The organism is Micromonospora sp. DT47 (genome assembly GCF_049844475.1).
Taxonomy (GTDB): domain Bacteria; phylum Actinomycetota; class Actinomycetes; order Mycobacteriales; family Micromonosporaceae; genus Micromonospora.
The window spans coordinates 197267-254937 of sequence record NZ_JBNCLC010000001.1; the positions used below are offsets into that span (position 1 = coordinate 197267).

At 71.7% G+C, this 57671-nt stretch carries 53 protein-coding genes and 2 pseudogenes (1 of these 55 cut by a window edge); 28 read left to right on the top strand and 27 right to left on the bottom strand.

Translation table 11 applies throughout. The features are described 5' to 3' along the window. Window positions 1-80 precede the first annotated feature (80 nt). The 7 genes from ACLQ2U_RS01005 to ssd form a co-directional block, all read right to left on the bottom strand. On the bottom strand, window positions 81-476 hold the full coding sequence (locus ACLQ2U_RS01005) for an Rv3654c family TadE-like protein (protein WP_425748576.1): 396 nt from the start codon (window positions 474-476) through the stop codon (window positions 81-83). Beyond that, window positions 473-841, bottom strand: a complete 369-nt coding sequence (locus ACLQ2U_RS01010; protein ID WP_425748577.1) for a TadE family type IV pilus minor pilin — start codon at window positions 839-841, stop codon at window positions 473-475. Before ACLQ2U_RS01010 ends, ACLQ2U_RS01005 begins: the two co-directional genes overlap by 4 nt. Then, complete coding sequence (locus tag ACLQ2U_RS01015; protein WP_081883916.1) at window positions 838-1005, bottom strand: DUF4244 domain-containing protein; 168 nt, start codon at window positions 1003-1005, stop codon at window positions 838-840. The genes ACLQ2U_RS01010 and ACLQ2U_RS01015 overlap by 4 nt, the downstream gene beginning before the upstream one ends. 25 nt (window positions 1006-1030) lie before the next feature. Then, entirely contained in the window at window positions 1031-1672 is a 642-nt protein-coding gene (locus ACLQ2U_RS01020; RefSeq protein WP_425748869.1) for a type II secretion system F family protein, read from the bottom strand. 89 nt (window positions 1673-1761) lie between these two features. After that, window positions 1762-2700, bottom strand: a complete 939-nt coding sequence (locus ACLQ2U_RS01025; RefSeq protein WP_425748870.1) for a hypothetical protein — start codon at window positions 2698-2700, stop codon at window positions 1762-1764. A 191-nt stretch (window positions 2701-2891) separates the two neighbouring features. After that, on the bottom strand, window positions 2892-4097 hold the full coding sequence (locus tag ACLQ2U_RS01030) for a TadA family conjugal transfer-associated ATPase (protein WP_425748578.1): 1206 nt from the start codon (window positions 4095-4097) through the stop codon (window positions 2892-2894). Continuing rightward, window positions 4094-5149: a septum site-determining protein Ssd gene (gene ssd, locus ACLQ2U_RS01035; RefSeq protein WP_425748871.1), complete on the bottom strand. Its 1056-nt coding sequence runs from the start codon at window positions 5147-5149 to the stop codon at window positions 4094-4096. The genes ACLQ2U_RS01030 and ssd overlap by 4 nt, the downstream gene beginning before the upstream one ends. Before the next feature lie 477 nt (window positions 5150-5626). Here ssd and ACLQ2U_RS01040 point away from each other — a divergent pair, with 477 nt between their 5' ends. From ACLQ2U_RS01040 to ACLQ2U_RS01050, 3 genes are read left to right on the top strand one after another with little or no spacing between them, the layout of a single operon-like run. Beyond that, window positions 5627-5767: a hypothetical protein gene (locus tag ACLQ2U_RS01040; protein WP_425748579.1), complete on the top strand. Its 141-nt coding sequence runs from the start codon at window positions 5627-5629 to the stop codon at window positions 5765-5767. A 34-nt stretch (window positions 5768-5801) separates the two neighbouring features. Further along, window positions 5802-6203 carry a hypothetical protein gene (locus ACLQ2U_RS01045; RefSeq protein WP_425748580.1) on the top strand — a complete coding sequence of 134 codons (402 nt, stop codon included), beginning with the start codon at window positions 5802-5804 and terminating at the stop codon, window positions 6201-6203. After that, window positions 6184-6498 carry a hypothetical protein gene (locus ACLQ2U_RS01050; RefSeq protein WP_425748581.1) on the top strand — a complete coding sequence of 105 codons (315 nt, stop codon included), beginning with the start codon at window positions 6184-6186 and terminating at the stop codon, window positions 6496-6498. Before ACLQ2U_RS01045 ends, ACLQ2U_RS01050 begins: the two co-directional genes overlap by 20 nt. An 85-nt stretch (window positions 6499-6583) precedes the next feature. Here ACLQ2U_RS01050 and ACLQ2U_RS01055 read toward each other — a convergent pair whose 3' ends face one another. Both ACLQ2U_RS01055 and ACLQ2U_RS01060 read right to left on the bottom strand, forming a co-directional pair. After that, on the bottom strand, window positions 6584-7057 hold the full coding sequence (locus ACLQ2U_RS01055; protein ID WP_425748582.1) for a low temperature requirement protein A: 474 nt from the start codon (window positions 7055-7057) through the stop codon (window positions 6584-6586). After that, window positions 6969-7229 (bottom strand): low temperature requirement protein A, encoded by a 261-nt coding sequence (locus ACLQ2U_RS01060; protein ID WP_425748872.1) that lies wholly within the window; start codon window positions 7227-7229, stop codon window positions 6969-6971. Before ACLQ2U_RS01060 ends, ACLQ2U_RS01055 begins: the two co-directional genes overlap by 89 nt. 191 nt (window positions 7230-7420) lie before the next feature. Between ACLQ2U_RS01060 and ACLQ2U_RS01065 the strand changes: the two genes are divergently transcribed. Both ACLQ2U_RS01065 and ACLQ2U_RS01070 read left to right on the top strand, forming a co-directional pair. Then, window positions 7421-8458, top strand: coding sequence for a hypothetical protein (locus ACLQ2U_RS01065; RefSeq protein ID WP_425748583.1), 1038 nt, complete (start codon window positions 7421-7423; stop codon window positions 8456-8458). A 153-nt stretch (window positions 8459-8611) separates the two neighbouring features. Then, window positions 8612-9061, top strand: a complete 450-nt coding sequence (locus ACLQ2U_RS01070) for a hypothetical protein (protein WP_425748584.1) — start codon at window positions 8612-8614, stop codon at window positions 9059-9061. 270 nt (window positions 9062-9331) lie between these two features. Here ACLQ2U_RS01070 and ACLQ2U_RS01075 read toward each other — a convergent pair whose 3' ends face one another. Further along, window positions 9332-10267: a hypothetical protein gene (locus tag ACLQ2U_RS01075; RefSeq protein WP_425748585.1), complete on the bottom strand. Its 936-nt coding sequence runs from the start codon at window positions 10265-10267 to the stop codon at window positions 9332-9334. Window positions 10268-10521: 254 nt separating this feature from the next. On the opposite strand from ACLQ2U_RS01075, the gene ACLQ2U_RS01080 reads away from it, so the two are divergent. The 5 genes from ACLQ2U_RS01080 (at window position 10522) to ACLQ2U_RS01100 (ending at window position 15206) form a co-directional block, all read left to right on the top strand. Beyond that, window positions 10522-11163 carry a hypothetical protein gene (locus tag ACLQ2U_RS01080; protein ID WP_425748586.1) on the top strand — a complete coding sequence of 214 codons (642 nt, stop codon included), beginning with the start codon at window positions 10522-10524 and terminating at the stop codon, window positions 11161-11163. 1569 nt (window positions 11164-12732) lie between these two features. Then, the gene (locus tag ACLQ2U_RS01085; protein ID WP_425748587.1) at window positions 12733-13263 is read left to right on the top strand and encodes a hypothetical protein; all 531 of its coding nucleotides are present in this window, start codon (window positions 12733-12735) and stop codon (window positions 13261-13263) included. A gap of 396 nt (window positions 13264-13659) precedes the next feature. Continuing rightward, window positions 13660-14274, top strand: a complete 615-nt coding sequence (locus ACLQ2U_RS01090; protein WP_425748588.1) for a hypothetical protein — start codon at window positions 13660-13662, stop codon at window positions 14272-14274. 264 nt (window positions 14275-14538) lie between these two features. After that, entirely contained in the window at window positions 14539-14805 is a 267-nt protein-coding gene (locus tag ACLQ2U_RS01095) for a hypothetical protein (RefSeq protein WP_425748589.1), read from the top strand. 197 nt (window positions 14806-15002) lie between these two features. Further along, window positions 15003-15206, top strand: a complete 204-nt coding sequence (locus ACLQ2U_RS01100) for a hypothetical protein (protein ID WP_425748590.1) — start codon at window positions 15003-15005, stop codon at window positions 15204-15206. Window positions 15207-15356: 150 nt separating this feature from the next. On the opposite strand, the gene ACLQ2U_RS01105 is transcribed toward ACLQ2U_RS01100, so the two are convergent. Next, a complete protein-coding gene (locus ACLQ2U_RS01105; protein WP_425748591.1) occupies window positions 15357-15713 on the bottom strand; it encodes a hypothetical protein in 357 nt (118 codons plus the stop codon). Window positions 15714-16516: 803 nt separating this feature from the next. After that, window positions 16517-16849, bottom strand: a complete 333-nt coding sequence (locus tag ACLQ2U_RS01110; protein ID WP_425748592.1) for a hypothetical protein — start codon at window positions 16847-16849, stop codon at window positions 16517-16519. A 566-nt stretch (window positions 16850-17415) separates the two neighbouring features. Between ACLQ2U_RS01110 and ACLQ2U_RS01115 the strand changes: the two genes are divergently transcribed. Further along, window positions 17416-17559, top strand: a complete 144-nt coding sequence (locus ACLQ2U_RS01115) for a hypothetical protein (protein WP_425748593.1) — start codon at window positions 17416-17418, stop codon at window positions 17557-17559. A 277-nt stretch (window positions 17560-17836) separates the two neighbouring features. On the opposite strand, the gene ACLQ2U_RS01120 is transcribed toward ACLQ2U_RS01115, so the two are convergent. Further along, window positions 17837-20029 (bottom strand): MMPL family transporter, encoded by a 2193-nt coding sequence (locus ACLQ2U_RS01120; RefSeq protein ID WP_425748594.1) that lies wholly within the window; start codon window positions 20027-20029, stop codon window positions 17837-17839. A 30-nt stretch (window positions 20030-20059) separates the two neighbouring features. After that, window positions 20060-20603 (bottom strand): annotated as a pseudogene (locus ACLQ2U_RS01125) (TetR/AcrR family transcriptional regulator). A gap of 195 nt (window positions 20604-20798) precedes the next feature. Here ACLQ2U_RS01125 and ACLQ2U_RS01130 point away from each other — a divergent pair. Continuing rightward, entirely contained in the window at window positions 20799-21377 is a 579-nt protein-coding gene (locus ACLQ2U_RS01130) for a TetR/AcrR family transcriptional regulator (protein WP_425748595.1), read from the top strand. Window positions 21378-21479: 102 nt separating this feature from the next. Here the strand turns inward: ACLQ2U_RS01130 and ACLQ2U_RS01135 are convergent. Next, window positions 21480-21737, bottom strand: a pseudogene (locus ACLQ2U_RS01135) (glycoside hydrolase family 15 protein); the annotation flags it as partial. A gap of 311 nt (window positions 21738-22048) precedes the next feature. Here ACLQ2U_RS01135 and ACLQ2U_RS01140 point away from each other — a divergent pair. Both ACLQ2U_RS01140 and ACLQ2U_RS01145 read left to right on the top strand, forming a co-directional pair. Next, window positions 22049-22492 (top strand): hypothetical protein, encoded by a 444-nt coding sequence (locus ACLQ2U_RS01140; protein ID WP_425748596.1) that lies wholly within the window; start codon window positions 22049-22051, stop codon window positions 22490-22492. A 611-nt stretch (window positions 22493-23103) separates the two neighbouring features. Beyond that, window positions 23104-23511: a hypothetical protein gene (locus ACLQ2U_RS01145; RefSeq protein WP_425748597.1), complete on the top strand. Its 408-nt coding sequence runs from the start codon at window positions 23104-23106 to the stop codon at window positions 23509-23511. A gap of 47 nt (window positions 23512-23558) precedes the next feature. Here the strand turns inward: ACLQ2U_RS01145 and ACLQ2U_RS01150 are convergent, their stop codons facing one another. Further along, on the bottom strand, window positions 23559-23753 hold the full coding sequence (locus ACLQ2U_RS01150) for a hypothetical protein (RefSeq protein ID WP_425748598.1): 195 nt from the start codon (window positions 23751-23753) through the stop codon (window positions 23559-23561). 726 nt (window positions 23754-24479) lie between these two features. Between ACLQ2U_RS01150 and ACLQ2U_RS01155 the strand changes: the two genes are divergently transcribed. Continuing rightward, window positions 24480-25283 (top strand): HAD family hydrolase, encoded by an 804-nt coding sequence (locus ACLQ2U_RS01155; RefSeq protein ID WP_425748599.1) that lies wholly within the window; start codon window positions 24480-24482, stop codon window positions 25281-25283. 32 nt (window positions 25284-25315) lie between these two features. On the opposite strand, the gene ACLQ2U_RS01160 is transcribed toward ACLQ2U_RS01155, so the two are convergent. Beyond that, the gene (locus ACLQ2U_RS01160) at window positions 25316-26062 is read right to left on the bottom strand and encodes an oxidoreductase (RefSeq protein ID WP_425748600.1); all 747 of its coding nucleotides are present in this window, start codon (window positions 26060-26062) and stop codon (window positions 25316-25318) included. Window positions 26063-26310: 248 nt separating this feature from the next. On the opposite strand from ACLQ2U_RS01160, the gene acs reads away from it, so the two are divergent. From acs to ACLQ2U_RS01190, 6 genes are all read left to right on the top strand, one after another. After that, window positions 26311-28275 (top strand): acetate--CoA ligase, encoded by a 1965-nt coding sequence (gene acs, locus ACLQ2U_RS01165; protein WP_425748601.1) that lies wholly within the window; start codon window positions 26311-26313, stop codon window positions 28273-28275. 310 nt (window positions 28276-28585) lie between these two features. Beyond that, the gene (locus ACLQ2U_RS01170) at window positions 28586-31285 is read left to right on the top strand and encodes an immune inhibitor A domain-containing protein (protein WP_425748602.1); all 2700 of its coding nucleotides are present in this window, start codon (window positions 28586-28588) and stop codon (window positions 31283-31285) included. Between the two features lie 372 nt (window positions 31286-31657). Then, window positions 31658-33964, top strand: coding sequence for an immune inhibitor A domain-containing protein (locus ACLQ2U_RS01175; protein ID WP_425748603.1), 2307 nt, complete (start codon window positions 31658-31660; stop codon window positions 33962-33964). A gap of 321 nt (window positions 33965-34285) precedes the next feature. After that, window positions 34286-36673, top strand: coding sequence for an immune inhibitor A domain-containing protein (locus ACLQ2U_RS01180; RefSeq protein ID WP_425748873.1), 2388 nt, complete (start codon window positions 34286-34288; stop codon window positions 36671-36673). A 130-nt stretch (window positions 36674-36803) separates the two neighbouring features. Continuing rightward, on the top strand, window positions 36804-37301 hold the full coding sequence (locus ACLQ2U_RS01185) for a hypothetical protein (RefSeq protein ID WP_425748604.1): 498 nt from the start codon (window positions 36804-36806) through the stop codon (window positions 37299-37301). Between the two features lie 76 nt (window positions 37302-37377). Next, a complete protein-coding gene (locus ACLQ2U_RS01190; RefSeq protein ID WP_425748605.1) occupies window positions 37378-38310 on the top strand; it encodes an alpha/beta fold hydrolase in 933 nt (310 codons plus the stop codon). Between the two features lie 15 nt (window positions 38311-38325). On the opposite strand, the gene ACLQ2U_RS01195 is transcribed toward ACLQ2U_RS01190, so the two are convergent. Both ACLQ2U_RS01195 and ACLQ2U_RS01200 read right to left on the bottom strand, forming a co-directional pair. Then, window positions 38326-38691: a hypothetical protein gene (locus ACLQ2U_RS01195; RefSeq protein ID WP_425748874.1), complete on the bottom strand. Its 366-nt coding sequence runs from the start codon at window positions 38689-38691 to the stop codon at window positions 38326-38328. Next, window positions 38688-41738: an SseB family protein gene (locus ACLQ2U_RS01200; RefSeq protein ID WP_425748875.1), complete on the bottom strand. Its 3051-nt coding sequence runs from the start codon at window positions 41736-41738 to the stop codon at window positions 38688-38690. The genes ACLQ2U_RS01195 and ACLQ2U_RS01200 overlap by 4 nt, the downstream gene beginning before the upstream one ends. 189 nt (window positions 41739-41927) lie before the next feature. Between ACLQ2U_RS01200 and mycP the strand changes: the two genes are divergently transcribed. Next, window positions 41928-43214 carry a type VII secretion-associated serine protease mycosin gene (gene mycP, locus ACLQ2U_RS01205; protein ID WP_425748606.1) on the top strand — a complete coding sequence of 429 codons (1287 nt, stop codon included), beginning with the start codon at window positions 41928-41930 and terminating at the stop codon, window positions 43212-43214. A 79-nt stretch (window positions 43215-43293) separates the two neighbouring features. Here the strand turns inward: mycP and ACLQ2U_RS01210 are convergent, their stop codons facing one another. Together ACLQ2U_RS01210 and ACLQ2U_RS01215 are read right to left on the bottom strand one after the other, a co-directional pair. Next, window positions 43294-43587, bottom strand: coding sequence for a WXG100 family type VII secretion target (locus ACLQ2U_RS01210; protein WP_425748607.1), 294 nt, complete (start codon window positions 43585-43587; stop codon window positions 43294-43296). 26 nt (window positions 43588-43613) lie between these two features. Further along, a complete protein-coding gene (locus ACLQ2U_RS01215) occupies window positions 43614-43931 on the bottom strand; it encodes a WXG100 family type VII secretion target (protein WP_425748876.1) in 318 nt (105 codons plus the stop codon). A gap of 292 nt (window positions 43932-44223) precedes the next feature. Between ACLQ2U_RS01215 and eccE the strand changes: the two genes are divergently transcribed. The 4 genes from eccE to rarD all read left to right on the top strand — a co-directional run bounded on the left by eccE (window position 44224) and on the right by rarD (window position 48111). Continuing rightward, window positions 44224-46062 (top strand): type VII secretion protein EccE, encoded by a 1839-nt coding sequence (gene eccE / locus ACLQ2U_RS01220; protein WP_425748608.1) that lies wholly within the window; start codon window positions 44224-44226, stop codon window positions 46060-46062. A gap of 55 nt (window positions 46063-46117) precedes the next feature. Continuing rightward, window positions 46118-46504, top strand: a complete 387-nt coding sequence (locus ACLQ2U_RS01225; RefSeq protein ID WP_425748609.1) for a phage holin family protein — start codon at window positions 46118-46120, stop codon at window positions 46502-46504. Between the two features lie 189 nt (window positions 46505-46693). Further along, the gene (locus tag ACLQ2U_RS01230; RefSeq protein WP_425748610.1) at window positions 46694-47191 is read left to right on the top strand and encodes a GNAT family N-acetyltransferase; all 498 of its coding nucleotides are present in this window, start codon (window positions 46694-46696) and stop codon (window positions 47189-47191) included. Continuing rightward, window positions 47188-48111, top strand: a complete 924-nt coding sequence (gene rarD, locus ACLQ2U_RS01235; protein ID WP_425748611.1) for an EamA family transporter RarD — start codon at window positions 47188-47190, stop codon at window positions 48109-48111. The genes ACLQ2U_RS01230 and rarD overlap by 4 nt, the downstream gene beginning before the upstream one ends. 7 nt (window positions 48112-48118) lie before the next feature. On the opposite strand, the gene ACLQ2U_RS01240 is transcribed toward rarD, so the two are convergent. Both ACLQ2U_RS01240 and ACLQ2U_RS01245 read right to left on the bottom strand, forming a co-directional pair. After that, entirely contained in the window at window positions 48119-48817 is a 699-nt protein-coding gene (locus ACLQ2U_RS01240) for an anti-sigma factor family protein (RefSeq protein ID WP_425748612.1), read from the bottom strand. After that, on the bottom strand, window positions 48814-49335 hold the full coding sequence (locus ACLQ2U_RS01245) for a sigma-70 family RNA polymerase sigma factor (protein ID WP_425748877.1): 522 nt from the start codon (window positions 49333-49335) through the stop codon (window positions 48814-48816). The genes ACLQ2U_RS01240 and ACLQ2U_RS01245 overlap by 4 nt, the downstream gene beginning before the upstream one ends. A gap of 208 nt (window positions 49336-49543) precedes the next feature. Between ACLQ2U_RS01245 and ACLQ2U_RS01250 the strand changes: the two genes are divergently transcribed. After that, on the top strand, window positions 49544-51667 hold the full coding sequence (locus tag ACLQ2U_RS01250) for a PhoX family protein (protein WP_425748613.1): 2124 nt from the start codon (window positions 49544-49546) through the stop codon (window positions 51665-51667). A gap of 122 nt (window positions 51668-51789) precedes the next feature. On the opposite strand, the gene ACLQ2U_RS01255 is transcribed toward ACLQ2U_RS01250, so the two are convergent. Then, window positions 51790-52572 (bottom strand): IclR family transcriptional regulator, encoded by a 783-nt coding sequence (locus ACLQ2U_RS01255; RefSeq protein ID WP_425748614.1) that lies wholly within the window; start codon window positions 52570-52572, stop codon window positions 51790-51792. 156 nt (window positions 52573-52728) lie between these two features. Between ACLQ2U_RS01255 and ACLQ2U_RS01260 the strand changes: the two genes are divergently transcribed. Continuing rightward, window positions 52729-53913 carry an MFS transporter gene (locus tag ACLQ2U_RS01260; RefSeq protein WP_425748615.1) on the top strand — a complete coding sequence of 395 codons (1185 nt, stop codon included), beginning with the start codon at window positions 52729-52731 and terminating at the stop codon, window positions 53911-53913. A 19-nt stretch (window positions 53914-53932) separates the two neighbouring features. Here the strand turns inward: ACLQ2U_RS01260 and ACLQ2U_RS01265 are convergent, their stop codons facing one another. The 3 genes from ACLQ2U_RS01265 to ACLQ2U_RS01275 form a co-directional block, all read right to left on the bottom strand. Next, complete coding sequence (locus ACLQ2U_RS01265) at window positions 53933-55018, bottom strand: polyprenyl synthetase family protein (protein WP_425748616.1); 1086 nt, start codon at window positions 55016-55018, stop codon at window positions 53933-53935. A gap of 90 nt (window positions 55019-55108) precedes the next feature. Beyond that, window positions 55109-56662 (bottom strand): NADH-quinone oxidoreductase subunit NuoN, encoded by a 1554-nt coding sequence (gene nuoN, locus ACLQ2U_RS01270; RefSeq protein ID WP_425748617.1) that lies wholly within the window; start codon window positions 56660-56662, stop codon window positions 55109-55111. Then, window positions 56659-57671 carry the 3' portion of an NADH-quinone oxidoreductase subunit M gene (locus ACLQ2U_RS01275; RefSeq protein WP_425748618.1) on the bottom strand. The gene runs 520 nt beyond the window's last position, so 1013 of the gene's 1533 nt are visible here — the last part of the coding sequence; the start codon falls outside the window, past its right edge — the gene reads right to left on this strand; its stop codon occupies window positions 56659-56661. Before ACLQ2U_RS01275 ends, nuoN begins: the two co-directional genes overlap by 4 nt.

Consider the following 57671-nt stretch of genomic DNA (forward strand, 5'->3'; position numbering starts at 1 on the left):
GTTGTCAGCCGCGCACCGGGCCTGCGCGGGCGGTGGCGGTTGTCAGCCGCGCACCGGGCCTGCGCGGGCGGTGGCGGTTGTCAGCCGCGCACCGGGCCTGCGCGGGCGGTGGCGGTGGCCACCCGGCGGAGGCCGGGCAGCGGGGTGACCGCCACCTCCACCGTCACCAGGACGTCCAGGCCGTCCGTCCGGCAGCGGGTAAGCCTCGCCCGGTTGGCCCGGACCAGCTCGTCCGCCGACGCGCACGCCACCTCCGGCCCGCGCGGTGCCCGGCCCGCGCCGGCGAGCGCACCGAAGTCGGCCGCGACCCGGGCCTGGTGCCGGGCCACCCGGGCGGCGCCGACCGCCGCGCCGGCGAGCCCGAACAGGACCAGCACCAGCCCGACCGCGAGCAGGCAGACGGTGGCCCCGCCCCGGTCCCGCGAGCCGGAGTGCTCCGTCCGCACACCGCTGGCAGCCGACCGCACGCCGGTCACGACGGCGCCACCGGGGTGCCGGGTTCGACCGCGGCGACCGCGGTGGCCGTCACGGTGAGCCGGGGCAGCCGCGCGCCGAGCGCGCGCACGGGGGCCCGCACGGTCGCGGTGACCCGCTCGCCGTCGACCGAGACCGACACGACCGCGGCGGGCGGCGCCACCCGGCTTCCCGCCGCCGTGCCCGCCTCGCCCCGAGCCGCCGCGAGCGCCGCCTCCCGGGCCGCATCCACGCAGGTCGCTTTCGTGGTCACCGCGTCGACGGCGGTGAGACCGGCGAACAGCAGGAGGAGCAACGCCGGCAGGCCGGCCGCCAGCTCGGCGGTGAAGGACCCGCGGTCGCGACCGGCCCGCCGGCGCGGTCTCACTTCAGCGCCCGGTCGATGACCGCGGTCAACGCGGACTGCACGTTGCCGGAGGTGAGCACCTTGAGCAGGATGCCGGCGAAAGCGACCGCGGCGAGGGTGCCGACGGCGTACTCGGCGGTGTTCATCCCGGCGTCCCCGCGGAGGCGGGCGATGAGTTTGCGCATGTGAGGTACCCCTTCTCGATGGTTGTCAGAGCACGTCGCCGAGAACGGCGACGATCACCGGCACCAGACCGGCGAGAATGAAGGCCGGCAGGAAGCAGAGCCCCAGCGGCAGCACGATGAGCACGCCCGCCCGGCGGGCCGACGCCTCGGCGGCGGTGGACCGGTCGGCCCGCAGGTCGTCGGCGACACGGGTCAGCGCCCCGGCCAGCGCGGCCCCGCTGCGGGAGGACCGCAGGGCGGCGGTGACCATCCGGTCCGCGCCCGGCACCGGCCCGAGATGCGCCCAGGCCTCCTCCGGGCCGCCGCCCAGCAGCAGCGTCCGCCCGACCCGGTCGAGCCGCTCGGCCAGTGGGCCGCCCAGCGCGTCGGCCACCGCCAGCACCGACCGGTCCACCGGCGCGCCGGCGCGCAGCGCCGCGGCCAGCAGGTCGGCGGCGAGGGGCAGGTCGGCCGACTCGCGCCGCCTGCGGTCGCGGGCCACCCGGGGTTCGATCCGCCGGAGCAGGCGGTCCGCCACCAGCGCGGTCACCGCCCCGACCAGGCAGCCCGACCAGCCCCCGACGAGCAGCACGACCGCCACCCCGGCCAGCCCCGCGACCGACCGGACCCGGTCCGGCCACCAGTGCGGGCGGGCACGGTCGGACGCTGCGGCGCCGAGCCCGCGCAGCCGCCGGGCCGCCCCGGACGCCGGCGCGCGTACCGCCACCAGCAGCGCTGCCGCCGCGGCCAGGCAGCCGGCGGCCAGGTCCGGCCGGTTCACCGTCCGACCCCGTCCGGTACGCGGCCCAGCCGCTCGGCCCAGAGCAGCCCGGCGATCTGCAGCCCCATCGCGGTGACCGCGCTGGCCGCCCCGACCGGGGTGTGCAGCAGTACCCGCACCGGGTCGGCGCCGATGCCGTACCCGAGGCCGATCCCGCCGAGCGGCAGGGCGGCGAGCAGCAGCGCGGTGGCGCGCGCACCGGCGGCCTGCGCGGCGGCGGCGGCCAACCCCCGGTCGAGCGCCCGGGCGTCGGCCTCGATCCGCTCCAGGAGCTCGGCCAGCGGGGCGCCGGTCCGGTCGGCGAGCCGGACGGCGGCCCGGGTCAGCCGGTCCAGCCGATCCCGTTCGTCGTCCGCGCCTGGCTCTTCGGTGCCCCGCCGGACTGGCACCCCGCCAGCCCGGACCGTACCCGGCGCACCCCGACCGCCGGCTCTGGTGCGAGCGCCGACCAGGACGCGGTCGCCGGACCCGACGGGGCTCTGAGCCAGGACCGGCGAGCCCGACCGGCCGAGGGCACCGGACCGGGCGTCGACGGTGTCCAGCGCCGGTACGGGCAGGCCCGCCCGAAGGTCGGCGGCGAGCGCGCAGAGCTGGTCCAGCCGGCGGCGCCGCTCCCGTTCGGCGTACCGGCCGGCCCGCCGCCGGAACAGGGCCCGGACGGCGAGCACGCCGTACCCGGCCAGCACCACCCCGGCCACCGGCCCACCCGCCAGCCAGCCGACGGCGGCGGCGCCGACGATCCCGACCACCGGCAGGGTCCGGCGGGGTGGCCCCGTCAGCAGGTGATCGAGCGGGGACCGGGACCCCGGCCGACCGCCCTCCGGCTGGCCACCTGGCAGGGCGGCGGCGGTCGGAGGGGCCAGGATCGCCGCCGGACGGCGGGAGTCACGGCGGCCGGGCGGGCGGGTCGCCGGTGGCCGACCGACCCGAGTCATGTGGCCGCGGAGCGGCGAGAGTGGACCGCTGACGGGCGCCGGCGGCCCGGTCCGTGGGTCGGCCGGCGCCGCCAGGCCTGGATCGGCGGCGGACAGCAGCGCCCGGCGGCGACGTCGGCTGCTGCGTACCGGCCAGGCCAGCACCGAGGCGGCGGCGATCAGGAGCAGCGCCACCGACCAGACCGTGGCGGTCATGCCGGCCCCGCCGAGCCGGGCCAGGGTTCGCAGAGGATCGGCGGCACCGCCACGCCCCGGTCCCTCAGCAGGGTGGCGAGCGCCCGCCCGGCGAGCCCCAGACCACGCCCCCGGACCCAGGCGGGCACCACGGTGACCAGCCGTTCGGGGCCCTCCGGCAGCAGCAGGCAGACCGACTCCAGCACCCGGCCCCGGGGAGACCGACGGACCTGGACCAGGACCTGCAGGGCGGCCGCGACCTGGGCGTGCAGCGCGGCCCGGGGCAGTCCGCCGAGCAGCCCGAGCGCCTCCAACCGGGCCGGCACGTCCGCTGGCGCATTCGCATGCAGCGTCCCCGCCCCGCCGTCGTGGCCGGTGTTCAGCGCGGCCAGCAGGTCGACCACCTCCGCGCCCCGGCACTCCCCCACCACCAGCCGATCCGGCCGCATCCGCAGCGCCTGGCGGACCAGCTCGCTCAGCCCGACCGCCCCCGACCCCTCCACGTTGGCGGTACGGGCCTGCAGGCCCACCACGTGCGGGTGCACCGGGTGCAGCTCGGCGGCGTCCTCCACCAGCACGATCCGCTCGGTCGCCGGGACCAGGCCGAGCAGCGTGTTGAGCAGGGTGGTCTTGCCCGAGCCGGTACCGCCGGTGACCAGGTACGCCAGCCGGGCCGCCACCACGGCGGACAGCACCGGGGCCACCGGTCGGGGGACGGTGCCGTGGCGTACCAGCTCGTCGAGGGTGAACGGGCGCTGGCGGAAGGTCCGCAGGGAGAGGTAGGGACCGTCGGTGGCCACCGGGGGCAGCACGGCGTGCAGCCGGGTGCCGTCCGGCAGCCGCGCGTCGGCGTACGGGGAGCCGTCGTCGAGCCGCCGGCCCGCGCCGGCGGTGAGCCGCTGCGCCAGCCGCCGTACGTCGTCCACCGAGCCGAGCGGCACAGCCACCTGGCACAGGCCCTCTCCCCGGTCCACCCAGACCCGGGTGCCGTTCACCAGCACGTCGGTGACCTGAGGGTCGGCCAGCAGCGGGGCGAGCGGGCCGGCACCCACCAGGTCGTCGCGCACCCGGTCGGCCATCCGCAGCACGGCGGTGTCCCCCAGGACGGCGGCGCCCGGCTCGGCGCGTACCGCGGAGACGATCGCGGCCGGGGTGACCGGGGTGGTTGCGCCGGCGATCCGCTGCCGGACCCGGGCGGAGAGCTCGTCGGAAGGGCCGGTCATGCCGCACCCGGCAGCGGCAGGCCGGTCAGCTCGCTGACGATCCGCCGGCAGAGTGCGGCGAGCGGGCCGCGCCCGGCGCCGGCCGGCGCCTCGCCCCGTTCCAGCCCCCGGCACAGCGCCGGCTCTGGGCGCAGCGTGCCGGCGAGCGACAGGCCGAGGGCCCGCGCGACCTCGACCGCCTTCAACCGGCCCGGGGCGGGGCCCCGCACGATCACCCCGAGCGACGCGCAGTGCGGCGCCGCGGCGGCGGCCACCCGGGCTGCCGCCGCAGTGGCCCGCAGCTCGGCCGGCACGACCAGGTACGCCTGGTCGGCCGCCTGCAACGCGACCACGGCCGCGTCGTCGAGCTGGCGGGGGACGTCGACCACCACGAAGTCCCGCCCCCGGCGGGCGGCGTCCATGGTGGCGGCCATCGCCTGGGCGGGCAGGGCCAGCAGGTCCCCGCGATCCCAGGAGAGGACCACCAGGTCACCACGGCTGGGCAGGGCCCGCACCAGCGCGGGCGCGTCGACCCGGCCGTCGGCGTCGGTGAGCGCCGGCCAGCGCAGGCCGTCCAGCTCCTCCCAGCCGAGCACCAGATCCAGCCCGCCGCCGAGCGGATCCGCGTCGACCAGCAGGGTGCGCAGATGGGCGCGGGCGGCGGTGACCGCGAGGCCACCGGCGAGGACGCTCGCGCCGGCGCCACCCCGGCCGCCCAGCACGGCGACCGTGCGGGCCTGCCCGCCGGGCGGACGGTCGTGCCCGCACTCGGTGAACCGATCGACCAGCCACGGCTCGGCGGCCGGGAGTGTCGCGACGTGCTGGGCGCCGATCAGCTCGGCGATCTCCCAGCCCGGGTCGAGCTGCCCGGAGCGACCCACCAGCACGGTGCGCGGCCGGTGCGGCAGTCGGGCCCGCAGGCAGGCCTGTGCCTGGTCGTCGCCGACCAGCACCAGCGGCGCCGGCAGCCAGCGGGGCCGGGCGGCTGCGGGGTCGGCGGCCAGCTCGACCTCGGTGCCGCCGGCCGCGGCCAGCCGCAGCAGCTCGTCGAGCAGGTCACCGTCCGAGGTCACCACCAGCGGCAGCCGCCGGTGCGGTGGGAGCGAGGTACGGGATGACATTCCGGCCTCCAGCAGTCAGGGGTGCTGACCGAGACCCTGCTGCGGGGAGACCTCCGCGCGCCGACCCGGCGGTCTCGCCTGTGGACGGCGGAGCGGCCTGTGGACAACCACCACGGCGACTCCGGATCTGCTACGCGCGGACCCGCGGGTCACGTTGGGTGACAAGATCGGTGGCGCAGCAACCCGACCGGTCCGGGAATGAGCACCAGTGCCACGAGAGCCGGACCGTTGCAGCTCTTCGGCGGCCCGGCGAACAACTGGCCGAATCGCCCCTCCGAAAGTCACGGTCGTCGGGGGAAGCGCAAAATGGCAGGTGCACGGTCGGCGGGTCTTCCACCACGGAGCCATTGACGACCAGCGACGCCGTGCGCCGATAGTCGGACCCCACGCCACCGCCGGTGGTGGCACCGCGTTCTCGGAAACGGGGCCATGGCCGACTCACCCGACGACACGCACCGCACCGATCCGACGCTGCGCATCGGCGGTTGGCTGCACGAGTCGCGTCATCGGGACACACCGCCGCTGTACCCCTCGACGGCCGCCCACGAGGGCGGCACCGCTCCGATCTGACACCGACATCGGTGGCGGCCCGGGGCGGACGCTGGTGCTGGGCTGCGTCGCCGTCGGCGTACTCACCACCCTGGTCTTCGCGCTCTCGCCGTTCTGGTCGGGTCCGGAACCGGTCGAGGACGGCGCGGCACCGGCGGCGCCCTCGACCGGTCCCGCGGATCCCGAGGTCGTCGGCCTGGAGAGCCCCACGCCGAGCCTGGCGTTCTCCCCCGTGCCGGTGTCCCTCTCCACCCGGGCCGCGCTGCCGCCCCGGGCGCCCGTCCCCACCCACCCTCCCAGCGGTCCGACCGTCCGCCCCATGCCGTTGACCACCACCGCGCCCAAGACCGAGACCATGCGCTGCCTCAAGCGCTACATCGTCCGCGAGACGTTTCGCCTGCTCGCGTCCGAGCCCCAGGGCCAGGCATCCTTGCCGGATGCCACCTCGACTGACTGAGGACGACTACAAGGCAACGATGGGACCTCACCCCACCAGAGTGGGTCTCGACGAAGCGCCCCCCTTCGACTTCTGGCCCTACTTCGACTCCATCCCCCAGGACGACTTCAACGGTCACGACTTCTCCCAGGGCCGCGTCACCCACGCCTGGCAAATGCCGGACGGGAGGCATCAACACGTCCTCGTGACCTGCGAGACACCTAACGTCTTCCTCGTACTCGTGCTCGACCTACGTGCCTCTTCGGTCCTCGGCCACCACCTACTCGACCTCAACCGGCTCTACGGACTCGCCTGAGTCAGCCGCTTGACAAAAATTGGAGCGTCGGGCCGGCGGCCGGCATTCTGTGTGGATCGGACCGGGCAAAGCTGGCCGTCAACTATTACGATGGTCCGCCTGGCGGCGGCGGCGGTTCGGGTGGGTGTCCTCTCGCGCGGGCCGCCTCGGAGACGGCGATCCCGATGAGGACTGCGGTGGCGGCGATGGCGGCCAGCAGCGGCGGCACGAGGAGCATCGCCGGTGTCAGGGCGGCCAGCACGAGCACGCCGATCAGCCGATCCCGGGATACGCGGGCGAAGACCGCGTATTCGAAGCCGGCGCGTCCGGCTAGGAACAGCGCGGATCCGTCGAGGATGACGGCGATCCAGGCCGGTTGTCTGTGTCCGAGTGGATGTTCGATGACGAGTTCGTCGCCGACGGCGGTGACGACGATGCCGGCCACCATGACCAGGTGGGCGGATGACGTCGATAGGGCAAGGCGGGCCGGGTCAGGGGCCGCTGCGACGGCTGCGGCCGACAGTTCCCCGGCGCGGTAGATGTAGGTCCGCCAGAGCAGCACGGCGGTGGCGATCGACACCACGAACGCCCTGCTGCGGTCTGCCGCGAAGCGCCAGTCCGGTGACCAGGATCAACTCGCCGAGCGCGATGATGAAGAACTGCCGGTAGCGCTCGGACAGGTGCTCGGCCACGTTCGGCAACTTTGACTTGGGCGTGCGGCCCAACCCTGGCCAGGAGTTCGGTCGCCCCACACCTTGCCGCTCAAGAAGCCACCTGCCGCGTCTTTGGCCAATGTTCAACCTCGGCAGCTTCTGCTGCCGGCATGGCTCGTCGTCCCTGTCCTGCCGCCTGCGGCCCTAGCCTGATCTGCGGCAAGCCGCTCGGCAGGCTGGACCCTGCGGCTGGTACTTCCCAGCGCGGCGGGCGAACGAGAAGATGCAACATGCAGAAAAACTGGCGGACCATCGTGGGTGCGCTGTCGGGTGTCACTGGAATGGTGATCTGGGCGCTGGCCACGGCCATCTATCAGCCGCTCATGCAGCCCGATGGCTTCTGGACCGACAGCAGCACCGGCCAGACGTTTCCGGAGGTAGGCAGTAACAACACCTACTGGCCTCGTGACATCCGCCAGTTGGCGATCTTGCTGGCCTTGGGCGGAGTGATCCTGATCTGCCGCGCGAACGTTCGCGGCGTCGTCGCCGGCGCGATCGCGATGATCGGCTGGCTCGGCGTGGACATATGGCTGGACCGGATCGACGTGGCCGGGCGCCCTACCGCAACCTCGCTCGCAGTCGGTGGTATCGCCATGTTCTCGACAACCGCCGTCGTCGCTGTCCGGGTTTCGGCGGGTCAAGGCGGACCTCCTCTCGCCCGGCATCTGTCCGCTGCCGTCACCGCGGTACTCGCGGCTGCCACGATGGTGGTCACGACCCCCTGGGACGAGCCGGTCACGAACCCGGTCCAGGTCCAGGTCGAAAACGCGCTCTCGATGCTCAAAGCAGGACTGGTAGCGATGTTCATCGCTACCGCGATCGGGCTCATCGCGGTTCAGCTCACCGCTGTCCGCACCCGGCGGGTGGGCACCTTCATTGTGGTGGCCGCGCTGGCCGCCTGGCTTGCCGCCAGCCACGGACCGCTTCTGCCTGTCGGCCTGATCGGCATGCCTGTCGCCGCAACGCTCGCCGTGGCCGCAGCCCGGGAGGTCCCCCTGATCCGGCTGCTCCCCGTCGCGGTCGCCTGCTGTGTGGCTCTGCTTCCGGCAATGATCATTCTCTACATCGCAGGATCGGCGGTCGGCAGCGCGATGACCTCCCTGGCCGACAATCCACCAATCAACGCCGCCGACACCGATCTCTCGATAGCCTTCACCGGCCTGGTCCTCGGGCTGCTACTGGCATCGATCAGCCACGTGATGACCCTGCCCGCACGCAAGCGGGACAGCCTGAGCCGCGATTCCGGCCCCATGGTGAACCATGCTTGAAGCAGCACCGGCTGCAGCCACCCGCCTCACCGCGGCGGCTGCATCGCCGGGACGGACCCAGACGTTGAAGCGGAACTAATAGCCGCTAGACCGCATCCAGCGGAAACGAGGCTCGACACCTGCTCACACGGCGTCTTGCTAGATTCTTCCGGCATGGGGACGCCCTACACTCCTGCGGCCAGGTTCCGCCGCACGCAAGCTGAACGCGTAGATCAACTGCTGTCATGGAAGCGGTCGGACCAAGCGTTCTTCGCCGCTGGCGCATGCCATGTGCTCGCCTGGGTCGCCGTCGAGCGGTACGCCCCTGCCGGTTTCGGCATCATGGGATTACGTCAGCTCGGTGAGCCCTACGTCGGTCACGTGATCATCAGCAACGGCCGCTGGGCCTTCGACCACGATGGCTGGACACCCCTGCCCGAGCTGCTGCGCGCCACTGCGGCGTACGAACCAGACCCGAGCTGGGAGCTACTGCCAATCACATCAACACTTCGACACTTCTGCGCCGCTCACAAGTCCCGAATGCCGGAGCAGTACGCGCACGACCCGCTGCCACGTGCCCGGAGGTACCTGCAACAGCGGCCCCGCCCACCGGAGGTGGTGTGAACCCTGGACGCCTGCCTTGCAAAGGCGGCACCGAATGCTGAACTAGGCCCGTCGCGTGTCGTTGGGCATCGTCGTGTGCGTAGGCCGTGGCGTCCTGTATTGACTGTTGCTGGGGCTCGTCGTGCGTCTCGCTGACTCTCCGCTGAAGCGGCAATCCCCGCCCGGCGACATCCGTTCCCTGTCGCTGACAAACCGCTCGTCATGCACCGGCTGCTCGCCCTGGTCGCCTCATCGCTGTCACTGCTGCTGTCGCGGACGCCTCAGCAAGATTCACGCGTCCTCATGCGGCTGAGGCGTCGTCCAGCGGGTGACACCGCCGTGCTCGCCGATCGACAGCCACGACCCGTCGCCGAGCAGCATGGGAGTCTCGGTCGCCGTCACCCGGAGCTGCGCGAGCGGCCGTTCGGCATCCTTGTGCTCGGCGTTGTCGTCCCTGGTCGGGCCGGTGGTCGGCGGGCCGGAAGCGTCCAGGGTGAGGGACAGCCGCCGTTGCCCGTCTGGGAAGGTCCAGAAGGTTACCTCGTCTTCCTCGTGGCTCAGCGTCATGAACGACCGGCCGTCCGGAGCCAGCCCGGCGCAGCCCTGGTCGTGCCAGGGGTACGGTTCGACCACCAGGCGGCCGCCGTCCAGACCGCCCCGAAACAGGTACAGCCCGTCCTGCCCTTCGCCTAGGTCGAGGATCACCTGGTGGCCGTCCGGGTGCATCGCGTGCACGGCGCCCTGCCCGACTGTCGACAGGGTGGTCTCGGCGATGAGCGTTCCGTCGGCCGGGTCGAGCACCCGCCAATAGTCCTCACCCCGGCCAAGCATCGCGTCCGGCAGGTACAGCCATAGTTGCGTGCCGTCGAGGGAGAACGCGCAGTCGGCCCGGCCAATGGAGGAGTGCGCGGGTGGCTCGAGCGGTATCCGCCACCGAACGGTGCCATCGGCAAGCACGCAGGCAACCTCGGGCTGCGTCGCGTACACCACCGAGGTGCCGTCCGGCGCAATGTCACCGCTGGCCTGCTTGGTCCAGCCGGCGACCGGGAAGGTTACGTACGGTCCGAGCGCGCCACCGTCGGCGAGCGGAGCACAGTCCAGGACGTGGGCGACGCCGCCTGCGATCCACCGGTACCGCCGCGCGCCGTCGGGGGCCGGCGGGATGGTCGGTGACGAGGTACCCGACGGCGGCGGGATTTCGGCAACGAGCTGAGGCTCGATCCTCACGCCTGGGCAACTTACCCGATCGGGACGAAGGCGAGCAGTATGTGGCCGCACCGCCAGTTTGGAAGGTGGATTGATCTACACGCTCTGTCCTCATGGGAGGGCGCCTGACCGGGTCGCGTCATTACTCGTAGTGGCCGACGGGCACGTTGACGTGCAGATAGCTGACCCTTGTTGACCCGCATGTCGGGCACGCATCGGGCACGCGACAGGAGCAACAGCACTCTGATCTTGAGGCGGGATGCAACGATGTCGTGATGGGACGCCGGGTGGTCGCGACTGTCGCCGCTTTGCTTCTGGCTAGTGCCGTTGGCTGCGACGCAAGGATCCACGGCGATCGTGACCTGACGCACGGCGGCGACGCGATAAAGGTCAACCTCGAGCTTCGCCTTGCCGACGAGCAGGAGGCATTCCGAGCGGCGGCGGTAGCCCTGGGTGCGCCAGCGGACAAGCAACGCGGCATGGTGCCCGGGCATCAGGCGGTGGTCGTAAAGCTCGTCTGGACTGATTCAGCGCAGGAAGACGGCTGGTTTCACCTGATCGCGTTAGACAAGAGAGTGACCCCGCCGATTCCGTTGGTTGGTGACGGTAGCTGGTCTGGTGCCGGATCAAGGGGTGCGCTTGGGTCGAGCGCCTACGATGCGTTGGCAAAGCGCTATGACTGGCTTGCCAGCCTGGGCTTGACCCAGTCACCTGACGGATCGTGGACGCGGAGGTATCCGACTCCCGCGGTCGCCGCGCCTGCCAGCCGAGCAGGGACGGCAACGGCGTGGTGGTTCAACCCGCTGGGAGAAGATGACCGGCTGCCGTTAACGGATCCGGGCGTCGACATCGCCCTCGCGTTGGTCTACGAGGACAAAGACGGTGACTTGCGCTGGGTCAAGCGGATCGCCGGTTAGCTAAAGGGATGACCACTTCGGTGTGAAGGAATGACCGCGGAAGCCCTAGCTGCCTGAGTAGCCGCCCTGAGCTGGCCGGACAGTCCGCAGACGTCCACGGGCGTCCGTCCTGGCTCGCGTCCGTCGTCACCCAATTAGTCACCCGGCCTGGCCGGCCCTCGGCCGCGGCTCCATGCCACTGGCAGCTCCACGGCGGGCCGAGCACAAGTGCCTCACATCCTCCCTATGGCGCGGGTCCAGAGGCTCGGCAAGAGGCATGCCTTCCTCCTAAGGTTTAGCAATGAGACGCACTACGCGTTTTCGTTCGCACGTGCCGCAACCCCTCCAACGTCACGATGTGGAGAGCAAGGTTCAATAGCGCAGGACCAAAGAAGCGCAGTTCACGAAAAGAGCCGAGGAGTTCGTTCTCTTTATCAAACTGCATCACCTGAAGAAGCCAAACCCATGGCTGTCCCAAGGTAAGGATGCCGACTCCAGACAGGTCCGCAGCCGTAAGTGCCAATTGGGGGCGCTCCCCGATGGCGACACATGCGTAGAAAAATGCCAGCAACGCCACAATCACACAAGAATGCGCGAGCACCCAACGCCGCCGCCATAGAAGCAACATGATCAGAGCCTAATGACAGAGACCAACTCTCGGGACCCCATCCTCACTGTCTGCCATCGACCCGCCCTCCTGGGGAGCAGGCCACCGCCCGGCCCGCCATGACGGGCGGACCGTGACGGCTCGTACGGACGCTGGCGGGTCGGGCGGTGGTCTGCTCGGCTTGCCCAGGTCGATGGCAGGCGGGATGGGCTACCGCAACCACCCACGGACCCGGCGGCTGCCGACGATCTTCGGCCATTGCTGACTCACTACTGACTCCGGCAGAGCACTGATAACCCAGACGCACCAAGGGGTAGGTGTGGCCGAACGGCGGCGTCAGGCTGCGCCGCTGACCTCTGCCCCCTACCCGACTGTTTGGATTGTTAGGCTCCGCGCCATGTTCTCGGGCGATGCGGATGCCGACCTGCGGCAGATGGCCGGCGACCCCACCTTTCCGCACCGCGATGCCGCCCGGCACGCGGTGCGGTTCCGGGCCTCCGGCGACGTGGCGGACCTGGTCGCCGTACACGACGATCCGCACCCGTGCGGGATGACCGACGTGGTGTTCGCGATGGCGGGATCGAAGCGGCCCTGGCTCAACTGGGTGCCGATGCCGAGCGAGGCGATCAGCAACGTCGCCAACGAGATCGGTGGCCGCCGGGCGCGCGGCGAGCAGCTCGAGGTCAACGGCCTCGGGCTGTCGGCGGCGGAGCCGGCCAGCGCCATGACCGCCTGCCGCAGGATCGCCGGCCCAGTCGACATCGGCATCGCCGAGTTCCCGCCCCCCGACATCCGGACGCCCGTACGGCCCGGCCGGTACGCGGTCTGGCGGTACGACGGCACCGAACCGCTGCCCGCCGGGCCGGCGCCAGCGGTACGACGGCACCGAACCGCTGCCCGCCGGGCCGGCGCCGTCGGCCGCCGCACTCGGGCTGCTGCAGGAGGTCGCGGGGGAGCCGTGGCAGTCGCCGCTCTCGGGGTACGTGAAGGCCGCCCCGCTCGGCGAGCTGCCGCTGGACGACCTGCTCGGGCTGCTCGCCCACCTGCCCGGCCCGCCGGACATCGCGCGCTGGCAGCACCTGGCCAAGTCGACGCCGACGTACTGGTACCGCCTCATGCAGCCGTGGGTGTGCCTCGGCATCCTGCACCACGCAAAGGACGAACCGTGGCCAACCTCGACCCGACGCGAGGTGCTGGTGGACCTCGCCTTCGGCGTCGAGGACTGGGTCGCCGACGCGGCGCTGTTCGCGCTCGTCACCGCCGCTTACCGGGAACCGGATCTGCGGCCGCAGGTACGCCAGCTCGTCCGGGCCCGGCTCGACGCGGCGGTGGCGGCGAACCGGCTGGTCACCATCGAGGAATCACTGGCGCAGCTGATGATCGTCACGCCCGGCTGCCGTCAGGACGACCGGGCGCTGGCGACGGCCGTGTTGGCCCGTGCGGCGCAGGACGACGAAGAGGACGACGAACCGGCGCCGGTCGCGAAACGTCGCTGGTGGCAGCGGGACAGCTAGTAACCAAGGGGGGCCGTGGTGGGCCGCCAGGGACTCGAACCCTGAACCCCTCTGGCGAAGCCTCGATCATTTGCAATCGGGCGAATCGGCCTGCTGATCTCGGCGAGGTCTTGCGTTGCCTTACAGCGGTTGACAGCCCTTGTCAGCGTCAGTTGTGCCCGCCGTGTGCCCGATGATCTCGTGAACTGGTCGCGCGTCGTCGGCGTCCCGGGCTGTGGACCTTGACCGGCAGGCTGCCCCGTCGGCTCTGCCCGGACGGAGGTTGTCGGGATGGCGCCAACGTTCCTGTCTGCTGCACGCTGTTTGGTTGAGCAGCGAGTCTTGTCGTTTGCCGCTGCACGATTTCCTGGATCGACAGGCTAGCCTCGCTGGCAATCGCCGAGCTGGAGGTGGCCAGTGACCAAGTGGAGCCCGCGCCGGCGTTGGGCGGTGGTCGTCGTGGTGACGGTGGTCGCGGTGGCCGCAGGTGCGGTCACGATCGCCTGGCTCCGGCGCACCGCGTCGCCCTGGCCGGCAATGGCCGGCACTCCTTATGAGATTCCGCTCGGATCGGATGGCTGCCCGGTCATCGAGGAGCGGCATCAGTTCGTCGACGCCCCTGGCCCGCTCGTGCCGCCCGGAGCCACGGAGGTGTTGCTGTGCACCACGCCCACGGCACTGCATATCCAGCGCCCCGGGGTGGCGGACCCGCCGCGTCAGCGGGTGCTGCTTGCCGGGGCCGCCGACTTCGCCGCGCTGCTGAACCGACTGCCCAACCGCAACGATGCCTGGCGGCAGTGGCAGCGGCGACACAGCGGCTGGTGGCCCGATGCCGCCCCAGAGCCGATGGGCGAGGCCTGCCCCTTGATCGGATACAGCCACGAGCACTCGTTCTTGCTGCGCTACCCGGACCGGCCACCGGTGCCGCTGATTTACACGTGTGGCGGCCTCACGACAGGCACTCGGACCCGAATGGATTACACCAAACCGCACTTAGTGGACGAGTTTCTGAGCCGCTTCCAGCAGCAGTAGCCCACCGATCCGAGCGTGCCGCGACTGCTCGGCTGGACGGCCGTGATGGTGTCGTGGGTTCGCTGTACGCCGATGCTGTACGGCGATCAGGCGGCGACGGGCCTACAGCCCTTGGCGGAAGCCGGGAGCGGCGGTTGCAATGAGGAGCTTCGCCGAAAGAAGCACGGCGTGCTGAGCCGACACAGCCGCTGATGCCCTAGACGAGTAAGTCCGAAGTCGTTCGGGGCAGCGGGGACGGGCGAAGGGTTTAGCGCGGTTGCTGAGGTGCTTTCCGGCGCTCTACAGCGCGCCAGACTCTCAAGCGAAATGTGGCCTGAAGGTGTCGGCGCCAAGGACGTCCACCAGCTCCATCCGGCCTGCGGTGACGGGCTCGGTCATCACGCAGCCATTCTGCCAGGGCTCGTCGCAGGCTCCGGCGTACAGGTCGACTCGTTCGTCGCCCACCGCGTCAGCCGCGCCCACGTGGCGGCTGACCTGCTGTTTCTTCGGGTGCTGCTGGTCAGCATTGGTCGTCGTTCGACGGCCCGCTGACGGCCCAGACGCGGCCCAGGCACCGTCAGTTTGGAAGGTGCCTTGATCTGTACCGGCGGTAGCCCTGCAGAGGTGGCTGATCTGGGGCGGTCGTAACCTGCTGTGGTGGGCCGTCTGGCCGGTGCATCCGTTGCTGACCCCTGTTGACCCACCGGACGGGCACGTGTCGGGCACGGCGACTTGGGCATACTGCCACTGTGGCCTTTGAATACCTCGGCCGGGGGCCAGCGGCGTCCGGCGGTTCGGGCTGGACGATGAGTAGCCGACTCGCGTTCAAGTGCGTTGCTTGCGGCTATGTGATGAGCGGTAGCATGCGGGCGGCTTACAAGGACGCCGACGCTGGTCGCTTCGGCTCGACGCTTGGCGACGACGCCATCGAGGTCTACAAGGTTATCGACTGAGTAAACGCCGCCAAAAGCGACTCCTTGACCCCCAGGCAACCAACGCGCGGCTCTGATCTGCGGCGTTGCCGGCCCTGAGCTGCGAAGATGACCCATCAACGTCCATCCCTGTCCACCTGCGTTCGCGTGGATCGTCACCCAACTAGTCACTCACTCACTCGGTCGCTCCCCTTCGTTCCCCACCTTGCTCAGCACCGCGTCGATGTCGCCGGATCGGATCATCTCGTCGACAGCCGCAGCCATCGTCTGCAAGCCAGGTCCCGGAACGATGACAAGGTCTGAGCACCAGAAGTACCGACCGCCACCAACCTCTCCCGAGCCAAGCCAGCGCGTCAGGATGCGAGCAATCTCGTTCGTGGTCAGAAAGGTCGCGTAGTAGCACGTGCCGTCGCTGCCGTAGATGCGAGCATCGATGTTCTCCACGGTGGCGGGGTCGTCTTCCTCACCCGGCATGAACTCAACCCTCGCACCACCGGCCGCCCTCACCCAAGTTTCCAGGTCATGCACGTCTTCATGATCCCAGCAGTCGGAGGTGGATCACCAACGTAAGGTCCGCGATTCCGTCACGAACGTGTCAAAGCGGCGCAGCCTTACACCAACAACGGCCAAAAGCATCAGGAGTGACGACGGGTAATGGCGGCATAGATCTGACTGCCAGCCAGTACCCCTAGCGCAGCACACGCGACATCACGAGAGAAGTCCGGTGGCCCGCCGCCCAGCAGTATGACGGCGCCTACCGCGACGGCGGCCGACAGCCCGCCGGAGACCACGGCAGCCACTTTGTGGCGACGGTCCTTCGACTCGTGGAGCCAACCGACTGAGGACATAAGTATCGAGGGGAGGGCTAAGTCGACTGCGCCGTGCCATACCAGGGTGACAAAGGCGACTAATGCCACGGAAACGCCGAAACCCGTGGCCGACCGAAACAACGCATCCCAACCAGACACGGGAAGGCGCTCCACACCGGGGCGGGCAACAACGTCTTGATCCACGGTAGGACCGTACGCTCGCCGAACCGCCCGTGGAAGTGGCCCACTCATGAACGCAACTCCTGGCCATCCCGATGCTCTCCTATGGATGTCAAGCTCCGTCGGTCCCCGTCTCGCCGGCGGAGCTTGACTCCTTCGTCCCGAAAGAACGATCGCTGGTCGATGAGCTGCTCCCGCGTCTCCGGGAGCTGGCCGAATGGTCCGTCGCCGTCCACTGGCGTCCGCGCCCGCCCGCGTGCGTCGTCACCCAGTTGGTCACCCACGCACGACCATGTCGGCTCCGGGCATGAGACTGGTTGCTCTGCCAGCTTGCCTGGCTTGCTAGCTCCATCCATTGCCGGTCCAGCCCTCTGAGATCCAGGGCGGGGCATAACCGGTAAACACTGCCAGGACAGCCAGGGCGGTGGCAGCGACCAGGCCGATGACGGTGCCCTGACCGATTCGCTTCGTCCCCTCGGCGCCGATCAGGACCCAAGCGAGCATGCCGGTCAATGGGAGAAGGCAGCATCCGGCGCTGGCGTAGTAGAAGGTCCATTCAGCCGGTGAGTCCCTGCCGCCCCAGACCGAGTTGGCAACAAAGAACCCACAGGCGATTTGGGCACCTCCGGCCAAGCCCGCACCGACGGCGGCCTGAAGGATGTCCGATCTCTTCACTGCGTCGCACTCCTACAGGTCGAGCGGGTGATGCTCGGGACAGTAGCGGAGGCAAAGTCAAGCAGGACTTGACGCAGGAGTAATAGCCGGAGGCTGGCGATGAGGCCGTAGTGGGGGTGCGGCGCGTGCACCCCGGGCAGGCCCCCGGCCTGCCGGCAACGCCGGCCCGAGGGCCGCAGAGGCTCCGGGGTCAAGGGCGGCCCGCAGGGCCGTCGCGCAGCGACGCAAAGCGCCCTTGACCGTGGAGGGGCGGCCCCGCACACTCCGCGCCGCATCCCCACCACGGCCGGCGGTGACCCGCCCCTACGGCGCGGCGGTGCGACGGACGCCGCGCCCTGCCGGCCCACCGGCTCGCCACCCAACGCCCCTGTCGTGCTGCGGCGGCCCTCCGGGCTCTCCGCTCTCCGCGCCAGCCGCCGGGCGTTCGGCGTGACGGCCGCAGAGCGCCAGCGACAGCGGTCGGCGCGCGCCCAGGCGGCGGCTCGTGCGGCCCGCTCAGGGCCGCCTTGAAGACGTACAGAAACTTTGAACAGATCGCCGGCAGCCGGCCTGTCCGACTCCGGATGATGCGTTACGTCGTGGCTTCAGTTGATGCTGACTATGCCGCCCGGGTCCTGGCTGCCTTCACGTTGCCTGCTGACGATTTGCTGACTCCAGCGGCGTTGCCGCCCAGCGAGAGCCTGCCCGACAGCATGGAAGAGTCGCCATGAGCTGCGCCGGAGGGCTCACCCCAGATAGGGACGACCCCCGTCGGGGGGAGCCGGATCCAACCTGCCGACCGTTGACGGTCGGTACCAAACCAGGTCGCCATGCAGGTCCCGGCCATCGCTCCTTGTCGTCAGAGACGGATCGTGATCGAGGATTTCGCTGCCTTCTTGCTGCCTCGCCCGACCCCCGGCGAGATGGAGACGTATCCGGCGGGCGTCTGAGTGTTAGGAAGGGTCCCCTATACAACGTCAGGCGTTAACAGGGGACCCTTCCTTCACATCAGGCGTTTGCCGGATTCTCTTCCCGCAGGTGGGTGCGCAGGCCGTCGCCCTCGACGTCGACCTTGGGCAGGGCCCGGTCGAGCCAGCGCGGCAGCCACCAGGCCTTGTCGCCGAGCAGCGACATGACGGCCGGCACGATCGTCATCCGGACCACGAACGCGTCGATCGCGACACCGGCCGCGAGTGCGAAGCCCATCGACTTGATGGTCGGGTCGTCCATGAAGATGAAGCCGCCGAACACCGAGATCATGATGATTGCGGCGGCGGTGACCACCCGGGCGCCGTGGCCCATGCCGTTGATCGTCGCCTGCCGGGCGGTGTCGCCGTGGACGAAGTCCTCCCGCATCCGGGAGACCAGGAAGACCTCGTAATCCATGGCGAGGCCGAACAGGATGCCGATCAGCAGGATCGGCAGGAAGCTGACCAGCGGACTGGGAGTGTCCAGGCCGACCAGGTCGGCGAGGTGGCCCTGCTGGAACACCGCCACGGTGAGCCCGAAGGTCGCGGCGACGGTGAGCAGGAAGCCCAACGCGGCCTTGACCGGCACCAGCAGCGAGCGGAACACCAGCATCAGCAGCAGCACCGACAGCCCGACCACCAGCAGCAGGTAGACCGGCAGCGCGTCGGAGAGCTTCTCGGAGATGTCGATGCCGATCGCGGTCCTGCCGGTGAGCAGCACGTCCGCGCCCTGGATGCCGCCGACCGCGTCCCGGATGTCGTGCACCAGGGTCTCGGTGGCGGGGTCGGTGGGCCCGGTCTTCGGCACCACACCCAGCAGCGCGGTACGGCCGTCGGGGCTGAACTGCGGCGGCGCCACCGCGAGCACGTTCTCGGTGCGCTGCACCAGAGCGGTGACCTGCGGGACGGCCGCCGCCGTGGCCTGCCGGTCGTCCCCGGCGACGACCACCGCGAGGCGGCCGGTGAAGCCCGGCCCGAAGCCCTCGCTGATCAGGTCGTAGGAGACCCGCGCCGGCGACCCGACCGGTTCCGAACCGGCGTCCGGGAGCGCCAGCCGCATGTCGGACGCGGGCAGGGCGAGCGCGCCGAGCCCGACCAGGCTGACCAGGATGACGGGCAGCCGGAACCGGATCACCAGGCGCGCCCAGCGGAAGCCGAACGCCGAGCGGGCCACGGCCGGGGCCCCGCCATCCGCTGCGGCCGCGCTCTCCCTGGCCGCGGCCCGCTGCTTGCGGGAAAGCACGCGCCGGCCGGCGAAGCCGAGCAGGGCCGGCTGAAGGGTGAGCGCGACCAGGACGGCGACGGTGACCGTGCCGGCGGCGGCCAGACCCATGACGGTCAGGAACGGGATGCCCACCACCGCCAGGCCGGCCAGTGCGATGACCACCGTCATGCCGGCGAAGAGCACGGCCGAGCCGGCGGTACCCACTGCCCGGCCGACCGCCTCGTCCGGCGGCAGGCCGTCGAGCAGGTTCTGGCGGTAGCGGGAGGTGATGAAGAGCGAGTAGTCGATGCCCACCGCCAGGCCGAGCATCAGGGCGATGATCGGAGCGGTGGTGGTCAGCTCGACCACGCCGTTGAGCGCGAACAGGCCGGCCATGCCGACACCGACGCCGATCAGCGCGTTCAGCATGGTCATTCCGGCCGCCACCAGCGATCCGAAGGTGATCACGAGGACGATCGCGGCGACCGCCACACCGATTGCCTCGGCCGTGCCGAACTCCGGCGCGGAGTCGATCACCTCACCGCCGGGGGCCACCTGCCAGCCCTGCGCCTCGGCCGCCGCGCCGACCTTCTCGAACGCGGTCCGCTGCTCGTCGGTGACCTCGTCGCGGCCCTCGGTGAACTGGACCTGGATCAGCGCGTACCGGCCGTCGGGGGTGACGGCTCGGGCGGTGAAGGGGTCCGCAGCGCCGACCACGCCTGGCAGCGTCGCGGCCTCCTGGGTGATCCCCTTGACCACCGCCTGGCCCTCCGGTGTGCCGAGCTGGCCGGCGGCCGGTGCCTTGACCGCGACCGTGCCGGTCGCGCCGCTGGCGGTGGGGAACTGTTCGGCGAGCAGGTCCTGCGCGCGCTGCGACTCGGTGCCGGGCATCGTGAGGTTGTTCGCCGTCGGGCCGCTCAGGGTCGCGGCGGCCAGGCCGAGACCGACGAGTAGGGCGAGCCAGAGCGCGACGACGAGCCGCCGGCGGCGCATCGAGCCCCGGCCGAGCCGGTAGAGAGAAGTCGCCATGAATTCGTGTCCTTCGTTGTCAGTGCTTGGTCAGTCGGCGGGCTCGAGCGCCCGGCGTAGCAGCGCCAGCAGCGCCTCGCGCAGTTCTCCGTCGGGTACGTCGATGAAGTCGCCGGACGTCTCGGCGATCCCGGCGAACACCACCCGCGCGGCGATTCGGGCGGCCGGGCGCTCGGGGTGCCCGGCCACCGCATCGATGAGCCGGTCGCCGATCCGTTGGATGTGCGCGAACTCGGGTGTCTCGAGCAACTGCTGGAACTCGCCCAGCAGCAGCGCGATCTCCCGTCGGAACCGGATCGCGAGGTCGACGAGGCCCTCCATGGCGACCCGCTGCGCGTCGGCCGGACCGGTCGCGGCAACGATGCGGTCGTCCAGCGCCTGGAGAACCGCGAGCGCCGGAGCCATCAGCTCGGTGAGGATGGTTTCTTTGTTGTGGAAGTGGTAGAGCACCGCCGCCTTGGAGCAATCCACGTCGCGGGCGATGTCCTGCAACGAGGTGCCCTTGTAGCCGGCGAACGCGAAGCGCCGCGGTCGCGAGGATCTCGTCGTGCGTCTCCGGAGTCATCCGTGCCATGCCGGTCCCACCTAGCGCGAGCACGGTCCGGCTCTCGGTCATCTCGGAGCTCCTCTTGTAGTCACTTGACGACTTCGACGGTACGACCTAAGTCGTCAACCGACTACAAGACCCGTGGTGAGCATGAGCACATTCCTCTCACCTAATCCTGGGTAAAGTAGTCGTTTGACTACTTCGTTTCCTCGGGAGGCTGCCATGGACGCCGATCCCACGACCCGACACCGCCGCCGCGATGCTGCGGCGACCCGTGCAGCCCTGTTGCACGCGGCACGGTCGCTGATGGCCCGGCACGGTGTCGAAGGCACCAGCACGCGTGACGTGGCCGCGGCCGCCGGTGTCAACCAGACGCTGGTCTACCGCTACTTCGGCTCAAAGGAGAAGCTGTTCGCCGAGGCCGCCTGCGCTGGCGCGGAGTCACCCGACATCGTCACGAAAACCCCGCTGGCCGAGTTGCCCCGCGTGCTGCTCGATCGTGCCCTCGACGTGACCCAGGCCGAGGAGTCCGGCGATCTGGCGGCACTCGTCGGCGCAGCCAACGACGAGCACGTTCGCGCGGTCCTGCGGGACCGCATCGAAAAATTGTTCGGCGCGCTCGCCGCCCGCCTCGACGGCCCCGACGCGGACCTGCGCGCGGAACTGGTCGCCGCCATCCTGATCGGCGTCGGGCTCCTCCGCCACAAGATCGGGACCACCGCCACGTCGAACGCCGACCGCGAAACACTCGCCGTCTACGTCGACCGCATGATGGCGACGCTCATACGGCCGTCACCCTGAGCCGCGCGGTTCACCCGAGGAATCGGCTGTCTGCGATGGTGGGCTGAAGCCGGCTCCAACCAGCGGTCGGGCACGACCTTGTCAGCAAGCCTAGAGTCGGGCTCAGGGGCGGGCGTCGAGTAGTCGGTCGAGTTCCACGGCCGCGCTGATCAGCGCGAGGTGGCTGAACGCCTGCGGGAAGTTGCCGGTCTGCTCGCCGGTGGGGGCGATTTCCTCTGAGTAGAGGCCGAGGGGGGTGCTGTAGGTGAGCATCTTCTCGAAGGTGAGCCTGGCGTCTTCGAGCCGTCCGGACTGCGCGAGGGCCCGGACGTACCAGAAGGTGCACATGGTGAAGGTGCTCTCCTGGCCGGGCAGGCCGGCGCGGCCCGCTTGCGGGCCGCCTTGATCTATCAATAGGCCAACTCGGCAACAAGTGCGCGCGCAGCTGTCGTGTCGGCATCACTGCCGACCGCGGCCCGGCAGACGTGCGAGCCCACGCCGCACCGTCAGTTTGGAAAGTGCCTTGATTCGGAGGTAGCGGGCTACATCTGTGCTGGTGATCAGGCTGGTTCTCGGCTGGTCCGGCGACGGGGGCCGCACGGAACTCCGTTGTTGACCCCTACTGACCGGCCTGGCGGGCACGCAGCGGGCACGGGAGATGTCACACCTCGCCACTGGTCTACCCTCTGGGCATGTCGGGAGGCGCGCCGGAGTGGGTTGCTTACGCGGCCCTGGGGACATCTGCATTGGCCGTCCTTGTAGCGACGGTGGCTGCACGCGTCGCCGTCGTGATGGCCTTCACCGTAACTAACGAGGGACGAGGGGAGGTCAGCATTCAGGGCTTCCGCATCACACCCTATGGCCACCGGCGGCCTGTTCTGGACGTCACGGAAGTGGAGGGCCATACGCTTCCTGCTCGCCTTGCGAGTAGTTCAAGGACGACTTGGCATGCGAATGTCCTGCCAGTGGCACGTGAGTACGAACAAGCGCTGCGATCTGGGAGAATCAAGCCCTACTCGTCGTGGCCGTCCCAGTTCTACTTCACGGTGTCTGCCGGCAATGGCACTCAGGCACATGATCGAGCACATCAGTTCGACGCCAGAAGGATCATCGCAGATGCCTTCCCGCCGGATTGATTAAGTGCTGAGCAAACGCGCGTAACGGCCACGCACACGCTCGCCCCTCTGCCATCCCGTCTGACGCCGACCCGCCCTCTGGGGAGCGGGCCGCCGCCCGGTCCGCCACGTCAAGCGGACCTTGACCCAGGTACGGGCGCTGGCGGGCCGGGCGGTGGTCTGCTCGGCTTGCCCGGGTCGTCGGCTGGCGGGGGGCCCTGCGCAACCACCCACGGACCGCAACGCGCGGACGGAGCCCCGGCCATCCTGGAGTCGTTGCGCCCCCGCCGGAGGCGCCAGTAGCCACGACCGGCCCACCGCCGCGACTCGCCGTGCGGACCCGGCGTGCCCTTCCCTGCGCCGCGCTGCTCGGGCGCGGCGTGGCCGGCTGCCGGCCGGCCCGCGAACCTCAACCACTCTCGGCGCCACCGTCTGCGGCGGCCCCGGGCATCCCGCTTTCCGCGCCAGCCGCCGGGCGTGTTGCGTGGCCGGCGTGGAGCGACAGCGGAGCGTCGGACGCGCGCCCAGGCGGCGGCGCGTGCGGCCCGTCAAGGGCCGCCTTGAAGACGTACAGAAACTTTGAACCGATTGGCCGGCAGCCGCCGGCGACTCGCTGCTGAGACCATCGATGGGTGGACGAGCCGGTGACGAGCACGGCCGCTGGCCCTGTCGGGCATGAGGACACCTCGCAGCAGGAAGCCGTGTCGTTCCGCGCTGCTCTGCGGCGATCGGCCATGGGCCTGGCCTTCGGGGCTGTTTACGTCCTGGCCACCTCATGGTTCTACTCGGACGGGCTGCTGGCGTTGTTAGTTGCGCTGATGTTTCTGCGTCAGCAGGATGATCGGCGGTCGTGGTGGGCGCTTGCGGCAGCGCTACTGATCGCGGTGCCTGCGGCCCTCATCGCTGAGGTGATGTTGAACGGATGGTTGTCGCAGCCTTGGGACGGCTTCCTGGTCTCCGTACTCGGTGCCCTACCCGGAAGCGTTGCCTACGCCGCCGTCACTCAGATTCAGCCCAAGGCACAGGGACCGAACGTTTGACAGGAAGAGGAGCGTCGGCGTCGCCGGCAGCCGACTGCCAGCCCGCCTCACCTCGGCGGCTGCGTGGCAGCGTCGCTGCCCTGCTCGCGCCACTGGCCGCCTTCGGCTTGGACGAGACGCCGGATCATCTGCCGGGCCTCGTCCTCGTCTTTCGCGACCGGGTCGGGCGTCCACTGCGCCGATCGAACTTCCGCCGGCGGGTCTGGCTGCCGGCGCTGGTCCGTGCCGGGCTGCTCGGCCAAGTCGTCAACGCCAGGCCGCATCGGTACCGGGCGGTCTGGCCCGCGAGATGGCATCGAGTGGTCGGCGGAGTTCACCACCGAGCGGGAGGCGGTCGCCTTCGTGGCGGCCAAGGCCGTCGGCGGGATGCGCTTCCACGATCTGCGGCACGCCTACGCCACGTGGCTGGTCACGGACGGCGTCCCGGTCAACTTCGTTTAGAGGGTCATGGGCCACGAGCAGGCGTCGACGACGCTGGATCGTTATACGCACACTCCGGCTGACTATGCCGCTCGGATCTTGGATGCGTTCACGCTGCCTGCTGACGATTCGCTGACTCCAGCGCCGATCCGCCCAGCGAGAGCCTGCCCGGCAGCAGGGGAGAGTCGCTGTGACCTGCGTCGGAGCGCTTACCCCAGATAGGGACGACCCCCGTCGGGGGGAGACGGGGGTCGTCGGGAGGTTCGGCTCCGGGGGGGGTTGAGCCGAACCCACTCAGCGGCCGCGGGGGGTGCAACCGCCGAGGGTCTGCCAGTTGGCCGAGACATGAATACTCGGCGTGGGGACAAGCATGCCCGAGCAGAGTGTTCACGTCGAGTGCCGTCGACCCCACTCACTGCGAAATCGTGATCACAGCGTGTGACCGTCGTCACGTTTCGCAGCCGTTGGTGGGAGGTGCCTGCAGGTCCAGAGGGGTGTTGACCCCGGGCACCCGCCGACGTTAGTCCATCGGGCTAGACTTTCGCGCCGTGGGCCGAAGTGCCGCTTTCTTCGATCTGGACAAGACCGTCATCGCCAAGTCGAGCGCCCTGGCGTTCGGTCGGCCGTTCTACCGGGACGGGCTGATCACCCGGCGTGACGTGGTCAAGTCGGCGTACGCGCAGCTGATGTTCCGGCTGGGCGGCACCGACGAGCAGACCATGGCCAGGACCAGGGACTATCTCGCCACGCTCTGCAAGGGCTGGCAGGTGGAGCAGGTCCGCCAGATCGTCGCGGAGACGCTGCACGAGCTGATCAACCCCTACGTGTACGCCGAGGCCGCCGTCCTGATCGAGGAGCACCAGGCGGCCGGCCGGGACGTCGTGCTGGTCTCCGCCTCCGGCGACGAGATGGTCCGCCCGATCGGCGAGCTGCTGGGCGTGACCGACGTGATCGCCACCCGGATGGCGGTCAAGGACGGCCGCTACAGCGGCGAAGTGGAGTTCTACGCGGCCGGCCCGAGCAAGGTCGAGGCGGTGAGCGAGCTGGCCATCGCCCGCGGGTACGACCTCGCCGACTCGTACGCCTACTCCGACTCGTACAGCGACCGGCCGCTGCTGGAGTGCGTCGGCCATCCCACCGTGGTCAACCCGGACCGGGCGCTGCGCAAGCTCGCGGTGGAAAACGCCTGGCCGGTGCTGGAGTTCCGGCACCCGATCCCGCTGGGCCGCCGGCTGCGGGAGCGCCCGGCCGTGCCGGTCGCCGCGGCGGCGCTCGGCGTCGGCGTGGGAGTGGCCATCGGCATTGCCTGGTACGGCCGGCACCGCCGGGCCAAGGTCGCCCCGGTCGCCTGACCGGCACCGGCCACCTCTCGCGGGGCGCGGGGTCAGGTGGCGGCGAGGATCTCGTCGCCGGCCACGGTGAGCTGGTCGGCGCCCACCTCCACCGCGCTCATGTAGTGCCGCAGCCAGGAGCGCAGCCCATCGGCGGTGCCGGTGGCGAACGCGCCGGCCGCGCCGACGTACTCCGGTTCCCGCTCGCGGTGGCCGACATCGACCGCGACCAGCCCGCGCGGGTCGAAGCCGCGGGACATCAGCACCAACCGGGCCGCGGCCCGGGCCACCACGCCGGACGGCCCGGCGAACGGGCGCAGGTTCAACAGCTCGCCGTGCACGACGGCGGCCAGCACCAGCGGGGACACCTGCGTACCGCCGGCGACCAGCCCGGCCAGCCCGTCCAGCCGCGCGCCGACCACCGGGTCGGCGACCGGCCGACCCAGCTCGGACTCGGCCACCACGTCCCGGGCGGCGAGCACGTGCAGCTTCGCGAGCGCCTGCCGGGGCGCCTTCGGCCAGAGCTCGGTGAGGCCGGGCAGCGCCCCGGCCACCCGGAGCGCGCCCTGGAGCACCGGCTCGGTGACGGTGCCGGCGCGGACCGCCTCGCGCTCGTGGTCGTACCCCTCCAGGGCGGCGCTGGCCACCGCGGACCGGAGGCTGGCCTCGGCCGCGACCTGGCCGCCGTGCCGGCGCAGCGCGCGGTGCCGCATCGCCTGGTCGACCCGCTCGCGGGCCCGCTCGACGGCGGGGGCAATGTCGGCGAGCGCGAGCAGCGGGGCGAGCGGATCGGTGGTCACCCCGCCACGCTAGCGACCCACCCGGCCCGGCCGGCCGCCACCCGCCGGTAGGGCGACCCGGACCACCCGCCGCCCCGGCCGCGTCTCCGCGGCGCTCGCCGAGGACGTCGCCGCGCCGCTCCGGCCGCCGGGCGCGCGGCGGGGGCCGCTGGGCGCGTGAGCAGTTGCCGAGTTGTCGCGGGCGCCGCGCGCCGCGACTACCCTCTCCGGGGTAGGAGACGCAGGTCACGCGACGAAGGAGTCACCGCATGAGCGAGGCATTGGCCAACCTGCTGAACGAGACGCGCCAGTTCCCGCCGCCGGCCGCACTCGCCGCGGAGGCCAACGTCACCGCCGACGCGTACGCGGAGGCCGCCGAGGACCAGCTCGCCTTCTGGGAGAAGCAGGCCGACCGGCTGGCCTGGGCGAAGCGGTGGGACCAGGTGCTCGACTGGTCGCACCCGCCGTTCGCGAAGTGGTTCGTCGGTGGCCAGCTCAACGTGGCGTACAACTGCCTGGACCGGCACGTGGAGGCCGGCCGGGGCGACAAGGTGGCGATCCACTGGGAGGGCGAGCCGGGTGACACCCGCGACCTCACCTACGCCGACCTGCACAAGCTGACCTGCCAGGCGGCGAACGCGCTGACCGAGCTGGGAGTCACCGCCGGCGACCGGGTGGCGATCTACCTGCCGATGATCCCGGAGGCGGCGGTCGCGATGCTGGCCTGCGCCCGGATCGGCGCCACCCACAGCGTGGTCTTCGGCGGCTTCTCCGCCGACGCGTTGACCAACCGGATCCAGGACGCCTCCGCCAAGGTGGTGATCACCGCCGACGGCGGCTACCGGCGGGGCAAGCCGTCCGCCTTGAAGCCGACCGTGGACGAGGCGGTGGCGAACTGCCCGTCGATCGAGCACGTGCTGGTGGTCCGCCGCACCGGTGAGGACGTCGCCTGGTCGGCGAAGGACCACTGGTGGCACGAGACGGTGGAGACCGCGCCGGCCGAGCACGCCGCGCAGCCGTTCGACGCCGAGCACCCGCTCTTCATCCTCTACACCAGCGGCACCACCGCCCGGCCCAAGGGCATCCTGCACACCACCGGCGGCTACCTGACCCAGACGGCGTGGACCACGCACGCGGTCTTCGACCTGAAGCCGGAGACGGACGTCTACTGGTGCACCGCCGACATCGGCTGGGTCACCGGGCACTCCTACATCGTGTACGGCCCGCTCTCCAACGGCGCCAGCCAGGTGATGTACGAGGGCACCCCGGACACCCCGCACAAGGGTCGGTTCTGGGAGATCGTCGACAAGTACAAGGTCAGCATCCTGTACACCGCGCCGACGCTGATCCGCACCATGATGAAGTGGGGCGAGGACATCCCGGCCGGCTACGACCTCAGCTCGCTGCGGCTGCTCGGCAGCGTCGGCGAGCCGATCAACCCCGAGGCCTGGATGTGGTACAGGCAGCACGTCGGCCGGGGTGAGCTGCCGGTCGTGGACACCTGGTGGCAGACCGAGACCGGCGCGATCATGATCTCCCCGCTGCCCGGCGTCACCGCGGCCAAGCCGGGCAGCGCGATGACCCCGCTGCCGGGGATCGTCGCTGACGTGGTGGACGACCAGGGCCAGTCGGTGCCGAACGGCGGCGGTGGCTACCTGGTGCTGCGTGAGCCGTGGCCGTCGATGCTGCGCACCATCTGGGGCGACGACAACCGGTACATCGAGACGTACTGGTCCCGGTTCGAGGGGATGTACTTCGCCGGTGACGGGGCGAAGAAGGACGACGACGGGCACATCTGGCTGCTCGGCCGGGTCGACGACGTGATGCTGGTGTCCGGGCACAACATCTCCACCACCGAGGTGGAGTCGGCGCTGGTCTCGCACCCGTCGGTGGCCGAGGCGGCGGTGGTCGGCGCGACCGACCCGACCACCGGGCAGGCGATCGTCGCCTTCGCCATCCCGCGCGGCACCGCGGACACCGCCGGCGAGGCGGGCGAGAAGCTCATCACCGAGCTGCGCAACCACGTGGCGAAGACGCTCGGGCCGATCGCCAAGCCCCGGCAGATCATGCTGGTGCCGGAGCTGCCGAAGACCCGCTCCGGCAAGATCATGCGCCGGCTGCTGCGGGACGTCGCGGAGAACCGGTCGCTGGGCGACGTCACCACGCTCCAGGACTCCTCGGTGATGGAGCTGATCTCCTCCGGCATGGGCGGCGGCAAGTCCGACGAGGACTGACGGCAGACGTACACATCGGTGGGTGGCGGTCCGCACGGACCGCCACCCACCGTCGTTTCGGTGGACATCCACCGGGCTGATCGGATAATCGCCGTGGCCAACCTCTTGTTATTCGGCAACTTTCTGAATTACGTTCACGCAGGTCGAACCCGAGCGGACAACTCCGCCGTCCCGCAGGGGCCCGGTTTCGGCACCTCCTCCCCCCATGCCCGAGAAACGGAGCGGCATGAACACATCCCCGAAATCCGGGTCGCGTCGACGCATACTCGTCGCGCTACCCGCCATCGCGCTCGCGGCCACGACACTGACCGTGTCGGGCAGCGCTGCCGCGGAGAACGCCGATCCGGTCCGGGCGACCATCGGATCGGACGAGTTCTACATCAACTACGCCGAGCCGGCGGTGCAGCCGGACACCCGGGGTCCCGAGGTCAAGGGCAAGGGCGGCATCTACGCCCCGGCGCTCGACGAGGCGAAGGCGTACGACCAGAAGTTCGCCACCGGCAACCCGGTGACGGCGCGGCAGCTGGCGAAGCTCGAGGCCAAGTCGATCAAGACCGGGCAGAGCCCGCGTCAGATCAAGCAGGCCACGGGCACCCAGACCGCCAAGCTGCTGACCCTGCTGGTGGAGTTCAACGACCAGGCCAACGACGACTTCACCGACGTCATGGTCCCCAAGACGGTTTTCGAGGACCGGAGCTGTGTCCCCGGCACCGTGCAGAACGGGCCGCGGCACAACAACATCCCCGACCCGGCGTCGCTGGCGCACGAGGACAACAACTCGATGTGGGTGCCGGACTTCTCCGCCGAGCACTACAACAAGATGCTGTACACCAAGGAGGGCATCACCGAGCGGGTGCGCCCGGACCTGACCGGACCGGACGGCAAGCCGGGCGTCAGCCTCGCCGGCCGGACGATGCACAACATGTACCTGGAGATGTCCAAGAACGCGTACACGGTCGACGGGCAGGCCAGCCCGTGGATCACCGTGCCGCACTCCGAGGGCTGGTACGCCGCCTCCCGCTGCATCCAGGACGAGAACGGCAACTGGGTCGCCGGGCGCCAGCAGTCGATGAACGGACACCCGGACAACCCGCTGGGCGCGGGCCGGCTGGCCACCGACGCGATCGACTCGCTGGCCAAGATGGACCCGAGCTTCCCGTGGGCCGACTACGACATCGAGGACCAGGGCGACCGGGACGGTGACGGCAACGTCAACGAGCCGGACGGCGTGATCGACCACCTGGTGCTGGTGCACGCCGGCCAGGGCAAGTCCCGCGGCGGCGGCGCCGAGGGCGTGTACGCGGTCTGGGCGCACTCGTCGGCGGTCGCCGGCGGGTACGACATCCCCGGCACCAACCTCAAGGTCTCGAACTACATCGTGCAGCCGGAGGACGCCGGCGTCGGTGTCTTCGCTCACGAGTTCGGCCACGACCTGGGCCTGCCGGACCTCTACGACACCTCCGGCAACGCCGACTCGGACGTCGACTTCTGGGACCTGATGGCCTCGGGCTCGCACTCCGGGGAGATCTTCCAGGCGCTGCCCACCCACATGGGCCTCTGGGACAAGTGGGTGCTCGGCTGGGCCGAGCCGCTGAACGTCAACCCGGGCGCCGACCCGCGGGACGTCCAGCTGGGCCAGACCTCGCGCACCCCGGTCGGCACCAAGGACGGCATCAAGATCAACCTGCCGAACAAGGTGATCACCATCGCGCAGCCGCACAGCGGCGGCAACATGTGGTACAGCGGCGCCGACCAGGACTGGGCCGACGTGAAGCTGACCCGCCAGGTCAGCGTGCCGACGGCGACCGACGCCAAGTTCTGGATGTGGAACAACTACGTCATCGAAGAGGACTGGGACTACGGCTTCGTCGAGGTCTCGACCAACGGCGGGGCGAGCTGGTCCGAGCTGAAGGTCTACGACGCCGCCGGCAAGCTGGTCTCCACCGACGACGGGGACTCCGACCCGAACGGTCGGTTGGCCGACTACGGCGGCAAGAAGTACGGCCTCACCGGTGACAGCCACGGCTGGCGGCACGACTACGTCGACCTGTCGGCGTACGCCGGCACGACGGTGCAACTGCGGCTGCGCCAGGCCACCGACGCCGGGTTCCTGGAGCGCGGCTGGTTCGCCGACGACTTCTCGGTGACCGGCGGCGGCGCCACCACCTGGAGCGACGACGTCGAGAACGGCGCCAACGACTGGACCCAGACCGGCGGCACCTGGACCGACACCACCGGCGCGGGTTGGCACATGGATTCCGGCACCCAGGTCAAGGCGCACTACTACCTGGCCGAGTGGCGCAACTTCGACGGCTTCGACAAGGGCCTGAAGTACGCGTACGACACGGTGTACTCGCACGATGCGTGGAAGGTCGACAAGCTCTCGTACAACGCTCCCGGCATGCTGGTCTGGTACCGGGACACGACGTGGGGCAACGTCAACCACGCCACGGCGCAGCTGACCGCGCTGCCGAGCTACGGCGCCAAGGGCGGGCTGCTGATCGTCGACTCGCACAACGAACCGCTGCGCCGGCAGGGCGAGGCGGCCGTGAAGGACCCGTCGACGCTGGACAACCTGCCCAGCCGTCCGCAGTCGGCGAACGCGGCCTTCTCGCTCAACTCCACGTACCCCTTCAAGGAGTGCCTGGAGGCGGCGGGCGAGCTGTACAGCGAGTACTGCACCAACTTCGGCGCCCAGCCGGCGGTGTCGGGCTTCACCGACGCCAAGGGCTGGTACCCGGGCATTGAGGTCCGTGGCGGGGGGCTGTTCGCGCGGGACAACGACGCCTCGGTGGTCATCCCGTCGAAGGGCGGCGCGCCCTACACGACCCGGATCACCAACCCGGACGGCAGCCCGGCGACGGGCCTGTACGGCACGAACCTCGGGTTCACCGTCCTCGGCTCGGGCAACCCGGGCGACCTCGGGGTCAACTACGGCGTCTCGATCACCATCCTGAAGGCCGCGAAGGACAACTCGTACGCCACGGTCCGCGTGACCGCGGCAAACTGATCCGTCCGGTTTCGTCTAACGGGACACACGGCGGGGCCCGTCCGGAGCACACTGCTCCGGACGGGCCCCGCCCTCTTACGTGGCCCGCATTTCTCTGCCGATCCGTGTGACATTTTTGCGGGCTGCTGCGCTCCCCTATGGGGACTCCATAATCGCCGTCACGCTAAGTGATCGTCGCTGAAACGTAACGTGAATCGGCGGCGCTTGGCTGTGCCGATTGGCCCCGTTATGCCCCTGAATGATGGCGGGGTCCTTCCATATTTGACCCGTGACAACTGTCAAATCCTCTGTCATCGTGAGGGACGCATCACATGACACTCGTGGCTTCGGCCACGCACGTCATGTAACAGGTTCCACAGAGGAGGAGGACCTTTGAGGAGACGAGTCACGGCGGGCCTGGCTTCGGCTGCGGCCGCGCTGCTGGCGGCCGGCGTCGTCACGGCCCCGGCCTCCGCCGCACCGGCGGCGGAGCCCACCCCCGGTGCCGACAAGGCGAAGCACGGCAAGGACAACCTCCCCGATCCGAAGGCGGATCAGCAGCGGGAGGTGCGCAAGCAGGCCATCGCCGATCTGCTCCAGGGCAAGGCCAAGCTGCAGACGCGCAACGGCTCCAAGGTCATCCAGGTCAAGGACGACCTGTTCGTCGAGTACCAGCAGGCGCCGAAGACCGACCCCATCTTCACGATGCTGGTCGAATTTGGCGACAAGATCGACCCGCGGACCGGCGGAGCCGTCGGCCCGAAGGTCAACCAGATCCCCGAGCCGGACCGGAACTGGGACGGCAGCGCCACCGACGACAACAGCACCCTGTGGCGGTCCGACTTCAACCGGGCCCACTACCAGGACATGATGTTCGGTCCTGGCGAGTCGATGCGGGACTTCTACTCCAAGCAGTCCGGCGGGCGCTACACCGTCAACGGTGACGTGAGCGACTGGGTCACGGTTCCCTACAACGAGGCCCGGTACGGCAGCAATGCCATCTCCGAGGCCGACGGCTACTGGAACTTCGTCAAGGACAGTTCCACGTCCTGGTACGACGCCCAGATCAAGGCCGGCAAGACGCCGCAGCAGATCAAGGACTACCTGGCCCAGTTCGACATCTGGGACCGGTACGACTTCGACGGCGACGGCAACTTCAACGAGGCCGACGGCTACATCGACCACTACCAGGCGGTGCACGCCGGTGAGGGCGAGGAGGCCGGCGGCGGCGCCGAGGGCGAGGACGCCATCTGGTCGCACCGGTGGGCCGCCTTCCCGAACCTCGCGGGCTCCGCGGGTCCGGCGGGCAACCTCTCCGGTGGTGTGCAGATCGGCGACACCGGGATGTGGATCCGTGACTACACCACGGAGCCGGAGAACGGCGGTCTGGGCGTGTTCGCCCACGAGTACGGCCACGACCTCGGCCTGCCGGACCTCTACGACACCGCCGGCGGCGACAACGGCGTCGGCTTCTGGAGCCTGATGTCCTCGGGTTCGTGGCTGAGCCACGGTACCGACGACATCGGGTCGACCCCGGGCTACATGGACCCGTGGTCGAAGCTGTTCCTCGGTTGGCTGAACCACACGACCGTGGAGTACGGCAAGGGCAGCACCCAGGTGACGCTCGGCCCGGCCGGCGACAACGACGGGCCGAAGGCCCAGGCGGTCGTGGTCAACCTGCCCTCGCAGACCCAGACCACCTCGTACAACACCCCGTTCGCGGGTGCGAACGAGTGGTGGGGTGGCAGCGCGGACGACCTGAACACCACGCTGGCCCGTCAGCTGGACCTGACCGGTGCGACGTCCGCGTCGATCACCGCGAAGGCCTGGTACGACATCGAAGAGGACTACGACTACCTCTACGCCGAGGTGTCCACCAACGGTGGCGCCACCTGGGCTTCGCTGAGCAACTCGCTGATCGACTCCGGCGAGACCGGTGTCGACGGCTCCACCAGCGGCAACTGGGTCGACCTGACCTACGACCTGTCGGCGTACGCCGGGCAGACCGTGCAGTTCCGTTACCGCTACCAGACCGACGGCGGCGTGCACCTCGCCGGCGCGTTCCTGGACAACGTGTCGCTGGTCAAGAACGGCTCCGCCGCCTGGACCGACGACGCGGAGGCGCTGGACGCGGCGTGGACCGCGAAGGGCTTCACCCGGATGACCGGCTCGGTCACCGACGTGTACCCGCGCTTCTACATCGCCGAGAACCGGACCTACGTCGGTTACGACGACACCCTGCGGACCGGTGGGTACAACTACGGCTTCACCAACACCCGCCCCAACTGGGTGGAGCGGTTCTCGGTCCAGCCCGGCATGCTGGTCTGGTACGTGAACTACGCGTACGGCGACAACAACACCTCGCAGCACCCGGGCTACGGCCTGAACCTGCCGGTGGACGTCCGGCCGGGTCAGATCAAGGTCGGCGGCCAGGGCACCATCAGCAACCGGCGCAACGGCTACGACGCGACGTTCAGCCTGTACACCAAGCCGGCCCAGACCTTCCACCGCAACAGCGTTGCGGTCACGGTCCCGGCGCTCGACCCGAACCCGCTCTTCACCGACAGCGGGACGAACAAGTACTGGAACAGCAGCAACCCGTGGAACTCGGTGAAGGTGGCCGGCACCGGCACCAAGATCGAGATCCTGAAGCAGGGCACCAACCCGACCGACGACATGGTCGTGAAGGTCAGCAACTGATCGACTGATCGACCAGCGGGGCCGGAGGCGGAGACGCCACCGGCCCCGCTGCTTTGTGCGCCACCGCAATCTGATCGAACCCCGTCACTGCGATTCGCGCCTCGCAGGTCCTTGCTGCTCATCAACGTTGATGACCGGTCGGGGTATGACGGTGAAAAGCATTCCCAACAACTTCTTGCAACAAATCGACGTACACATCTTCCCACTCGTCCCGGCAGTGTCTATGTTCACCATTGGTCCCACTAGTGGGACGTCTTCACCGGCCCGTACCCCGTTGGGCCGGTTCCCTCACACCGGAGGTACCACGTGCGCAAAGTCGCAGTGGGTCTGCTCGGGCTTTCGCTGACGGCGACGGGACTGGTGACGGGCACGTCCGCCAGCGCGGCGCCGACGCCGAAGTTGCCGGCAGCCGCCCCGTCGGTTGCCGAGCCTGCCCATGTCGATCACGATCTGCCCAACCCGCTGGAGGACAAGCGGCGGGCGCTGCGCCAGGAGGGCCTGAGCGAGGTCCTTTCCGGCGAGGCCAAGGCGCAGAAGATCAACGGCAGCACGGTCGTCAAGGTCGGCAAGACCCAGGTCGAAGGGCAGACCGCCCGGACGGCGAAGGCTGCCGCCCTGACACAGGACCAGTACGTCGAGCTCTCGCGTGAGCGCACCGACAGGATCTTCGTGATCCTCGCGGAGTTCGGCAACGAGCGGCACCCGAGCTACCCGGACCAGGACACCGACCCGGACACCCCGGGCCCCATCCGGTTCGACGGGCCGCTGCACAACGAGATCCCGGCGCCCAACCGGGCGGTGGACAACTCCACCGTCTGGCAGGCCGACTACAACGCCGACCACTACCGGAAGCTGTACTTCGGCACCGGTCAGGGCGACGAGTCGCTGAAGCAGTACTACGAGGCCCAGTCCTCGGGTCGCTACAGCGTCGACGGCGAGGTCACCGACTGGGTGAAGGTGAAGTACAACGAGGCCCGGTACGGCCGCTCCGGCGGACAGCCCTGCGCCTCGAACGTCTGCACCAACACCTGGGCGCTGGTCCGCGACGCCGCCAACGAGTGGGTCGCCGACCAGAAGGCTCAGGGTCGCTCCGACGAGGAGATCGCCGCCGACGTCAAGGCGATGGACCAGTGGGACCGATACGACCACGACCAGGACGGCGACTTCAACGAGTCGGACGGCTACATCGACCACTTCCAGATCGTCCACTCCGGCGGTGACGAGGCCGACGGTGACCCGTACCAGGGTGAGGACGCCATCTGGAGCCACCGCTGGTACGCCTTCGCGTCCGACCAGGGCAGGACCGGCCCGGAGGACTTCCCGGCCGGCGGCACCCAGATCGGCAACACCGGCGTCTGGATCGGCGACTACACCATCCAGCCGGAGAACGGTGGCCGCAGCGTCTTCTACCACGAGTACGGTCACGACCTCGGTCTGCCGGACGACTACAACGTCATCAGTGGTGGGGACAACAACAACGAGCACTGGACCCTGATGGCCCAGAGCCGGCTCGGCGCCAAGAACGACGGCGGCATCGGTGAGCGGGGCGGCGACCTCGGCGCCTGGAACAAGCTCCAGCTCGGCTGGCTCGACTACGAGGTCATCGTGGCCGGCCAGAAGCGCACCCTGGAGCTCGGGCCGCAGGAGTACAACTCGCCCAAGGCGCAGGGCGCCGTGGTGGTGCTGCCGGACCGTGAGTACACCTTCCAGAACGGCAAGCCGTTCGAGGGTACGAAGCAGTACTTCTCCGGCAACGACGACGACCTGAACAACACGATGACGCGGACCATCGACCTCACTGGGAAGACCAGCGCCGCGCTGTCGATGAAGGGTCGCTACAACATCGAAGAGGACTTCGACTACCTCTTCTTCGAGGCGTCCACCGACGGCGGCCAGACCTGGTCCACGCTGCCGGGCACGGCCAACGGCAAGGCGCTCAAGGAGATCTCGGCCGGTCGCTTCGCCCTGGACGGCTCCACCGACGACCAGTGGGTCGACGTCAACATCCCGATGAACGCCGTCGCCGGCAACGTCGTGCAGTTCCGGCTCCGCTACCAGACCGACGGTGGCCTCTCCGCGGGCGGCTTCTACGGTGACGCGATCACCGTGACCGCCGATGGGCAGACCCTGCTCACCGACGGTGCCGAAGCCGGTGCGAACGGCTGGACCCTCAACGGCTGGAGCGCCGTCGAGGAGACCTACACCCGCATGTTCGACAACTACTACATCGCCGGCAACCGGTCGTACGTCTCGTACGACCAGTACCTGAAGACCGGCCCGTACTTCTTCGGCTACGCGAACACCCGGCCGGACACCGTGGACCACTACGCGTACCAGCAGGGTCTGCTGATCTCCTACTGGAACCTCCGGTGGGCCGACAACGACACGTTCGCCCACCCGGGCGAGGGTCGTAACATGATCATCGACGCGCACCCGCGGCCGATCTACAACCTGACCGGCAACGCCTGGCGGGCCCGCGTTCAGGTCTACGACGCGCCGTTCAGCCTGAAGAAGGCCGACTCGTTCACGCTGCACATCAACAGCCAGCCGCAGTACATCCGTGGCCAGGCCGCGCAGCCGCTGTTCGACGACACCCAGAAGTACTGGTACGCGGAGCTGCCGAACCACGGCGTCAAGCTCCCGGCCACCGGCACCAAGATCAAGGTCCTGGAGCAGGACGGCACCTCGCTGAAGGTCCGCTTCTCCTGAGCCACTGATCAGCGCTACACCGATGCCCGGGCAGGTCACCTGCCCGGGCATCGCCCTTTCGGCACCCCGGCCGGCCGAACGAGGTGACGAACGGGCGGAACCGGGCGGGCCTCCGGCGACTCTCATCGGGGTGACACCACGTACCGCCGGGCCGCCGGCCGCCCTCGCGCTGGCGCTGCTCGTCCCCCTCGCCGGCTGCGCCGGGAACGGAGGCCCCGTGTCCGACGATCCGACGCCACCCACCCCGCCCACCTCGGCCACGCCGGCATCCTCGCCGCCGCCCCTGCCCGCGACCGCGCCGTCCGGCACCCCGGTCGCGCCCGCCGACCGGCCCACCCCGCTCTCCGCCACCGAGCTGCCGACCCTGCGACGGCCGACCGGCCCGCCGAAGGAGCCCACGGACACCAGGTCGACCGACGTGGTAGCCGGCCGGATCACCCGCGGCGGCTCCGGGCCGTGCTACGGCCTGGTCACCGACGACGGCAGGGAGTACGCCCTGCACGGCCCCGGGATGGGCAGCTTCGCCGCCGGCACCACCGTGCTGGTCACCACCGGACCGGCCGATCCGGCGCACGACTGCGGGCCGGGCACCCCCGCGAGCATCGTGAAAATCAGTCGGGTCGGCTGACCGCGGCACGGCGATCCCGGCCACCCACCGGGTCGGCGGGATGGTCAGCCGTCACCGGGGTCCTAGGCTGTGGCACATGACCGAGCAGCGTGGCGGACCCGTCGACGAGTCCTGCGTCCTGACCGAGGGGCCGTGGACGCACCGGTTCGTCGGCGCGAACGGCAGCCGGTTCCACGTCGTCGAGGCGGGAACCGGCCCAATGGTGCTCTTCCTGCACGGCTTCCCCGAGCACTGGTGGGCCTGGCACGAGATCCTCCCGGCGGTCGCCGACGCCGGCTTCCGGGCGGTCGCCGTCGACCTGCGCGGCTACGGCGCCAGCGACAAACCACCCCGGGGGTACGACGGCTACACCCTCGCCGCCGACGTCGCCGGCCTGATCCGCGCCCTCGGCGAACGCTCCGCCACCCTGGTCGGCGCCGGCGCCGGCGGCCTGATCGCCTGGACCGCGGCCTCCTTCCACCCCACCCTGGTCCGGCGGCTGGTGGTGCTCGGCGCGCCGCACCCGCTGCGGCTGCGGGCCGCGATCTTCGCCGACCCGCGCGGGCAGTTCGCCGCCGCCACGCCGGCGCTGAGGTTCCAGCTCCCCCGCTACGAGCACGTGCTGACCCGGGACGGCGGCGCCGCGGTCGAGGAGATGCTGCGCCGCTGGGGAGGGCCGCGCTGGGTGCGGGGGCCGGAGTTCGACGCGTACGCGGAGCGCTGCCGGGAGGCGATCCAGATCCCGCAGGCCGCCTTCTGCGCCATGGAGGGCTACCGGTGGGCGTTCCGGTCGGTGCTGCGCCTGCACGGCTACCGGTTCGTCCGGCTGATGCAGAAGCCCCTGGTCACCCCGACCCTGCAACTGCACGGGTCGCTCGACGTCGCCTCGCTGCCCCGCACCGCCCAGGGCTCCGGCCGGTACGTCACCGCCCCCTACGAGTGGCGGCTGCTGGACGGGGTCGGGCACTTCCCGCACCTCGAGACCCCCGAGGTGGTGCTCGGCGAGATCCTGCGCTGGGCTAAGTCCTGAGCCGCGGGACGGGCGTCAGACCCGCTGCTCGCGCAGGTCGGCCACGTCGGCGGCGGGCGCCCAGCCCTGGTAGACGCCGAAGTCGAACACCTCCAGGCCCATCGCCCGGGCCACCGGCCAGCGCCCGCCGGTGTACTCCACCCGCAGCCAGCCGTCGTGCTCACCGAGGACGACGAACGGCTGCCCCTGCCAGGTGCAGGTGGTCCGCACGTACGCCAACTCCTCGACCTCGCCGGCCGGAACCACCCGGACGTGCCGGCCGGGGCGTACCTCCTCGAAGCCGTCACCCGGCTCCGGCTGGTAGATCCGGACGTCGTCACCGTCCGGGCTGGCCTGGTATTCCCGGCCGCGCCACCGGGCCACGTAGCCGTCCCGCATCAGGGCTCACCCACCTGTCGCCAGAGCAGCACGTCGGTGTCGAGGATGGCGATCACCCGCTCGGTGCCGTCCGCGCCGATCCGCCAGAGCTGCGCGCCGTGCGGCAGCCGGGCACTGTCCACCTTGAACTCGGCCACCACGTCGGTGCTCTCACCCGGGGCGAAACCGTTACCCCGGAACGGCGCGCGCTCGATGACCCAGCCCTTCATGGCCCGCATGGCCCCCTCGTTCTGCCCGCCGTACGGGATCCGGTAGAGGCTGGGCCGGTACGCCGGCCAGCGCAGCACGTAGATCTTCCCGGCGTCCCGGGCGAAGGGCGAATCCGGGTAGCCGAGGCCGAGCGCCTCGTGCAGCTGCGCCGGGGTGGTCAGGTGCGCCAGCTCGCCGGCCCGGTGCACGAAACCGGTGACCCGGTCGTACCCGCGCTCGAGGTAGTAGGCGAGCTGGCTCGGCGCGACCGCCTTCTGCATGACCACGGGCCGGGACGGGTCGGTGGCCGGCGGGGCGTACCGGGTGCGCTCGGCCGGCTCCTCGGCGGGCGCCGGCTCCGGCTCGACGTCCGCGTCGTCGCCGAGGCCCACCTCGGCCGCCCAGTTGGCCAGGCCGAGGATCTGCTCGCCGGGCAGCTTCGCCCCGACCGGGGTGCCCGGATTGACCGCGAACGACCACGTCTCGTCCGGCCAGCGCCGGATCAGCTGCACGAACCGGACCTCGACCGTCTCCACCGGCTCCCCGGCGTGGGCGGCCAGCCGCTCGGGCGAGGTGTGCACCACCACGTACGTCTCGCCGTCCAGCTCCTCCGTACGCCACACGAACCCCGGATCGCCGGGCCGGCTGCCGGGCGCCGAGTCCGGCGCCGCCGGGAGAAGCACCCGGGCCAGCAGCAGGGTGGAGAGGAAGGTGTCCGTGTTGCCGGAGCCCGCGGCGTCGAGCAGGTTCTGCTCGACCTGGTTGGCCGGCTGGAACGCCTCGGCGGCCGGTTCGGTGGCCGCGCCCGCAACGGTGGGGGCCGGTCCGGCGAACGGCCCGGCGGCCGACGTCGGCTCGGCGGCGGTACCACCCGTCGCGGCGGACTGCACGGTCGGGAACGCCGTGGTGGTCCCGGCCGCGTCCGGCGTTACACCGGTGGTCGGGGCATCGCCCGACGGCATCCACGACGACGCGGGCCCGGCGGCGCCCGGCCCGGTGCCGTTCGCGCCGGCCCCGGCGCCGGGTGCCGGGGAGACCGGCTCGGGGCGCTCGGCGACGCCCGGGACGGCCAGCTCGGGGCGCTCGGCGGCGCCCGAGGTGCCCGGCTCAGGGCGGAACCCCGGCACAGCGGACTCGGAGTGGAAGTCGGCGGCGGCGGGCTCGGCCGCGGCCGGCTCCGGGCGGAAACCGGGACCAGCGGGCTCGGCGACGACCGGCTCGGCACGGAAACCGGGAACAGCGGACTCGGCGACGACCGGCTCCGGGTGGAAGCCGGAGGCAGCCGGCTCGGCGGGTAAGCCCGGGGCCGGGGAGGTTGGCGCGGGCGCGTCGAGGGTGCCGTTCCGGGCGGCCGTGGTGGCGGCACCGCCGTCCGACCGCCATCCGAAGACGGTCGCGGCCGGTGCGGGCTCGTGCGGTCCCGGCAGGTCCCGGGACTCGATGACGGTGCCCTCGATGACGATGGGCGAGAAGCCGCGACGGGGTGCCGGGGGGCCGGAGACCGGCTCGGCGACGGAGGCGGACAGGTCCTCCGCGACCGGTGCCGGCGGGGCGCCCGGGGACACCGGTCGTACCGCGGGGTCGGGCAGCCGCTGGGTCTGCTCCCCGTCGGCCGGCGCGGCGGGAGCGGGATGCCAGCGCGGCAACACCTGGGTGGCCTCGGCGGCCGGCACGTCGACCCGGAACGCCCGGGTGGGCTCCTCCGCCAGCGGGTCCGGCCGGCGGCCGGGCGACGGCGGAGCGGGCTCCGGGATCGGCTGGGTCATCTGGTCGTCCGCCCGGTCCACCGGGAACGCCCGGGTCGGGTCGTCGTCCGGCCGCACCGGCCGGCGGCGGGGGAACGTCTGGCCACCGAGCCCGGGACGGGCCGGCGGGGTGGCCCGCTCCCCGGCGCGCAGCGGGTTGTCCCGCGGCGACCGGGCCGCCGCGCCCCGCCCGGAGGCGGGCTCGAAGAAGGAGCTGCGACCGTTCGCCGGGCCGGAGGTCTCCTCGCCGAGCGGTCGACGGCGGAGCGGGGAGGGCCGGCCCAGGTCGGCGGGGCCGGTCGGGGTGCCGGAGACCCGGGCGTTCGCCGGGCGTTGCCCGCCGTCGGTCGGCTCGGGACGCACGCCTCGAACGTCCACCGTGGACGGTTGGGGTGCCGGCGGCGCGGCGGGGTGCGGGATACGGGCGGCGGTCGGATCGGCCGCGCCGGGCCGGCGCTCCGGGCCGGCGCCGATGGCCGGCGCGCCGGTCGCCGACGGGACGGTCGACGGCGGGACGGTCGATGGCGGGACGGTCGACGGCGGGACGGTCGATGGCGGGACGGTCGGCGCCGGGACGGTCGACGGCGCGCGGGACGCGCCGACCGGATTACGCGGCGAGCCAGACGACGGCGGGGTGCCGCCGCCGGCCGACGGCGCGCCGGCCGGAGCGTCCGTCGCGGACTCGTGGCCGGGGGCGGCGTCGCCCCGTGCCCGGGCGAACGTGTCCGCGCGCTCCAGCCGGGCCCGGGCGCCCATGGTGCGGCCGGGCAGGCGGACGTCACCGCGGGAGAGCTGGGAGACGAACCAGGCCGGCAGGTAGCCCTCGATGGACAGCCCCGGATTCACCGCGAGCCACCACTCGTGGTGCGGCCATTCGGCGGCGAGGTCCGCGTACGGGCTGGGGCGGCTCGGCCCGGCGGTGGCGCCGAGGCAGGCGTGCAGCGCGGCGGTCGAGGTGAAGGCGAGCACGTGCGTCCGGCCGCCCGTGGTCCAGGTGCCCCAGCCCATCGCCGCCTCGCCGGTGAGGGCCTGGGCGGAGACCGGCAGGAGCAGCTCGGTCTGGGCCAGGATGCGGAAGTACAGCTCCTGGTCGTTGGCGTGCAGCGCGTCCCGCATCGCCGCTTCGGCCTCGGTAGCCGGCTCCCAGGTCACGGCCACCTCTCCTCCCGCCAACAGGCCATAGGCATCGCGTACAACCTACAAGGTGGAAACAAGATCACAATGGGTCGACCGTCGGCGGCCCGCCGGTTACCGGGCGAAGCGCTAACATCCCGTTCCGGAGTCGACACGATACGGAGGCGGTCGATGTCCCGACCCGGTGCGCGACCGGCCCTGGCCGGTGTGGCGGCGACCCTGCTGACCGTCCTGCCGGCCCTCGCCGTGTCCTCGGTCACCCCGGCCCGGGCGGCCGGTCGGGCCCCGACCTCCGGCGCCACCGGAGCGCCGGCGACCGGCCCGGTCGCGGCCCGCGCCGCCGCCCCCGCCTGCGCCACCCCGCTCGCCCCGGCCCGCCCGGTCGCGGCCACCCCGTGGCCCCAGCGACGGTACGCGCCGGAGCGGCTCACGCCCCTGGCCAGCGGCGCCGGGATGACCGTCGCGGTGATCGACTCCGGCGTCGACCGGCGGCATCCCCAGCTGCGCGGCCGGGTGCTCGACGGGGCGGACTTCCTCGACCCGGGCGGCGACGGCACCCGTGACTGCGCCGGCCACGGTACCGGCGTGGCCAGCATCATCGCCGCCGCCGAAGGGCCCGGGGTGGCCTTCCAGGGGCTGGCGCCCGGGGCCCGGATCCTGCCGGTGCGGGTCAGCGAGCAGCAGGTGGTGGAGGGCCGGGAGTCGGGACGTACGGTCAGCGCGACCGACTTCGCCCGGGCGATCCGCTGGGCGGTGGACCACGACGCCGACGTGCTGAACCTCTCCGTCGTGCTGTACGCGGACAACCCGGCCGTCCGCGAGGCGGTCGGGTACGCGGTCCGGCGGGACGTGGTGGTGGTGGCCGCCGCCGGCAACCTGCACGACAGCGGCGACCCGCGCCCCTACCCGGCCTCCTACGAGGGGGTGCTCGGAGTCGGCGCGATCGGCTCCGACGGCTACCGGGCGGCGTTCTCCCAGACCGGGCCGTACGTCGACCTGGTGGCACCCGGCAGCGACGTGCTGCTGGCCGCGCCGGAGCAGGGGCACCACCGGGCCGAGGGGACCAGTTACGCCGCCCCCTTCGTCGCGGCCACGGCGGCGCTGGTCCGGCAGTACCGGCCGAGCCTGACCGCGGCGCAGGTGGCGCAGCGGATCCTCGGCACCGCCGACCCGGCCCCCGACGGCGACCGGGGCGACTACGGCGCCGGCGTGCTCAACCCGTACCGGGCGGTCGTCGAGACCGGCTCCGGGCCGGCCACCGTGGCCCGCTCGGCCGCGCTGCCGGCGGACCGGCCCGACCCGGCGCTGCTCGCCGAGCGGGCGCGGCGGGCGGCGGCGCGGGACCGCGCCGTGCTGGTCGCCACGGTCACCGCCGGGGCGGTGGCGGTGGCGGTGCTGCTGGCCGTGGTGCTGCCGCGCGGCACCCGCCGCGGCTGGCGCCCGGCCGGTCCGGCCTGACCGGCCGGCCACCCGTGACGTCCGTGCAGAAGGCGACGGCGGCGCCGACGGGATCGCCGGGCGCCGCCGCCGGGCGGGCTCACTGGAACAGGCCGACGTTCTTCCTCTCGGTGTTGAGGTAGTCGATCGCGGAGTCGTCCACCGCGAGCTTGATGTCGCGCAGCATGGCCTGGAGATCCTGCGACGCGGACCGCCACCGGGCCTGTCGCTGCCCGTACGCCTGCCTGGCCTCGCCGGCCCAGCCGGCCACCAGCGGGGCGGCGTCCCGCTCCAACTGGCCGAGCTGCGAGTCGAGCGTGTTCAACGCCTTCTGGATGTCCGCGCTGGCCTGCTGCAGCGCGGCGAAGTTGACGACCAGCACACCGTGGTCCATCGGATGCTCCCCTCCCGGGATCTTGGTTACAGCGGCAGCTGGATGCCGCGGTTGGCGCCGGCGACCCGGCCGGCCGCCTCGGTGTCCGAGACGTCGTACTGCTGGCCGGCGGTGCGGATCGCCGACGCGGTCTCCCGCAGCGCCCGCTGCAACGCCGCCTGGTCCTGCGACCACTGCTGCCTGACCTGCTCGAACGACCGGCCGCCGGCACCGCGCCAGGCCTGCTGCAACACCTCCAGCTCGGCCATCAGGCCGCTGAGCATGGTCTGCAGGGACTGGTCCACCTGCTCGAACTTCGCGGCGGCCTGCTGCATCACCGCGGCTTCTGCCTGGGTCTGGGACACCCCGGACGTCACCTCGTCTCCTCGGTCGTGGCTGGCCGCCGGGGGCATCCACCCTGGACGCTCTCCACCGGTCCGCGCTGGTGCACACGGCGGTGACGGTCAGCGAAACTCGTCGCTGACGGTAGCCGGCCGGTCGCCGTCGTGCTACCCCCCGTCCTCCCCTGTGGACAACCGTGGCCCCCGCCCGGTCGGACCGGCCGCCTACGATGGGTCACGCCGCCGTCGCGGTGCGCCCCGGAGCGCGGGGTCGGCACCCTCGCGGCACCCCGGGACGTCGAGCGGAGGAGACGCGGTGACGGCGAGCACGACCGCAGGCCCGGCCAGGCCGGCCCACCGCCAGCCGTTGCCGGCACAGTGGCTCCCGGCCGGCGCCCGCCCGTCCACCGCCGGGCGCGCCGGCCAGATCGTCGCCGCGCAGGTGGCGGTGGCGCTGCCGGTCGCCGCGCTGGGCCGGGGTGTCGGGCCGACCGCACTGGCCCTGGCCGCCGCCGCGCTGCTGCTCGCCCTGGCCTGGGCACGGTGGCGGGGCCGGTGGCTCTTCGAGTGGTCGGGCACCGCCGTCGGCTACCTCACCCGGCGGCACGCGCTCGCCCCGGCCGCCGGCCCGGAGGCGCTGCTGGACCTGGTCCTCCCGGGCGCCGCGGTGCGCGCGGTGGAGCTGGCCGGCGGTCCGGCCGCGGTGGTCGACGACGCCGCCGGGCTGACCGCCCTGCTCGACCTGGGCGTCCCCGGCGACCTGCTCGGCGACGGCCCCCGGGCGCTGCCGGCCCCCGCCGCGCTGCTGCCGCCCGTCGCGCCGGAGCACCCGCCGGCGCGGATCCAGCTGCTGCTGCACGCCTCGCCGGCCCCGGCTCCCACCGCCGCCGTCGGCACGGCGGGCACGTCGTACCGGCAGTTGACGGACGGGCGGCTGCCCGGGCAGGAACGGGCCCTGCTCGCCGTCCGGGTGCTGCGGGTGGACGGCTGGTCCGACGAGGAGTTGCGCCGCGCCCTCTCCGGCACCGTACGGCGGATCGTCCGCCGGCTCGGACCGGTCACCGCCCGGCCGCTCGGCGCGCCGGCGGCGCTGCGCGTACTCGCGGAACTGGCCCACCACGACGGCGACCAGCCGGCCCGGGAGAGCTGGCAGCTGGTGCGCGCCGGTGGTCTGCTGCAGGCCGGCTTCCGGCTGCGCCGCTGGCCCGACCCGCGCACCGACCTGGGCCGGCGGCTGGTGCCGCGACTGCTGGCGCTGCCCGCGACGGCGACGGCGACCAGCGTCGCGCTCTGCGCCGGGCCGCGCACCGGCGCCGACGCCGACGCCGCGCCGGTCCCGGTCGAGCTGACGGTACGGCTCACCGCCTGGACGCCCGCCGAGCTCGACGCCGCGACGCAGGCGCTGCGCCGCCTGGTCACCGACGCCGACGGTGAGGTACGCCGGCTCGATGGCGCCCAGCTCCACGCCCTGGCCGCCACCCTGCCCCTGGCGGTGGCCGGCGTCCCGGCCGCCGGGAGCCCGGGCCTGGGGTCGCTGGAACTCACCCTCGGCGACGCCGGACTGATGGTGGGCACCAACCGGCACGGCGGCGCGGTCACCGTCCGGCTGTTCCGTGCCGAGGGCACCCGGCTGGTGCTGGTCGGCGGGGTCCGGGCGGCACAGCTGCTGGTGCTGCGGGCGATGGCACTGGGCGCCCGGGTGGTGGTGCAGACCCGACGGCCACGCGGGTGGGAGCCCTTCGTCCGGGGTGTCGGCAACACCGGTGGCGGCATCGCGGTGATCCCGCCGGGACGGCCGGTGGGCGGGGCGGTCGGCTCCCCGCTGCGCCCGCTGCTGCTGGTCGTGGACGCCGGCGCGGTGGCCGCCGAGCCGACGCCGGGGCCGGCCTGGGCGGCCACCCTGGTGGTACGCGAGGAGCTGGCCCCGGCCGACGTCGACACCCTGGGGCGGGCCGACCTGGCGGTGCTGCAACCGTTGGACCAGCAGGAGGCCGCGCTGGCCGGGGCCGCCCTCGGGCTGGGCGGGTCGGCGGAGTGGCTGACCCGGATCCGCGAGGACATGGTGGCGGTGGTGAACCGCCGGGCGCTGCGCTGGGCGCTGCTCTCCCCGACCCCGATCGAGTCGCAACTGATCGGGCGACCCGGCCGGCGTTGACCGTAGCCCCGTGCAGGGGTTCCCCGGGTGGATCTCGCATGGCACTATCCCCGCCATGGGTTTCCTGAAGGGACTTCTGATCCGGCTGGCCTCCACGGCGGTGGCCTTCTGGCTGGCGACGCTGCTGATCCCCGGCATCTCGCTGGATTCCGACTCGGCCGTCGAGGCGGTCACCACTCTGGTGCTGGTCGCGGTGATCTTCGGCGTGGTCAACGCGGTGCTGCAGCCGATCATCAAGACCGTGGGCTGCGGGTTCTACCTGCTGACCCTCGGGCTGATCGCGCTGGTGGTCAACGGCCTGCTCTTCCTGCTCACCAGCTGGATCGCCGACCAGGCCGGGCTGCCCTTCCACGTCGACAGCTTCTGGCCGGGGGCAGTACTCGGTGCGCTCTTCGTCGGCATCGTGACCTGGATCCTCGGCGCCATCCTCGACCGCGACTGACCGCCCCGCGGGTCGCGGGCCCGCATGATCGCGCTCGTTCACGGAAGTAGTGGCCTCCCCTGCGCCGGGGGGCCACTACTTCCTGGATCGAGCGCGGCGGGCGCCGCACGCCGCGGGCGGCCGAGGCGGCAGCCAGCGGACGGGAATTGGCTGGCGCGGCGGCGGGCCGGCGTCGCTAGCGTGGCAGGGGTGTTCACCATGACCCGCGCCGACGGCTACCAGCTCAGCACCGATCCCGACCGGCTCGACCTGGACCGGGTGCACCACTGGCTCACCACCGACGCGTACTGGGCGCTCGGGCGGGATCGGGCGACGGTGGAGCGGGCCTTCGCCGGCTCGATCGGGTACGGCGTGTACCGGGTCGACGACGGCGGCCAGGCGGCGATCGCCCGGGTGGTCACCGACCGGGCCACCTTCGCCTGGCTCTGCGACGTCTACGTGGCCCGCGAGGAGCGGGGTCGCGGCTTGGGCACCTGGCTGGCCGGCGCGGTCCGCGAGCACCTGTGGCCGCTCGGCGTACGCCGGATCCTGCTGGCCACCCACGACGCCCACGGGGTGTACGCGAAGCTCGGTTTCGCCGAGGTCGACCCGGGCCGGTTCATGCAGATCGACCAGCGCGAACAACGGGTGAACCCGGTCACCGGAAAGGAACACGTCACCGCCTCACCCCTTACGGTGGAGGGGTGAACCAGACCCGGCTCGGCTACCTGTACGGCGTCGGCGCGTACCTGCTGTGGGGCTTCTTCCCGATCTACCTCAAGCTGCTCCGGCCGGCCGGCCCGATCGAGATCCTGGCGCACCGGATCGTCTGGTCGGTGGTCTTCGTCGCGCTGCTGCTCGCCGCGCTGCGCAACATCGGCTTCCTGCGGGCGCTGACCCGCCGGCCCCGGACGCTGGCCGGCATCGGCGTCGCCGCGGCGCTGATCGCGGTCAACTGGGGCACCTACATCTACGGGGTGAACTCCGACCGGGTGGTGGAGACGGCGCTCGGCTACTTCATCAACCCACTGGTCTCGGTGCTGCTCGGCGTCTTCGTGCTGCGCGAGCGGCTGCGCTCGGCGCAGTGGGCCGCGCTGGGCGTCGGCGGTCTGGCCGTCGCGGTGCTCACCGTCGACTACGGCCGGCTGCCGTACCTGGCGCTGACCCTGGCCTTCAGCTTCGCCGGGTACGGGCTGGTGAAGAAGCGGCTCGGGCTGCCCGCCGCGGAGGGGCTCTTCGTCGAGTCGGCGGTGCTGGCGCTGCCCGCCCTGGCGTACCTGGGCTGGCTGTCGCAGCAGGGTGAGTCGACCTTCGGGCACGTCTCGGCCGGGCACACCGCGCTGCTGGTGCTGGCCGGCGCGGCCACCGCGATCCCGCTGCTGCTCTTCGCCGGCGCCGCCAACCGGCTGCCGCTGTCGGTCCTGGGGATGTTGCAGTACCTCGCCCCGATCCTCCAGCTCGGCTGCGGCGTGCTGATCTTCCACGAGCCGATGCCGCCGGCCCGCCTCGCCGGCTTCGCCCTGGTCTGGGTCGCCCTGATCGTCTTCACCGCCGACGCGCTCCGGAACACCCGTCGCACCCGCGCCGCCGCCCGCACCCGGACCCCGGTCACCGCCGCCACGCGGTGACCGGGGATCAGCGCACGTCGTAGCCGAGGACGGCGGTGCCGTCGGCGCGGACCAGTTCCAGCCGGACCAGCTCCGCGTCGGTGAAGCGGGTCCCGCCGGTGAGGCGCACGTCGTCGCCGGGGGCGGCCAGCCAGGAGCCGATCTGCTCCGTCGCGCCGTCCGGGCCGTGCGCCACCAGCCGGAAGGTGTACGCCTTGCGGTAGCCGGCGGTCGAGTCGTACCCGCAGTGCATGGTGACCTCGGTGCCCCAGTCGGTGCCGGTCAGCCCGATCTCGGCGTGCACCGGCACCTTGGTCGAGACCGGCTGCATGGCGACCATCCGGACCGCCTGCACGGTCGGCGCGGGCGGCGCGGGCGGGCGCAGCACGGCGGCCCCTCCGACCCCCACCACCAGGGCGAGCGCGGCGGCGGCCAGCGCGGTCAGGGCGTACCGTCGGCGGGCGCCGGACCGCTCGCGGCGCCGGCGCTCCCGCGCGGCGTCGAGCAGCGCGGGCACCCGGGTGGTCTCCGCCGCCGGCGGGAGGAACTCGTCCAGCGCGGCCGGGTCGAGCCGGCCCAGCAGTCCGGGCAGCACGGCGATCTCGGCGACCGCCTCCCGGCAGGCCGCACAGCCGGCCAGGTGCCGCTCGTACGCGGCGCGGTCCGCGGGGGCGAGGGCGCCCAGCACGTACGCGCCGTCGTCGTGCGCGAACTCGCAGCGGGTCATCCGGTCACCCCCATCTCAGCCAGGACCAACCGTAGTGAGCGCAGCGCGTAGTGGGTGCGGGACTTGACCGTGCCCGGTGGCACGCCCAGCCGGGCGGCCGCCTCGGCCACCGAACGGCCCTGGTAGAAGCACTCGACCAGCACCTCCCGGTGGGTCGGGCTGAGCCGGTTCAACGCCTCGGCGACGGTCCACGCCTCCACCGCGCGCTCCGCTTCGTCGACCGCCTGCGGCGGCTCGGGCAGGTCGTCGGTGAACACCTCACCGACCCGGGTGGACCGGCGTCGCCAGGCGTCGATCGCGAGGTTCCGCGCGGTCGTGAAGAGCCAGGCGCGGACCGAGCCGCGCCGCGGGTCGAGCGACTCCGGGTGGCGCCAGGCCCGTAGCAGGGTCTCCTGCACCAGGTCCTCGGCCCGGGTGCGGTCGCCGTTGACCAGTCGGAGGGCGTGCGCGAGCAGCGCCTCCGCGTGCTCGTCGTGCAGCGCGCGCAGCAGGTGGGCGTCGTGGTCGCTGATGGCGATCTCCTCGCTCTGGGCGGCGAGTCCGGCGGTAGGTGTCCGCGGGTGGATACGCGCGGCCACGCCGATCGGTTCACCCGTGGCTGCTGTTCACACCCGATTCATATTTTGTCAGGCGACCGCTCACTCCGCCCTGGCAGCATCCGGCCGGTACGCACGCCGATCGGGTGATCCGGTGTGCCACCGACCTTGCTTCCAGGAGGCTCCTTCCATGAGCGACCGTCCCCGGCTGCTCCCGCTGCTCGGCGCCACCCGGCACGGCAGCCGCGATGCGATGACCTGTCTGTACCGGTGCGGCAACGCCTGCGACCACCCCGTTCCCAACACCTCCGACAACACCTACTTCGGGGACCTGGTCGAGTCGGAGGTGTCCCGCCGCGGCGTCGTCCGCGCCGGTGCCGTCGGCGCGCTGGTGCTCGGCTTCGGCGCCGCCGCCGGCGCGCTGGCCGGTGCCGCTCCGGCCTCCGCCGCGCCCGGCACCCCGGTCGTCCCCGAGGTGACCGACTTCGGCCGCCCGCCGCCGTCCGTCGGCAGCGGCGCGCTGACCTTCACGCCGATCCCGCCGAACCAGCTCGACACCCTGGTCGTCCCGAACGGGTACGGCCACGCCGTGGTCATCAGGTGGGGCGACCCGGTGGTGCCCGGCGCGCCGGAGTTCGACCTGCACGGGCAGAACGCCGCCGCGCAGTCGAAGCAGTTCGGCTACAACAACGACTTCGTCGGCGTACTGCCGCTGGACCGGCGGGGCCGCCGGGCGCTGCTCGTGGTCAACCACGAGTACACCAACGAGGACCTGATGTTCCCCGGCTTCACCAGCCTGGACAGCCTCACCGAGGAGCAGCTGCGCACGGCGATGGCCGCGCACGGCATGTCCGTGGTGGAGCTGGAGCGGGTGGAGGGCACCGGGCAGTGGCGTCCGGTCTCGCACGGCCGCCGGCCGTACAACCGGCGGGTCACCGCGCTGAGCACCAGGTTCGACCTGACCGGCCCGGCCGCCGGCTCGGCCTGGCTGCGCACCGCCGCCGACCCGAAGGGTCGCACGGTGATCGGCACGCTGAACAACTGCGCCGGCGGCGTCACCCCGTGGGGCACCGTGCTCTCCGGCGAGGAGAACTTCAACCAGTACTTCGTCGGCGGCGACGCCGTGTCGGAGGCGGAAAAGGCCAAGCTGGCCCGCTACGGCATCAGCACCACCGCCCGCTACCCGAGCGGCAGCCGCCGCTGGGAACGCGCCGACGAGCGCTTCGACCTGGCGAAGAACCCGAACGAGGCGAACCGGTTCGGCTGGATCGTGGAGATCGACCCGTTCGACCCGGAGAGCCGGCCGCGCAAGCACACCGCGATGGGCCGGTTCAAGCACGAGGGCGCCAACGTCATCGTGGCGAAGAGCGGGCACGTGGTCGCGTACATGGGCGACGACGAGCGCTTCGACTACCTCTACAAGTTCGTCTCGGACAAGAAGTACATGCCGGGCGACTCGTGGGTGGCCCGCAAGCACAACCTGACCCTGCTGGAGTCGGGCACCCTCTACGTGGCCCAGTTCGAGCAGACCAGCGCCGCCGAGATCGACGGCTCGGGCAGGCTCCCCTCGGACGGCGCGTTCAACGGCCGGGGCCGGTGGATCAAGCTGGTCAGCGGCAACAGGTCGTACGTCGACGGGATGACCGCCGCCGACGTGCTCACCTTCACCCGGTTCGCCGGCGACAAGGTCGGCGCGACCAAGATGGACCGTCCGGAGGACGTGCAGCCCAGCCTGCTCACCGGCAAGGTCTACGCGGCGCTGACCAACAACACCGACCGCGGCAAGGCCGGCAAGGCCCCGGCCGACGAGACCAGCCCGCGCAACCTCAACAAGCACGGCCAGATCCTGGAGCTGGTGGAGGACCGCGGCGACAACACCGCGGAGAGCTTCGCCTGGTCGTTGCCGATCGTCTGCGGCGACCCGACCGACCCGTCGACCCACTTCGCCGGGTACGACAAGACCCAGGTCTCGCCGATCTCCTGCCCGGACAACGTGGCCTTCGATGCCACCGGCAACCTCTGGATCTCCACCGACGGCAACGCGCTGGGCAGCAACGACGGCCTCTTCGCCACCGCCGTCGAGGGCCCGGAGCGAGGTCACCTGAAGCAGTTCCTCACCGTGCCGCTCGGCGCCGAGACCTGCGGCCCGTTCATCACCGGCGACAACCGCTCGGTCTTCGTCGCCGTGCAGCACCCGGGTGAGATCACCGGCGCCTCGGTGGAGAAGCCGGCGTCGACCTGGCCGGACGGCGACTACGCCAAGCCGGGCGTGGTGGTCACCTGGCGCCTGGACGGCGGCCCGATCGGCAGCTGACGTGCCACCCGGCGGTCCGACACCGGACCGCCCGCGAAGGGCCCCTCTGAAACGGGAGGGGCCCTTCGGCGTGGGAGTCGACGTCGGCTCGGGGTGGCGGACGCCGCACCCAGCGGGCCCGTTCAGGTGTCGGCGGCGATGCCGTCGGCGACGGCGCGCGCGACGGTGAGCAGCTTGGCCCGGACCACCCGGGCGGAGGTCATCATCTCGCTGGCCGGCAGCGCGCAGGCCAGCACCACCCGGCGTTCCATGTCCTTGTCCGGCGCGACCAGCACGGCGGCGCAGGCCACCCCCTGCCGGAACTGCCCCAGCTCCAGCTGCATGCCGCGCCGGTCCCCGGCGGCCAGGTCGGCCTCGAACACCTCCGAGGTGGTCAGGGTGGCGCTGGTGAACGGACGCATGCCGTATTCGCGCAGGTAGCGGAAGCGCTGCTCGGCGGTGAGGGTGCCCAGCAGCGACTTGCCGAGGGCGGTGGCGTGCGCGCCCTCGTCGAAGCCGGGGACCAGGTCCTCCAGGTACGGCGAGCGGTGCCCCTCGGCGACCGCGGTGACCGCCACCTGCCCGCCCACGAACCGGCCCAGGAAGTGGCTCCAGCCGGTGTCGACCGCGGCCCGGCGTAGGGTCTCGCCGACCGCGGGCGGCCCGCGGAAGGCGGTCACCAGCTCCCGGTACCGGTCGGCGACCTCCAGCCCGACGATGTAGGTGCCGTCCTCGCGGCGGATCACGTAGCCCTCGTAGGCCAGGGTGCGGACCAGGTGGTAGGTGGTCGCCACGGTCAGCTCGCAGCGCCGGGCGATCTGCTTGACGGTCAGCCCCTTCGGGGCACGACCGACCGACTCGAGCACGCGTAACGCGCGGGAGACGCTCCGGATCAGGTCCGAAGGCTCCGCCAGGGGGTCGCGCACAACCACCTCCGCCGCCGGGGACTTACACCATATGAAATTCGGCCCGGGGACGGAATGCCCGTTCGGGTCGAGGATGCCGGATCAGGCCGTACCCGGCGTGTACCGACCTGACACGCCGGGTTGTCGGCAACGAGACTCGCGTACGTTGATCACACGATGACCGACACCGCGCTCGCCCCCTCACCGAGCCGGCCGTCCGTACGCCCCCTGCGGGCCGGCGCCGGCGCCGTCGCCACCACCATCGCCTCCGTACTGCCCGTGTTCCTGCTCGGCGGGCTGGCCGTGCAGATGGGCGACGACCTCGGCTTCTCCCCCGCCGGGCTAGGCCTGGCCGTCTCGATCTACTTCGGCGTCAGCGCGCTGGCCTCGGTGCCGTCCGGCCGGCTGGTCGAGCGGTACGGCCCGGCGGTGGTGGCCCGCGCCGGCATCCTGCTGGCCGCCGGCTGCCTGCTCGCCATCGCGGCGCTGGCCCGGTCGTACCCGGTGCTGGCCGGCCTGCTCGCGCTCAGCGCGGCAGCGAACGCGCTCGGCCAGCTCGCCAGCAATGCGGCGCTGGCCCGGCACGTGCCGGCCCGGCGGCAGGGGCTGTCGTTCGGGGTGAAACAGGCCGCGATCCCGATCTCCACCCTGCTGGCCGGCGCGGCGGTGCCGACGATCGCGCTGACCGCCGGCTGGCGCTGGGCGTTCGTGGCCGCCGCGGTGGCCGCGCTGGCCGCGCTGCCCGCCGTACCCGCCGGGGAGGCCGGCCCGGCCGGCCGGGCCGCCCCGGCCCGCGCGGGGCGGGCCACGACGGCCCTGGTGGTGGTCGGGTTGGCCGCGGCGCTGGCCGCGGCGGCGGCGAACGCCCTGGGGACCTTCGTGGTCGACTCGTCGGTGGCCCGCGGGCTCGCCCCGGGGCTGGCCGGCCTCACCCTGACCCTGGGCAGCGCGGTCTGTGTGACCGCCCGGATCGGCGCCGGCTGGCTCGCCGACCGCCGGGAGGGCGGCCACGTCGCGCTGATCGCCGGGATGCTGGTGGTGGGGGCGGCCGGGCTGGGCCTGCTCGCCCTGACCGGCGCGGCGCCGCTGGTGGCCGGGGTGGTGCTCGGCTTCGGGCTGGGCTGGGCGTGGCCCGGCCTGATGAACTTCGCGGTGGTCCGGCTGCACCCGCAGGCCCCGGCCGCCGCCACCTCGATCACCCAGACCGGGGTGTACGCCGGCGGCTGCGTGGGCCCGCTCAGCCTCGGCGCGGTGGCCGGCAACCTCGGCTACCCCACCATGTGGTCCGTCGCCGCGGTCGCCATGCTGGCCGCCGCCGCCCTCATGCTCACCGGCAGTCGCATGCTCGCCCGCCCGGCCTGACCCACCCCATCGGGAGGGGTCAGCTGGTGCGATCGGCGATGTGGTCGCAGAGGGATTCGAGGGCGCGGCGGGCCGGGCCCTGCGGGAGCGGGGCGAGCTGCGCCCTCGCGTCCTCGGCGTGGCTGCGGACCGTCTCCCGGGCCCGCTTGAGGGCCGGGGACTCGCGGAGCAGGCCGAGCGCCTCGGCGTGCAGCGCGTCGTCGACGAGCGGGCCGGTGGCCAGGATCTCCCGCAGCCGCACCGAGGCGGCGTCCGAGTCGTCCGCGGCCTGCGCGTAGAGCACCGGCAGCGTCGGCACGCCCTCCCGCAGGTCGGTGCCGGGCGTCTTGCCCGACTGCATCGACTCGCTGGCGATGTCCAGCAGGTCGTCGGAGAGCTGGAAGGCCACCCCGATGGTCTCGCCGTATCCGGCGAGGGCCTCGGTGTGCTCCGGCGCGGCGCCACTGAACATGCCGCCGAAGCGGACCGAGGTGGCGATCAGCGAACCGGTCTTCTCGGCGATCACGTGCAGGTAGTGGGCGACCGGGTCCTCGTCGGCCCGGGGGCCGACCGTCTCGGCGATCTGGCCGTGCACCAGGCGGGCGAAGGTACGCGCCTGGAGGCGTACCGCCTCGGGGCCGAGGTCGGCGGAGATGTCCGCGGCCCGGGCGAAGAGGTAGTCGCCGACCAGGATGGCCACCGAGTTGGTCCAGCGCGAGTTGGCGCTCGGGCCGCCCCGCCGCACGGCAGCCTCGTCCATCACGTCGTCGTGATAGAGCGTCGCCAGGTGGGTGAGCTCCATCACCACCGCCGCCGGGACGACCTGCGCGCGTTCCGGGTCGCCGAACTGGGCGCCCAGCGCCACCAGCAGCGGCCGGAACCGCTTGCCGCCGGCCTCCACCAGGTGTCGGGCGGCCTCGGTGACGAACGGGTCGGCGCTGGCCACATTGGCCCGCAGCGCCGATTCGACGGCGTCGAGCAGGCCCAGCACGGACGCCTCGACACGCGGATCGGCGAGGTAGACGCCGAGCGCGCCGACCTGACCCGTGCCAGCCCGGCCCCGACGACCGCCGGAGCCGACGGCACCTGAACGCTCGCCCGCCGGAATCACCACGCCATCAACCATGCCACACGCGTTCGACCTGCTCCGGGGCGGGGATACGGCCGCGGGGCCGGCGCGCACCGCGCGCCGGCCCCGCGGGCCACCCAGAGTGAATCATCGTACGAACGTGGCGGCGTCGGTCGCCAGGTCGAGCAGCGGCGCCGGCGCCACACCGAGGATCAGCGTGGCCGCCACCCCGATCATCAGCGCGGTCGCGGTCAGTCCACCCGGCACCGTCACGGTCGGGGTGGTCTCGCCCGGCTCGGAGAGCCACATCATCACCACGACCCGCAGGTACGGGAAGGCCAGCACCATGCTGGTCAGCACGCCGGCCACCACCAGCCAGGCGTGCCCGCTCTCCAGCGCCGGGCCGAAGACCGCGAACTTGCTGGTGAAGCCGCTGGTCAGCGGGATACCGGCGAAGGCCAGCAGGATGAAGGTGAACACCCCGGCGTAGAACGGCGAGCGGCGGCCCAGCCCGGCCCAGCGGGACAGGTGGGTGGCCTCGCCGTCGGCGTCCCGGACCAGGGTCACCACGGCGAACGCGGCGAGCACCGAGAAGCCGTACGCGGCCAGGTAGAACATGGTGCCGGAGACGCCCTCGCCGGTCGGCGCGAGCACCCCGACCAGCAGGTAGCCGGCGTTGGCGATCGACGAGTACGCCAGCAGCCGCTTGATGTCGGTCTGGGTGACCGCCAGCACCGCGCCGATCAGCATGGTCAGCACCGCCACCGCACCCAGCACGGGGGTGAAGTCCCAGGCCGCCTGGGCGAACGCCACGTGGAAGACCCGCAGCAGCGCACCGAACGCGGCGACCTTGGTGCAGGCCGCCATGAAGGCGGTGACCGGCGTCGGGGCGCCCTGGTAGACGTCCGGCGTCCAGACGTGGAACGGCGCCGCGGCGGCCTTGAAGAGCAGGCCGATGGCGAGCAGCGCCATGCCGGCGAAGAGCAGCACCTGGCTGGACGACGACTCGCCCACCGCGGCGTTCACGGTGGCGAAGTCGACGCCGGCCGCGCGACCCGGGATGCCGGCGGTGAAGCCGTAGATCAGCGCCACCCCGAACAGGAAGAACGCCGACGCGTACGCCCCGAGCAGGAAGTACTTCATCGCGGCCTCCTGGCTCAGCAGCCGCCGGCGGCGGGCCAGCGCGCAGAGCAGGTAGAGCGGCAGCGAGAAGACCTCGAGCGCGATGAACATGGTCAGCAGGTCGTTCGCCGCCACGAAGATCAGCATGCCGGCGATCGCGAAGGTGGTCAGCGGGTACACCTCGGTGGCCCCGTTGCTCCCCTCGGCCTGCCGCCGGTCGTCGACCGACTCGGCGGTCACCGCGGCCTGGGCGACGAACGCCCCGCCGCGCTCCACCGAGCGCTCACCGATCAGCAGCAAGGCCATCGCGGCGAGCACCAGGATGGCGCCCTGGAGGAAGAGGGTGGGGCCGTCCACGGCGATCGCGCCGCCGGCGGTGATCAGCCGATCGTCGGAGTTCAGCACCACCATCACGAGCGCGGCGAGCACCGCCAGCAGGGCGAGCGTGAGCTGCACCAGGTGCCGGCGGCGGCGCGGCACGAAGGCCTCCACCAGCACGCCGAGCAGGGCCACGCCGAGCATGATCAGGACGGGAGCGAGCGCCGCGTAGTCGATCGACGGCAACTTGAGCTCGGTCATTTCGCGGCCTCCTGGACGCTGCCGACCGTCGGGGCGGGATCGGTCCGGCCGACGTCGTTCATGGTCGCCTGGACGGCGGGGTTGATGACGTCGATGACCGGCTTGGGGTAGAAGCCGAGCAGCACGATCAGGGCGATCAGCGGGGCGACCACGACCTTTTCGCGCAGGCTGAGGTCACGGCGCATGCCCTCGACCTCGGTCAGCTCCGGGTTGAGCGTGCCCTGCGTGGTGCGCTGAATCATCCACAGCACGTACGCGGCGGCCAGGATGATGCCGACCGTGGCGATCACCGCGACCGGCTTGTTCACCGTGAAAGTACCGATCAGCACCAGGAACTCGGAGACGAACGGCGCGGTGCCAGGCAGCGCCAGGGACGCCAGACCGGCGAAGAAGAGCACCCCGGCCAGCAGCGGCACCAGCTTGCCCGCGCCGCCGAAGTCCCGGATCATCGCCGAGCCGCGGCGGGCGATGAGCATCCCCACCACCAGGAAGAGCAGGCCGGTGGCGAGCCCGTGGTTGAGCATGTAGAGCACCGCGCCGGTGCCCGCCTGGGTGGTGAAGGCGAAGATGCCGACCCCGATGAAGCCGAAGTGTGCGATCGAGGTGTACGACACCAGCCGCTTGAGGTCGGACTGGCCGACCGCCAGCAGCGCCGCGTAGATGATGCCGATCACGCCCAGCGCCAGCGCCCACGGGGCGAACCACCTCGACGCCTCGGGGAAGAGCGGCAGGCAGTAGCGCAGGATGCCGAAGGTGCCGACCTTGTCCAGCACGCCGACCAGCAGCGCGGCCGCGCCCGCCGGAGCGGCGCCACCGGCGTCCGGCAGCCAGGTGTGGAACGGGAAGAACGGCGCCTTGATCGCGAAGGCGATGAAGAAGCCGAGGAAGAGCCAGCGCGCGGTGCCGGTGGAGATGTCCACCTGGGTCAGCGCCTGCCAGTCGAAGGTCTTCCCGCCGACCACCCAGAGGCCGATCACCGCGGCGAGCATGAACAGGCCGCCGACCAGCG

Coding starts and splice junctions, on each gene's coding strand:
- ACLQ2U_RS01265 (WP_425748616.1), bottom strand. CDS start 55,018: ATGGTTGATGGCGTGGTGATTCCGGCGGGCGAGCGTTCAGGTGCCGTC.
- ACLQ2U_RS01015 (WP_081883916.1), bottom strand. CDS start 1,005: ATGCGCAAACTCATCGCCCGCCTCCGCGGGGACGCCGGGATGAACACC.
- acs (WP_425748601.1), top strand. CDS start 26,311: ATGAGCGAGGCATTGGCCAACCTGCTGAACGAGACGCGCCAGTTCCCG.
- ACLQ2U_RS01260 (WP_425748615.1), top strand. CDS start 52,729: ATGACCGACACCGCGCTCGCCCCCTCACCGAGCCGGCCGTCCGTACGC.
- ACLQ2U_RS01080 (WP_425748586.1), top strand. CDS start 10,522: ATGGGACGCCGGGTGGTCGCGACTGTCGCCGCTTTGCTTCTGGCTAGT.
- ACLQ2U_RS01190 (WP_425748605.1), top strand. CDS start 37,378: ATGACCGAGCAGCGTGGCGGACCCGTCGACGAGTCCTGCGTCCTGACC.
- mycP (WP_425748606.1), top strand. CDS start 41,928: ATGTCCCGACCCGGTGCGCGACCGGCCCTGGCCGGTGTGGCGGCGACC.
- ACLQ2U_RS01025 (WP_425748870.1), bottom strand. CDS start 2,700: ATGACTCGGGTCGGTCGGCCACCGGCGACCCGCCCGCCCGGCCGCCGT.
- ACLQ2U_RS01065 (WP_425748583.1), top strand. CDS start 7,421: ATGCAGAAAAACTGGCGGACCATCGTGGGTGCGCTGTCGGGTGTCACT.
- ACLQ2U_RS01250 (WP_425748613.1), top strand. CDS start 49,544: ATGAGCGACCGTCCCCGGCTGCTCCCGCTGCTCGGCGCCACCCGGCAC.
- ACLQ2U_RS01115 (WP_425748593.1), top strand. CDS start 17,416: ATGCGTTACGTCGTGGCTTCAGTTGATGCTGACTATGCCGCCCGGGTC.
- ACLQ2U_RS01240 (WP_425748612.1), bottom strand. CDS start 48,817: ATGACCCGCTGCGAGTTCGCGCACGACGACGGCGCGTACGTGCTGGGC.
- ACLQ2U_RS01140 (WP_425748596.1), top strand. CDS start 22,049: ATGTCGGGAGGCGCGCCGGAGTGGGTTGCTTACGCGGCCCTGGGGACA.
- ACLQ2U_RS01130 (WP_425748595.1), top strand. CDS start 20,799: ATGGACGCCGATCCCACGACCCGACACCGCCGCCGCGATGCTGCGGCG.
- ACLQ2U_RS01030 (WP_425748578.1), bottom strand. CDS start 4,097: ATGACCGGCCCTTCCGACGAGCTCTCCGCCCGGGTCCGGCAGCGGATC.
- ACLQ2U_RS01050 (WP_425748581.1), top strand. CDS start 6,184: ATGCCACCTCGACTGACTGAGGACGACTACAAGGCAACGATGGGACCT.
- ACLQ2U_RS01040 (WP_425748579.1), top strand. CDS start 5,627: ATGGCCGACTCACCCGACGACACGCACCGCACCGATCCGACGCTGCGC.
- ACLQ2U_RS01070 (WP_425748584.1), top strand. CDS start 8,612: ATGGGGACGCCCTACACTCCTGCGGCCAGGTTCCGCCGCACGCAAGCT.
- ACLQ2U_RS01210 (WP_425748607.1), bottom strand. CDS start 43,587: ATGGACCACGGTGTGCTGGTCGTCAACTTCGCCGCGCTGCAGCAGGCC.
- ACLQ2U_RS01200 (WP_425748875.1), bottom strand. CDS start 41,738: ATGCGGGACGCGCTGCACGCCAACGACCAGGAGCTGTACTTCCGCATC.
- nuoN (WP_425748617.1), bottom strand. CDS start 56,662: ATGACCGAGCTCAAGTTGCCGTCGATCGACTACGCGGCGCTCGCTCCC.
- ACLQ2U_RS01225 (WP_425748609.1), top strand. CDS start 46,118: ATGGGTTTCCTGAAGGGACTTCTGATCCGGCTGGCCTCCACGGCGGTG.
- ACLQ2U_RS01120 (WP_425748594.1), bottom strand. CDS start 20,029: ATGGCGACTTCTCTCTACCGGCTCGGCCGGGGCTCGATGCGCCGCCGG.